At 75.8% G+C, this 55,967-nt stretch carries 56 protein-coding genes (2 of these 56 only partly in view); 27 read left to right on the top strand and 29 right to left on the bottom strand.

Going from position 1 to position 55,967, the window contains the following annotated elements; genetic code table 11:
- Positions 1-111: the start of a TetR/AcrR family transcriptional regulator gene (locus tag BUE37_RS11375; protein WP_073420253.1), read on the bottom strand. Its footprint begins 477 nt before the window's first position; 111 of the gene's 588 nt are visible here — the first part of the coding sequence; the start codon lies at positions 109-111; its stop codon lies off the left edge, out of view.
- Positions 112-208: 97 nt separating this feature from the next.
- Here BUE37_RS11375 and BUE37_RS11370 point away from each other — a divergent pair, with 97 nt between their 5' ends.
- Positions 209-1,708 carry a DHA2 family efflux MFS transporter permease subunit gene (locus BUE37_RS11370; protein WP_073420252.1) on the top strand — a complete coding sequence of 500 codons (1,500 nt, stop codon included), beginning with the start codon at positions 209-211 and terminating at the stop codon, positions 1,706-1,708.
- 59 nt (positions 1,709-1,767) lie between these two features.
- Here BUE37_RS11370 and BUE37_RS11365 read toward each other — a convergent pair whose 3' ends face one another.
- The 3 genes from BUE37_RS11365 to BUE37_RS11355 are packed head-to-tail and all read right to left on the bottom strand — an operon-like array spanning position 1,768 to position 6,102.
- Complete coding sequence (locus tag BUE37_RS11365; protein WP_073420251.1) at positions 1,768-2,484, bottom strand: sirohydrochlorin chelatase; 717 nt, start codon at positions 2,482-2,484, stop codon at positions 1,768-1,770.
- On the bottom strand, positions 2,481-3,236 hold the full coding sequence (locus BUE37_RS11360) for an SDR family oxidoreductase (RefSeq protein WP_073420250.1): 756 nt from the start codon (positions 3,234-3,236) through the stop codon (positions 2,481-2,483). The genes BUE37_RS11365 and BUE37_RS11360 overlap by 4 nt, the downstream gene beginning before the upstream one ends.
- Positions 3,237-3,243: 7 nt before the next feature.
- A complete protein-coding gene (locus BUE37_RS11355) occupies positions 3,244-6,102 on the bottom strand; it encodes an aconitate hydratase (RefSeq protein WP_217651212.1) in 2,859 nt (952 codons plus the stop codon).
- Between the two features lie 182 nt (positions 6,103-6,284).
- Between BUE37_RS11355 and BUE37_RS11350 the strand changes: the two genes are divergently transcribed.
- The 8 genes from BUE37_RS11350 to BUE37_RS11315 all read left to right on the top strand — a co-directional run bounded on the left by BUE37_RS11350 (position 6,285) and on the right by BUE37_RS11315 (position 14,701).
- Entirely contained in the window at positions 6,285-7,043 is a 759-nt protein-coding gene (locus tag BUE37_RS11350; RefSeq protein ID WP_073420249.1) for an SIR2 family NAD-dependent protein deacylase, read from the top strand.
- On the top strand, positions 7,040-7,429 hold the full coding sequence (locus BUE37_RS11345; RefSeq protein ID WP_245794533.1) for a hypothetical protein: 390 nt from the start codon (positions 7,040-7,042) through the stop codon (positions 7,427-7,429). The genes BUE37_RS11350 and BUE37_RS11345 overlap by 4 nt, the downstream gene beginning before the upstream one ends.
- The gene (locus BUE37_RS23820) at positions 7,351-7,854 is read left to right on the top strand and encodes a DUF1772 domain-containing protein (protein ID WP_245794531.1); all 504 of its coding nucleotides are present in this window, start codon (positions 7,351-7,353) and stop codon (positions 7,852-7,854) included. The genes BUE37_RS11345 and BUE37_RS23820 overlap by 79 nt, the downstream gene beginning before the upstream one ends.
- A gap of 61 nt (positions 7,855-7,915) precedes the next feature.
- The gene (locus BUE37_RS11335; RefSeq protein WP_073420768.1) at positions 7,916-9,454 is read left to right on the top strand and encodes an AMP-binding protein; all 1,539 of its coding nucleotides are present in this window, start codon (positions 7,916-7,918) and stop codon (positions 9,452-9,454) included.
- Between the two features lie 146 nt (positions 9,455-9,600).
- Positions 9,601-10,998 carry a C40 family peptidase gene (locus BUE37_RS11330; RefSeq protein ID WP_245794529.1) on the top strand — a complete coding sequence of 466 codons (1,398 nt, stop codon included), beginning with the start codon at positions 9,601-9,603 and terminating at the stop codon, positions 10,996-10,998.
- Positions 10,999-11,329: 331 nt separating this feature from the next.
- Entirely contained in the window at positions 11,330-12,625 is a 1,296-nt protein-coding gene (locus BUE37_RS11325; protein ID WP_245794527.1) for an AAA family ATPase, read from the top strand.
- Positions 12,622-13,713, top strand: coding sequence for a DUF58 domain-containing protein (locus tag BUE37_RS11320; RefSeq protein ID WP_245794525.1), 1,092 nt, complete (start codon positions 12,622-12,624; stop codon positions 13,711-13,713). The genes BUE37_RS11325 and BUE37_RS11320 overlap by 4 nt, the downstream gene beginning before the upstream one ends.
- 28 nt (positions 13,714-13,741) lie before the next feature.
- A complete protein-coding gene (locus BUE37_RS11315) occupies positions 13,742-14,701 on the top strand; it encodes a VWA domain-containing protein (RefSeq protein WP_073420247.1) in 960 nt (319 codons plus the stop codon).
- A 72-nt stretch (positions 14,702-14,773) separates the two neighbouring features.
- Here the strand turns inward: BUE37_RS11315 and BUE37_RS11310 are convergent, their stop codons facing one another.
- The 6 genes from BUE37_RS11310 to BUE37_RS11280 form a co-directional block, all read right to left on the bottom strand.
- Complete coding sequence (locus BUE37_RS11310; RefSeq protein ID WP_073420246.1) at positions 14,774-16,258, bottom strand: glycosyltransferase family 2 protein; 1,485 nt, start codon at positions 16,256-16,258, stop codon at positions 14,774-14,776.
- Entirely contained in the window at positions 16,255-16,932 is a 678-nt protein-coding gene (locus BUE37_RS11305) for a hypothetical protein (RefSeq protein WP_073420245.1), read from the bottom strand. Before BUE37_RS11305 ends, BUE37_RS11310 begins: the two co-directional genes overlap by 4 nt.
- A gap of 187 nt (positions 16,933-17,119) precedes the next feature.
- On the bottom strand, positions 17,120-18,091 hold the full coding sequence (locus tag BUE37_RS11300; protein ID WP_073420244.1) for a quinone oxidoreductase family protein: 972 nt from the start codon (positions 18,089-18,091) through the stop codon (positions 17,120-17,122).
- 84 nt (positions 18,092-18,175) lie between these two features.
- Positions 18,176-19,912, bottom strand: coding sequence for a DUF429 domain-containing protein (locus BUE37_RS11295; protein WP_073420243.1), 1,737 nt, complete (start codon positions 19,910-19,912; stop codon positions 18,176-18,178).
- 234 nt (positions 19,913-20,146) lie between these two features.
- Positions 20,147-21,553, bottom strand: a complete 1,407-nt coding sequence (locus BUE37_RS11290) for an ATP-binding protein (RefSeq protein WP_073420242.1) — start codon at positions 21,551-21,553, stop codon at positions 20,147-20,149.
- 311 nt (positions 21,554-21,864) lie between these two features.
- Positions 21,865-22,227: an SDR family NAD(P)-dependent oxidoreductase gene (locus BUE37_RS11280; protein WP_217651211.1), complete on the bottom strand. Its 363-nt coding sequence runs from the start codon at positions 22,225-22,227 to the stop codon at positions 21,865-21,867.
- Positions 22,228-22,239: 12 nt separating this feature from the next.
- On the opposite strand from BUE37_RS11280, the gene BUE37_RS11275 reads away from it, so the two are divergent.
- The gene (locus BUE37_RS11275) at positions 22,240-22,830 is read left to right on the top strand and encodes a TetR/AcrR family transcriptional regulator (RefSeq protein ID WP_073420241.1); all 591 of its coding nucleotides are present in this window, start codon (positions 22,240-22,242) and stop codon (positions 22,828-22,830) included.
- 60 nt (positions 22,831-22,890) lie between these two features.
- On the opposite strand, the gene msrA is transcribed toward BUE37_RS11275, so the two are convergent.
- The 3 genes from msrA to BUE37_RS11260 all read right to left on the bottom strand — a co-directional run bounded on the left by msrA (position 22,891) and on the right by BUE37_RS11260 (position 24,924).
- Positions 22,891-23,403: a peptide-methionine (S)-S-oxide reductase MsrA gene (msrA, locus tag BUE37_RS11270; RefSeq protein WP_245794523.1), complete on the bottom strand. Its 513-nt coding sequence runs from the start codon at positions 23,401-23,403 to the stop codon at positions 22,891-22,893.
- A 101-nt stretch (positions 23,404-23,504) separates the two neighbouring features.
- Positions 23,505-24,329 carry an alpha/beta fold hydrolase gene (locus BUE37_RS11265; protein ID WP_073420239.1) on the bottom strand — a complete coding sequence of 275 codons (825 nt, stop codon included), beginning with the start codon at positions 24,327-24,329 and terminating at the stop codon, positions 23,505-23,507.
- A gap of 139 nt (positions 24,330-24,468) precedes the next feature.
- Positions 24,469-24,924: an SRPBCC domain-containing protein gene (locus BUE37_RS11260; protein ID WP_073420238.1), complete on the bottom strand. Its 456-nt coding sequence runs from the start codon at positions 24,922-24,924 to the stop codon at positions 24,469-24,471.
- A gap of 176 nt (positions 24,925-25,100) precedes the next feature.
- Here BUE37_RS11260 and BUE37_RS11255 point away from each other — a divergent pair, with 176 nt between their 5' ends.
- Positions 25,101-25,619 (top strand): hemerythrin domain-containing protein, encoded by a 519-nt coding sequence (locus tag BUE37_RS11255; RefSeq protein ID WP_073420237.1) that lies wholly within the window; start codon positions 25,101-25,103, stop codon positions 25,617-25,619.
- Here the strand turns inward: BUE37_RS11255 and BUE37_RS11250 are convergent.
- The 3 genes from BUE37_RS11250 to BUE37_RS11240 all read right to left on the bottom strand — a co-directional run bounded on the left by BUE37_RS11250 (position 25,616) and on the right by BUE37_RS11240 (position 28,177).
- Entirely contained in the window at positions 25,616-26,110 is a 495-nt protein-coding gene (locus tag BUE37_RS11250) for a hypothetical protein (RefSeq protein WP_139252928.1), read from the bottom strand. The two genes, BUE37_RS11255 and BUE37_RS11250, sit on opposite strands and share 4 nt — an antisense overlap.
- A gap of 61 nt (positions 26,111-26,171) precedes the next feature.
- Positions 26,172-27,536 (bottom strand): CopD family protein, encoded by a 1,365-nt coding sequence (locus tag BUE37_RS11245; protein ID WP_073420235.1) that lies wholly within the window; start codon positions 27,534-27,536, stop codon positions 26,172-26,174.
- Complete coding sequence (locus tag BUE37_RS11240) at positions 27,533-28,177, bottom strand: copper resistance CopC family protein (protein WP_073420234.1); 645 nt, start codon at positions 28,175-28,177, stop codon at positions 27,533-27,535. The genes BUE37_RS11245 and BUE37_RS11240 overlap by 4 nt, the downstream gene beginning before the upstream one ends.
- A 260-nt stretch (positions 28,178-28,437) precedes the next feature.
- Here BUE37_RS11240 and BUE37_RS11235 point away from each other — a divergent pair, with 260 nt between their 5' ends.
- Both BUE37_RS11235 and BUE37_RS11230 read left to right on the top strand, forming a co-directional pair.
- The gene (locus tag BUE37_RS11235; RefSeq protein WP_073420233.1) at positions 28,438-29,205 is read left to right on the top strand and encodes a hypothetical protein; all 768 of its coding nucleotides are present in this window, start codon (positions 28,438-28,440) and stop codon (positions 29,203-29,205) included.
- Positions 29,206-29,281: 76 nt separating this feature from the next.
- Complete coding sequence (locus tag BUE37_RS11230) at positions 29,282-29,989, top strand: class F sortase (RefSeq protein WP_073420232.1); 708 nt, start codon at positions 29,282-29,284, stop codon at positions 29,987-29,989.
- A gap of 13 nt (positions 29,990-30,002) precedes the next feature.
- Here the strand turns inward: BUE37_RS11230 and BUE37_RS11225 are convergent, their stop codons facing one another.
- Together BUE37_RS11225 and BUE37_RS11220 are read right to left on the bottom strand one after the other, a co-directional pair.
- On the bottom strand, positions 30,003-30,920 hold the full coding sequence (locus BUE37_RS11225; RefSeq protein WP_073420231.1) for a nucleotide excision repair endonuclease: 918 nt from the start codon (positions 30,918-30,920) through the stop codon (positions 30,003-30,005).
- Positions 30,921-30,990: 70 nt separating this feature from the next.
- A complete protein-coding gene (locus BUE37_RS11220; RefSeq protein WP_073420230.1) occupies positions 30,991-31,722 on the bottom strand; it encodes an SDR family oxidoreductase in 732 nt (243 codons plus the stop codon).
- Between the two features lie 104 nt (positions 31,723-31,826).
- Here BUE37_RS11220 and BUE37_RS11215 point away from each other — a divergent pair, with 104 nt between their 5' ends.
- A complete protein-coding gene (locus tag BUE37_RS11215) occupies positions 31,827-32,672 on the top strand; it encodes a LysR family transcriptional regulator (protein WP_073420229.1) in 846 nt (281 codons plus the stop codon).
- 82 nt (positions 32,673-32,754) lie between these two features.
- Here the strand turns inward: BUE37_RS11215 and katG are convergent, their stop codons facing one another.
- Genes katG through BUE37_RS11200 form a run of 3 tightly spaced genes read right to left on the bottom strand, consistent with a single transcriptional unit; the run spans position 32,755 to position 36,024 of the window.
- Positions 32,755-35,031, bottom strand: coding sequence for a catalase/peroxidase HPI (katG, locus tag BUE37_RS11210; protein ID WP_083628565.1), 2,277 nt, complete (start codon positions 35,029-35,031; stop codon positions 32,755-32,757).
- Positions 35,028-35,492 (bottom strand): Fur family transcriptional regulator, encoded by a 465-nt coding sequence (locus BUE37_RS11205; protein ID WP_073420228.1) that lies wholly within the window; start codon positions 35,490-35,492, stop codon positions 35,028-35,030. The genes katG and BUE37_RS11205 overlap by 4 nt, the downstream gene beginning before the upstream one ends.
- A gap of 31 nt (positions 35,493-35,523) precedes the next feature.
- On the bottom strand, positions 35,524-36,024 hold the full coding sequence (locus BUE37_RS11200) for a VanZ family protein (protein WP_073420227.1): 501 nt from the start codon (positions 36,022-36,024) through the stop codon (positions 35,524-35,526).
- A gap of 216 nt (positions 36,025-36,240) precedes the next feature.
- Here BUE37_RS11200 and BUE37_RS11195 point away from each other — a divergent pair, with 216 nt between their 5' ends.
- Positions 36,241-37,398 carry a 3-deoxy-7-phosphoheptulonate synthase gene (locus tag BUE37_RS11195; RefSeq protein ID WP_245794521.1) on the top strand — a complete coding sequence of 386 codons (1,158 nt, stop codon included), beginning with the start codon at positions 36,241-36,243 and terminating at the stop codon, positions 37,396-37,398.
- A gap of 6 nt (positions 37,399-37,404) precedes the next feature.
- Here the strand turns inward: BUE37_RS11195 and BUE37_RS11190 are convergent, their stop codons facing one another.
- Entirely contained in the window at positions 37,405-38,280 is an 876-nt protein-coding gene (locus tag BUE37_RS11190; RefSeq protein ID WP_073420762.1) for an alpha/beta fold hydrolase, read from the bottom strand.
- Positions 38,281-38,314: 34 nt separating this feature from the next.
- Between BUE37_RS11190 and BUE37_RS11185 the strand changes: the two genes are divergently transcribed.
- On the top strand, positions 38,315-40,219 hold the full coding sequence (locus tag BUE37_RS11185; RefSeq protein ID WP_073420761.1) for an AfsR/SARP family transcriptional regulator: 1,905 nt from the start codon (positions 38,315-38,317) through the stop codon (positions 40,217-40,219).
- A gap of 16 nt (positions 40,220-40,235) precedes the next feature.
- On the opposite strand, the gene BUE37_RS11180 is transcribed toward BUE37_RS11185, so the two are convergent.
- On the bottom strand, positions 40,236-40,439 hold the full coding sequence (locus BUE37_RS11180) for a zinc-ribbon domain-containing protein (protein ID WP_073420226.1): 204 nt from the start codon (positions 40,437-40,439) through the stop codon (positions 40,236-40,238).
- Positions 40,440-40,493: 54 nt separating this feature from the next.
- Here BUE37_RS11180 and BUE37_RS11175 point away from each other — a divergent pair, with 54 nt between their 5' ends.
- From BUE37_RS11175 to BUE37_RS11155, 5 genes are all read left to right on the top strand, one after another.
- Positions 40,494-41,465, top strand: coding sequence for a patatin-like phospholipase family protein (locus tag BUE37_RS11175; RefSeq protein ID WP_073420225.1), 972 nt, complete (start codon positions 40,494-40,496; stop codon positions 41,463-41,465).
- An 85-nt stretch (positions 41,466-41,550) separates the two neighbouring features.
- Entirely contained in the window at positions 41,551-42,255 is a 705-nt protein-coding gene (gene fabG / locus BUE37_RS11170; RefSeq protein WP_073420760.1) for a 3-oxoacyl-[acyl-carrier-protein] reductase, read from the top strand.
- Positions 42,255-43,028, top strand: a complete 774-nt coding sequence (fabI, locus tag BUE37_RS11165) for an enoyl-ACP reductase FabI (protein ID WP_073420224.1) — start codon at positions 42,255-42,257, stop codon at positions 43,026-43,028. Before fabG ends, fabI begins: the two co-directional genes overlap by 1 nt.
- 55 nt (positions 43,029-43,083) lie before the next feature.
- Positions 43,084-44,205 carry a ferrochelatase gene (locus BUE37_RS11160; RefSeq protein WP_083628563.1) on the top strand — a complete coding sequence of 374 codons (1,122 nt, stop codon included), beginning with the start codon at positions 43,084-43,086 and terminating at the stop codon, positions 44,203-44,205.
- Positions 44,206-44,273: 68 nt separating this feature from the next.
- Positions 44,274-45,137, top strand: coding sequence for a class I SAM-dependent methyltransferase (locus BUE37_RS11155; RefSeq protein WP_073420223.1), 864 nt, complete (start codon positions 44,274-44,276; stop codon positions 45,135-45,137).
- Here BUE37_RS11155 and BUE37_RS11150 read toward each other — a convergent pair.
- Positions 45,118-45,771, bottom strand: coding sequence for a hemerythrin domain-containing protein (locus BUE37_RS11150; RefSeq protein ID WP_073420222.1), 654 nt, complete (start codon positions 45,769-45,771; stop codon positions 45,118-45,120). The genes BUE37_RS11155 and BUE37_RS11150 overlap by 20 nt on opposite strands.
- Positions 45,772-45,811: 40 nt before the next feature.
- Complete coding sequence (locus tag BUE37_RS11145) at positions 45,812-46,549, bottom strand: hypothetical protein (RefSeq protein ID WP_073420221.1); 738 nt, start codon at positions 46,547-46,549, stop codon at positions 45,812-45,814.
- A gap of 113 nt (positions 46,550-46,662) precedes the next feature.
- On the opposite strand from BUE37_RS11145, the gene BUE37_RS11140 reads away from it, so the two are divergent.
- Both BUE37_RS11140 and BUE37_RS24820 read left to right on the top strand, forming a co-directional pair.
- A complete protein-coding gene (locus BUE37_RS11140; RefSeq protein WP_073420758.1) occupies positions 46,663-47,094 on the top strand; it encodes an NfeD family protein in 432 nt (143 codons plus the stop codon).
- 76 nt (positions 47,095-47,170) lie between these two features.
- Entirely contained in the window at positions 47,171-48,352 is a 1,182-nt protein-coding gene (locus BUE37_RS24820) for an SPFH domain-containing protein (RefSeq protein WP_073420220.1), read from the top strand.
- A gap of 33 nt (positions 48,353-48,385) precedes the next feature.
- Here BUE37_RS24820 and BUE37_RS11130 read toward each other — a convergent pair whose 3' ends face one another.
- Positions 48,386-49,339: an RNA polymerase sigma factor SigF gene (locus tag BUE37_RS11130; protein WP_083628562.1), complete on the bottom strand. Its 954-nt coding sequence runs from the start codon at positions 49,337-49,339 to the stop codon at positions 48,386-48,388.
- Positions 49,336-49,782 (bottom strand): ATP-binding protein, encoded by a 447-nt coding sequence (locus tag BUE37_RS11125; RefSeq protein WP_245794519.1) that lies wholly within the window; start codon positions 49,780-49,782, stop codon positions 49,336-49,338. Before BUE37_RS11125 ends, BUE37_RS11130 begins: the two co-directional genes overlap by 4 nt.
- Positions 49,783-50,124: 342 nt before the next feature.
- Between BUE37_RS11125 and BUE37_RS11120 the strand changes: the two genes are divergently transcribed.
- Together BUE37_RS11120 and BUE37_RS11115 are read left to right on the top strand one after the other, a co-directional pair.
- Positions 50,125-51,936: a SpoIIE family protein phosphatase gene (locus BUE37_RS11120; RefSeq protein WP_245794517.1), complete on the top strand. Its 1,812-nt coding sequence runs from the start codon at positions 50,125-50,127 to the stop codon at positions 51,934-51,936.
- Between the two features lie 47 nt (positions 51,937-51,983).
- The gene (locus BUE37_RS11115; RefSeq protein ID WP_073420217.1) at positions 51,984-52,994 is read left to right on the top strand and encodes a DNA topoisomerase IB; all 1,011 of its coding nucleotides are present in this window, start codon (positions 51,984-51,986) and stop codon (positions 52,992-52,994) included.
- A 161-nt stretch (positions 52,995-53,155) separates the two neighbouring features.
- Here BUE37_RS11115 and BUE37_RS11110 read toward each other — a convergent pair whose 3' ends face one another.
- Together BUE37_RS11110 and BUE37_RS11105 are read right to left on the bottom strand one after the other, a co-directional pair.
- Complete coding sequence (locus tag BUE37_RS11110) at positions 53,156-53,554, bottom strand: STAS domain-containing protein (protein WP_073420756.1); 399 nt, start codon at positions 53,552-53,554, stop codon at positions 53,156-53,158.
- 319 nt (positions 53,555-53,873) lie between these two features.
- On the bottom strand, positions 53,874-54,383 hold the full coding sequence (locus BUE37_RS11105; RefSeq protein ID WP_073420216.1) for a hypothetical protein: 510 nt from the start codon (positions 54,381-54,383) through the stop codon (positions 53,874-53,876).
- Between the two features lie 143 nt (positions 54,384-54,526).
- Here BUE37_RS11105 and BUE37_RS11100 point away from each other — a divergent pair, with 143 nt between their 5' ends.
- Together BUE37_RS11100 and ku are read left to right on the top strand one after the other, a co-directional pair.
- Positions 54,527-55,150, top strand: a complete 624-nt coding sequence (locus BUE37_RS11100) for a DUF1360 domain-containing protein (RefSeq protein WP_083628560.1) — start codon at positions 54,527-54,529, stop codon at positions 55,148-55,150.
- A 139-nt stretch (positions 55,151-55,289) separates the two neighbouring features.
- A protein-coding gene (gene ku / locus BUE37_RS11095) for a non-homologous end joining protein Ku (RefSeq protein ID WP_073420754.1) crosses the window boundary here: on the top strand, positions 55,290-55,967 show its 5' portion. 351 nt of this gene lie beyond the right edge of the window; only the first 678 of its 1,029 coding nucleotides appear in the window; it begins with the start codon at positions 55,290-55,292; its stop codon lies off the right edge, out of view.

Raw genomic sequence — 55,967 nt, 5'->3', positions numbered from 1 at the left:
CCGCTCGAAGCCCTCCTCGGCGAACAGGCAGCGGGCCTGCTGGAGGATCACCGACTCCGTCCGGCGGCGGCGTTCCTCACGCGACACGGGCTCGGCACCGGCTGTGGTCACGGATTCACTCTACAGACGTTGACCATCCCCGGCAGTCGCTCTACGGTCGTTGAGTCGTCGCTCCACGAGCGTTGAGTCTTCGTCTTCAGGAGTCCTCGTGACCGCCACCGCCTCGCCTCCCGGGCCAGGTCCCCTCAGCCATCCCGACGGGCGGGAGGTCCGCAAGGGCCTCGCCCTCGCCGTCCTCGCCATCAGCCAGCTCATGGTCGTGCTCGACGTGTCGATCGTGAACGTCGCGCTCCCCGACATCGCGGTCGCCCTGGGCGTCGCGAGCCAGGCCGACCTGTCCTGGATCGTCACCGGCTACACCCTCACCTTCGGCGGCTTCCTGCTGCTCGGCGGGAAGCTGGCCGACCGGCTCGGCCGCCGCCGGGTCTTCGTCATCGGCACGGCCCTGTTCGCCGTCGCCTCCCTGCTCGGCGGTCTCGCCGGCGACCTCGGTCTGCTCGTCGGCGCGCGGCTGCTGCAGGGCCTCGCGGGCGCGCTCATGGCGCCGTCGGCCCTGTCGCTGCTCACCGTCGTCTTCGAGGAGGGCCGGGAGCGCAACCGGGCGCTCGGCATCTGGGCCGCCATCTCCGCCGGCGGGGCCGCGATCGGCCTCATCCTGGGCGGGGTCCTCACCGAGTACGCCAGCTGGCGCTGGGTGCTCTTCGTCAACGTCCCCGTCGCCGTCCTGGCCGTCGTCGGGGCGCTGCGGGTGGTCCCGGAGAGCCGTGACGCCCGCGCCCGCGGCTTCGACGTCCCCGGTGCCCTCCTGGTCACCGGCGGCCTCGTCGCCCTGGTCTACGCGCTGGTGAAGGGCAACGACTTCGGCTGGTCGTCCGGGCAGACGATCGGGATGCTCGCCCTGGCGGTCGCGCTGCTGGGTGCCTTCGTCGTCGTGCAGCGCCGGTCGACCGACCCGCTCGTCGACTTCCGGCTCTTCCGGTCGCGCTCCGTGCTGGGGGCCGACCTCGGCGCGCTGTTCGTGGGCGCCGGCATCTTCGCGGTCTTCTTCTTCCTCGTGCTGTGGATGCAGCAGGTCAACGGCTGGTCCCCGCTGCGCGCGGGGTTCGCCTTCCTCCCGATGACCGTCGCGATCGTCGTCGGCGCCGGCATCGCCTCGCAGCTGCTCGGGCGGGTCGGTCCCCGGCCGCTGCTCGTCGGCGGCCCGGCGCTGGCCGCGGCCGGCATGCTCGTCCTGGGCCTGCGGCTGGATCCCACCGCGTCCTACCTCACGATCGTGCTGCCCTCGCTGGTGACGGTCGCCCTCGGCATGGGCCTGACGTTCGTGGCGCTGACCAGCGCGGCGGTGGCCGGTGTCCCGCAGGAGGACGCGGGCGTGGCCAGCGCGCTGCTCAACGCCGGGCAGCAGGTCGGCGGGGCCCTCGGGCTGGCCATCCTGACCGCGGTGAGCGTGGCGCGCACCGAGGCCGTCGCCCCCGCGGGGCCGCCCGCGACGCCGGGGTACGTCTCCGCGGTCGTCGAGGGCTGGGGGGTCGGCTTCGTCGTCGCGGCCGGCTTCCTCGCCGCGGCCGCCGTCGTGAGCGCGACCCTCGTGCGGGTGTCGCGGCGGGAGGCCGCCGAGGCGCTCGCCGTCGCCGGGGCCGTCGGCTAGCGAGCCCCCGGTCCCCGCGTCCCGGGCCGCCTCCCACCCCGGGAGGCGGCCCGGTGGCGTCAGCCGAGGGCGGCGTCGTAGCGGTCGAGCAGGACCGCGGCGATGCGCGCGTCGGGCAGCAGGGGAGCGGTGACCAGGTCGGCACCGGCCTCGGCGAGTTTGCCGTGGAAGTGCCCGGGCGCCAGCAGGTAGGAGGCGACGACGACCCGCTCGGCGCCGGCCCGCCGCGCGGCGGCCACCGCGTCGGCGACCGGGGGCTGCGCGGCCGAGCCGTAGCCGGTGGTCACCGGGCCCGCCCAGGAGCGCTGCAGCAGGTCGGCGGTGTCCTCGACGTCGGCGACCGAGCGCGGGTCGCTCGACCCGGCCGCGGCCAGCACGACGGCGGTGAGCGGGTCGCGCGGATCGGCGCCGGCCTCGGCCAGCCGGTCGGCGAGCACCGCGGCCAGCCGCGGGTCGGGGCCCAGCGGGCGGGCGGCGACGGCGGACTCGTGCGCGGCCACCGCACCCGCGATGTCGACGTGCACGTGGTAGCCGCCGGACAGCAGCAGCGGCACGACGACGGCCGGCCGTTCCTCCGCGGCGAGCCCGGCGACCACGTCGACGACGGTCGGCGGCTGCACGTCGACGAAGGCCGCCGTCGTGACCAGGCCGGGACGCAGCCGGCGCGCGGTGAGCGCCAGCTCGGCCACCAGCCGGCGCCCCGCGGGGTTGCGGGTGCCGTGCGCGCACGCGACGAGGACGGGGCCGTCGGCCGGAGCGTCCGGGACGGCGGTCACGGGGTGCGGAGGACGCCGCCGTCGACGGCGACCATCGTGCCCGTGACGTAACTCGCGGCGGGGGAGAGCAGGAAGGCGGCCACCCGGCCGAACTCCTCGGGCTGGCCGACGCGGCGCAGCGGGATGCTCCGCTCGGTGCGGGCCCGTGCGGCGGCCGGGTCCCCGGAGGCGGCCTCGATCTCGGTGATCCGGTCGGTGGCGATGGTGCCCGGCATCAGCCCGAGCACCCGGATCCCGCGCGGGCCGAGCTCGTCGGACAGCGCCTTCGCCGTCATGGCCAGGCCGGGGCGCAGGCCGTTGGAGATCGCGAGGGACCCGATCGGCTGGCGCACCGACGTGGAGAGCACGAAGCCGATGACGGCGCCGGCGGACAGGTGCGGCACCAGCGCCCGCACCAGCCGCAGCGGGCCGAGCAGCACGCTGTCGACGGCGGCGCGCCAGGCGTCCTCCGGCGTCTCCAGCACGCTGCCCGGCGCGGGGCCTCCGACGCTGACCAGCAGGCCGTCGACCGTGCCGAGCCGCTCGCGCGCCGTCGTCACCAGGTGCTCGGCGGCACCGGGGTCGGCGAGGTCGGCCACCGCCCCGGACGCGCCGTCGCCCAACGCGGCGACGGCGGCGTCCACGGAGGAGGCGGAGCGGGAGCTGACGAGGACGCGCGCCCCGTCGGCGACGAGGGCCCGGGCGGTCGCCAGGCCCAGCCCCCGGCTCGCGCCGGTGAGCAGGTACCCGCGACCGCCCAGGCCCAGGTCCATCGGGGGATCAGCCCTGCCGCAGCGAGCGGAGGACGTACTGCATGATCCCGCCGTTGCGGTAGTAGTTCGCCTCGCCGGGGGTGTCGATCCGGACGCGGGCGTCGAACTCGACGTCCCCGGCCTTCACCTTCACGGTGCGCGGGGTCTCGCCGTCGTTCAGGGCGGTGATCCCGGTGATCGTGAACTCCTCGTCACCGGTCAGGCCGAGCGACTCCCGGTCCTGGCCCTCGGGGAACTGCAGCGGCAGCACGCCCATGCCGATGAGGTTGGAGCGGTGGATCCGCTCGTAGCTCTCGGCGATGACCGCCTTGACGCCGAGCAGCGCCGTCCCCTTCGCGGCCCAGTCGCGCGACGAGCCCGAGCCGTACTCCTTGCCGGCCAGCACGACCAGGGGGATGCCCTGCTCCTGGTAGGCCTGCGAGGCGTCGTAGATCGTCGTCGTCTCGCCGGTCAGGTGGTTCTTGGTGACGCCACCCTCGGTGCCGGGCACCAGCTGGTTGCGCAGCCGGATGTTGGCGAAGGTGCCGCGGATCATCACCTCGTGGTTCCCGCGCCGGGAGCCGTAGGAGTTGAAGTCGCGGCGCTGCACGCCGTGCTCGGACAGGTACTTGCCGGCGGGGCTGTCGGCCTTGATCGAGCCGGCGGGGGAGATGTGGTCAGTGGTCACCGAGTCGCCGAGCACCGCCAGGGTGCGGGCGCCGGTGATGTCCTGGACCGGGGCCGGCTGGTCCTGCATGCCCTCGAAGTACGGGGGCTTGCGGACGTAGGTGCTCTGCGCGTCCCACTCGAAGGTGTCGCCGGTGGGCGTGGGCAGCGCCTGCCACTGCTCGGTGCCGGCGAAGACGTCGGCGTAGTCGTTGCTGAACATCTCCGCCGAGACGGCCTCGTCGATGACCCGCTGCACCTCGTGCGGCGAGGGCCAGATGTCGTGCAGGAAGACGTCGTTGCCGTCGGCGTCCTGGCCCAGCGGGTCGTTGTTCAGGTCGACGTCCATCGAGCCGGCCAGCGCGTAGGCGATGACCAGCGGCGGGGAGGCCAGGTAGTTCATCTTGACGTCGGGGTTGATCCGGCCCTCGAAGTTGCGGTTGCCCGACAGCACCGAGACGACGGCGAGGTCGGCCTCGTTGACCGCCTTGCTGACCGGCTCCGGCAGCGGGCCGGAGTTGCCGATGCAGGTGGTGCAGCCGTAGCCGACCAGGTAGAAGCCGAGCTTCTCCAGGTACGGGGTGAGCTGCGCCTTCTCGTAGTAGTCGGTGACGACCTTCGACCCGGGGGCCAGCGTCGTCTTCACCCACGGCTTGGTGGTCAGGCCCCGCTCGACGGCGTTCTTCGCCAGCAGCGCGGCGCCGATCATCACCGAGGGGTTGGACGTGTTGGTGCACGAGGTGATCGCCGCGATCACGACGGAGCCGTGGTCGACGAACGTCTCGGTGCCGTCCTCCATGACGACGCGGGTCCGCTTCGAGGGGCGGCCGGAGACCGGGTCGTCCTCGTAGTGGTGCGGCTGGCCGGCGGTGCCGTTGCCGCCCTCGCTGCCCGGGGCAGGGGTGGCCGGGTCGGAGGCCGGGAAGGACTCCGACGACGCCTCGTCGACGCGGGACTCGACGCCGAAGGGCTGGGTGTTCTGCGGGACACCAGGCTTGCGGTCGTCGCCGCCGGTCTCGTCGGCCGAGACGTAGTCGGCGAGCGCCGCGCGGAAGGCGTGCTTGGCGTCGGTGATCGCGACCCGGTCCTGCGGGCGCTTCGGGCCGGCGATGGAGGGGACGACCGTCGACAGGTCGAGCTCGAGGTACTCGGAGAAGGCGATCTCGCGCGACGGGTCGTGCCAGAGGCCCTGCTCCTTGGCGTAGGCCTCGACGAGCGCGACCTGCTCCTCCGAACGGCCGGTGAGCCGCAGGTAGGCGGTGGTCTCCTCGTCGATGGGGAACATCGCCGCGGTGGAGCCGAACTCCGGGCTCATGTTGCCGATCGTGGCGCGGTTGGCCAGCGGCACCGCGGAGACGCCCTCGCCGTAGAACTCGACGAACTTCCCGACGACGCCGTGCTGGCGCAGCATCTCGGTGATCGTGAGGACCAGGTCGGTGGCGGTGGAGCCGTCGGGCAGCTCGCCGGTGAGCTTGAAGCCCACGACGCGCGGGATGAGCATCGAGACCGGCTGGCCGAGCATCGCGGCCTCGGCCTCGATGCCGCCGACGCCCCAGCCCAGGACGCCCAGGCCGTTGACCATCGTGGTGTGGGAGTCGGTGCCGACGCAGGTGTCGGGGTAGGCGACGACGCGGTCGCCCTCCTGGCGCGGGAAGACCACGCGGGCCAGGTGCTCGATGTTGACCTGGTGGACGATGCCGGTGCCCGGGGGGACGACCTTGAAGTCGTCGAACGCGCCCTGGCCCCAGCGCAGGAACTGGTAGCGCTCGCCGTTGCGCTCGTACTCGATCTCGACGTTGCGCTCGAAGCTCTCCGGGGTGCCGAAGACGTCGGCGATGACGGAGTGGTCGATGACCAGCTCGGCCGGGGCCAGCGGGTTGATCCGGTTCGGGTCGCCGCCGAGGTCGGCCATCGCCTCGCGCATCGTGGCGAGGTCGACGATGCAGGGGACGCCGGTGAAGTCCTGCATGACCACGCGGGCCGGCGTGAACTGGATCTCCTGGTCGGGCTCGGCCGACGGGTCCCAGTTCGCCAGCGCCCGGATGTGGTCGGCCGTGATGTCGGCGCCGTCCTCGGTGCGCAGCAGGTTCTCGAGCAGGACCTTCAGGGAGAAGGGGAGCTTGCCTGCGCCCTCGACCGCGTCGAGCCGGTAGATGTCGTAGTCGGTGCCGTCGACGCTGAGCGTCGACCGGGCCCCGAAGCTGTCCTTGCTGGCTGCCACTGCTTGCGCCTCACCCTCGAGAGTCCATCGGGCTTGAATGCCACCCTCCATCATCCCAGGTGGCGCGCGCGGGCCGCTGGGAAGGCGACCCTTCCCTCACCCGGTGACCTGTGTCGCACCGGGTGGGGCCGGTGCATCTCCGCGGAAGTGCCCGGCCCGAGGGGCGTGCCTACCGTGGGCGCGTGACCGGCGCCGTCCCCGACCCGCTGCCCGGCTGGCTCGCCGAGGCCCGGCGGGTCACCGTGCTCACCGGCGCCGGGATCTCCACCGACAGCGGCATCCCCGACTACCGCGGCCCGAACGGCGTCTGGACCCGCGACCCCGACGCCGAGAAGCTCGTGACGCTGTCCTACTACGTCGCCGACCCGGGGATCCGCCGGAAGGCGTGGCGCATGCGCGCGGAGATGCGGTCCGCCGACGTCGCCCCGAACGCCGGGCACCGGGCGCTGGCGCGGCTGGGGGAGCAGGGCCGGCTGCACGCGCTGCTCACCCAGAACGTCGACGGGCTGCACCAGGCCGCCGGCTCCCCGCCGGGCACCGTGCTCGAGCTGCACGGCACGGTGCACGCCGTCGAGTGCCTGTCCTGCGGCGACCGCACGTCGATGGACGACGCCCTGGCCCGCCTCGACGCCGGCGAGGACGACCCGGCCTGCCGCGTCTGCGGGGGCATCCTCAAGTCGGCGACCGTGAGCTTCGGGCAGGCGCTGGACGAGCGGGTGCTGGCCGCCGCGGCCGAGGCGGCCGCCGACTGCGACGTCTTCCTCGCCGTCGGCACCTCGCTCGTCGTGTACCCCGTGGCCGGGCTGGTGGAGATCGCCGCCGCGCACGGCGCCCGGGTCGTCATCGTGAACGCGGAGCCGACGCCCTACGACGACCTCGCCGACCTCGTCGTCCGCGAGCCCATCTCGACGGCGCTGCCGCGGCTGCTGGGGACGGCGTGACCCGCGCCGAGCCCGTGGGCGGGGCGCGCCGGGAGGCGCTGCTCGCCCGCTACCGCGAGCTGGTGCTGCACGAGCTGCCGCGGCGGGCGCGCGAGGGCCGCTGGGTGGTCACGAACGACCACTGCTTCGGCCGGATCGTGCTCGACCACGCGGTCGGCGGGCGCTGGTACGACGTGCTCGACCGCCGCCGGTCGCCGGCCTTCGCCCAGCTGTCCGACGACCAGCTCGCCGGGGCGGTCGCGATGGCCGAGCGGGTGCTCGCCGAGGGCGACCCGCTGCTGCGCGAGCTCGACGCGCGGAGCCTGGCGTGGCGCGGCAAGCCGCCGAAGACGCCGACAAAGACGACGCCGAGGACGACGACGCCGAGGACGACGACGCGGCGGTGACCCTCCTCGTCGTCCACCTGGCGCTGACCGCCGCCTACGCCGGGTTCCAGTGGACCGTCCGGGCGCTGGTCTACCCGCAGTTCGCGCGGGTGCCGGCCGGGGCGTTCCCCGCTTACGAGAAGGCGCACCAGCGGCGGGTCACCGCCGTCGTCGGGCCGCTGTTCGCCGGGCAGGGCGTCACGGTGCTGTGGCTGCTCGCCGCCCGCCCGGCCGGCGCGCCGGTGACCGGCGTGGTCGCGGCCGCCGTCTGCCTGGGCGTCGTCCTGGGGGTCACCGGCCTGCTCGCCGTGCCGTTGCACCGGCACCTGGCGCAGGGGTTCGACCGGGCGGTGCTCGCCCGGCTGCTGCGGGTGGACACCGTCCGGGCGCTGGCCGCGACGGCGGGCACGCTCGTGGCCGCGTGGCTGGTGCTCGCCAGCGGATAGCGTGACCCCGACCACGTCGAGCGGCCGACCGCGGTCGGCCCTGGCCACCCGGGAGCCCGGCATGCGCGTGCCCCTGACCACCCGCGACTTCCTCGACCGCGCCGAGCTCGTGTACGGCGACCGGGTCGGGATCGTCGACGAGCCGGACCAGCCGGCCCCGTCGCTGGGGGAGGTGAGCTGGCGCGACGTCGCCCGCCGCGGCCGCGCGCTGCAGGCGGGGCTCGACGCCCTGGGCGTGGGGGAGGGCGAGCGGGTGGCGGTCGTCAGCCACAACGCCGCCCGGCTGCTGGAGGTCCTGCTCGCCGTGCCGTCGTCGGGGCGGGTGGCGGTGCCGGTGAACTTCCGGCTCAACCCCGAGGAGGTCTCCTACATCGTCGGGCACTCCGGCGCGAGGGTGCTGCTGGTCGACCCTGAGCTGGAGACCTCGCTCAAGGGCGTGCAGGCCGAGCACCGCTTCGGCACCGGCGAGGAGTACGAGCAGTTGCTGGCCTTCGACGCCGAGCCGCGGCCGTGGGCCGAGCCCGACGAGGACGCCACCGCCACGATCAACTACACGAGCGGGACGACGGCGCGGCCCAAGGGCGTGCAGATGACCCACCGCAACATCTGGGTCAACGCGGTCACCTTCGGGATGCACATGCAGGTCAGCGACCGCGACGTCTACCTGCACACGCTGCCGATGTTCCACTGCAACGGCTGGGGCCTGCCGTACACGATGGCCGGCGTCGGGGCCCGCCAGGTGGTGCTGCGCAAGGTCGACGGCGCGGAGATCCTGCGCCGGGTCGAGCGCCACGGCGTGACGATGATGTCCGGGGCGCCGGCGGTGTGGAACGCCGTCCTCGACGCCGCCGCCGAGTGGGACGGCGAGGTCCCGGGCCGCGACCGGGTGCGCATCGTCGTCGCCGGGGCCCCGCCGCCGTCACGGACCATCGCCCGCGTGGAGGCCGAGCTCGGCTGGGAGTTCAACCAGATCTACGGCCTCACCGAGACCGCACCGCTGCTGACCGTCAACCGGCCCCGCGCGGAGTTCGACGACCTCGACCCCGAGGAGCGGGCCAGGCGGCTGTCGCGGGCCGGCGTCCCCGCGCTCGGCACCCGGATCGAGATCAGCGAGTCGGGAGAGGTTCTGGCCCGCGGCAACACCGTGCTCGCCGGCTACTGGGAGAACCCCGACGCCTCCGCCGAGGCGCTGGAGGGCGGCTGGTTCCACACCGGCGACGGCGGCAGCGTGGACGACGGCGGCTACCTCACGATCTCCGACCGCAAGAAGGACGTGATCATCACCGGCGGGGAGAACGTGTCCTCGATCGAGGTCGAGGACGCCGTGTTCAGCCACCCGGCGGTCGCCGAGGTCGCCGTCATCGGCATCCCCGACGAGAAGTGGGGCGAGCTGGTCACCGCCCTCGTCGTGCTCGCCGAGGGGGAGACGGCGACGGCGGAGGAGATCATCGCCCACTGCCGCACCCGGCTGGCCGGCTACAAGGCGCCCAAGCGCGTCGAGTTCCGCGACGAGCTCGCCCGCACCGCCACCGGCAAGATCCAGAAGTTCAAGCTGCGCGAGCCGTTCTGGTCCTCCACCGGCGGCCGCCAGGTGAACTGAGGCCCACCCCCATGGGGGGAGATCCCCCGCAGATCCCTCCGGAGGTCACCCGGGCCGGTCGATGACCGGCCTGGGTGGCGTCCGGTCCCGGGCGCCCGCACAGCGAGCGCCGGCCGGCGAGCCGGCGCACCGGGAGGGGTCGGCACGTGGGAACGGGTACGCGCACGCGACATCACCACTGGGCCATCCGCGCCGCCGGCACCGCGGTCGCCGGCCTGGTCGTCCTGGGGCTGACGCCGGGCACCGCCGCCGCCGCCCCGAGCGACGCCGAGATCGCCGCCGCCGAGGCCGAGCGGGTCGCCGCCGACCAGCAGGTGGGCGTGCTGAGCGCCCAGCTCGCGCAGGCCGAGGCCGCCGCCGAGACGGCGCACCAGAACGCGCAGATCGCGCTGCAGGACTACGAGGAGACGCAGGCCGCCTACGAGGCCGCCCGTGCCGCCGCCGACGCCGCGACGGCCGCCGCCGCGCAGGCCGCCGCCGACGTCGCCGTGGGCCGCGCGCAGGTCGCCGACTACGCCCGCACGACCTACATCCAGGGCACCACCGCCCCCGGCGCCGCCGCGCTCATGTCGGCCGACGGCCCCGCCCAGCTCATCGAGCGCGCCGCGCTGCTCGAGGCCGCCGGCAGCCACCGCGTCGACGTCGTCGGCGAGCTCGAGGTGCTGCAGCAGCAGGCCGTCGCCGCGCAGGAGCAGGCGCGCGTCGCCTCCGCGCAGGCCGAGACGCTGCAGGCCGAGGCCGCCGTCACGCTGTCCGGCGCGCAGGCGCAGGAGTCCGCCGCCCGCGAGCAGCGCGCCGCCGTCGCCGAGCAGCGCGACGCCGTCGCCGCCCAGGCGGAGGCCGCGGGTCTCGAGGTCGCGCAGCTGGAGGCCGAGCAGGCCGCCGCCGAGCAGGCCGCCCAGGCCGCCGCGGCCGCTGCTGCGCGGGCCGCCGCCCGCCCGGCACCGGCGCCGGCGCCCGCACCGCGGGCCGCCGCGCCCAGCACGCCGTCCCGCTCGTCCTCGTCGGGCTCGTCGGCGACCACGCCCTCGTCCGGCTCGTCGTCCGGTTCGTCGTCGTCGGGCTCGGGCTCGGCGTCCTCGGGCAACCCGACGCCGCCGCCGGCCACCACCGCCGGCGCGCCCTCGGCGTCGGCGGTGGAGACCGCGATCGACGCCGCGATGTCGCAGCAGGGCCTGCCCTACAGCTGGGGCGGCGGCGGCAGCAACGGCCCGGGCTACGGCATCCCGCCGGACACCCGCATCTGGGGCTTCGACTGCTCGGGGCTCACCGAGTACGCCTACGCCCAGGCCGGCATCCGGATCGGCGGCACCAGCCGCGACCAGTGGTGGCGCTTCCGCGGCTCCACGGTGGCCCGCGCCGACCTGCGCCCCGGCGACCTGGTCTTCTGGGGCTCCGGCAACTCGTACACGTCGATCTACCACGTCGCGCTGTACATCGGGAACGGCCGGGTGATCCACGCCCCGCAGAGCGGCGACGTCGTCCGGACCGGCTCCATGTGGTTCGGCAGCGACTACTTCGGCGCGGTCCGTCCGACCGCGTGACCGAGGAGGCTTCCCGGGCCGGGGAGGGGGACACCGGCCGGGGGAGGAGTGGGGCGTCGGGCAGCCACGGGGGGAGCTGCCCGACGCACCGCCCACGCTAGCAGCCGAGAGGCGCCCGGTGCAGGGGGACGCACCGGGCGCCTCCGCGCGTCCGGGGGCGGCGGCGTGTCCGGGCGGACGCGCCGCGCGGGGCGCCGCACGGCCGAACCGGACGGCCTGCCAGGTCGGGGTGGGACACTGGCGCCGGGACGGGCGAGCGGCCCGTCACCGGCCTCTCCGGGACCCCGACGACGGGTGCCCGGCGGCCGCGGACCGGCATCCAGGGAGCCCCGTGACCACCGCCGCCAGCACCCCTCTCGACAAGCCCGCGGGCGCGTCCGCCGCGAGCGGTGCTCCGGTGCCGCCGTCGGCCGACGCCGCGCGGCTGGAGCGGGTCCTGTTCGAGATCAAGCGGGTCATCGTCGGCCAGGACCGGCTGGTCGAGCGGATGCTGGTGGCGCTGCTGGCCCGCGGCCACGTGCTCCTCGAGGGCGTGCCGGGCGTCGCGAAGACCCTCGCCGTCGAGACGCTGGCGCGGGTCGTCGGCGGGCAGTTCGCCCGCCTGCAGTTCACCCCCGACCTGGTGCCCGCCGACATCCTCGGCACCCGCATCTACAAGGCCGGCCAGGACGCCTTCGACACCGAGCTCGGCCCGGTGTTCGCCAACTTCGTGCTCACCGACGAGATCAACCGCGCGCCGGCGAAGGTGCAGTCGGCGCTGCTCGAGGTCATGGCCGAGCGGCAGGTGTCCATCGGCGGCGTCACGCACAAGCTGCCCGACCCGTTCCTCGTGCTCGCCACGCAGAACCCGATCGAGTCCGAGGGCGTCTACCCGCTGCCCGAGGCCCAGCGCGACCGCTTCCTCATGAAGGTGCTCGTCGACTACCCGAGCCCGGAGGAGGAGCGCGAGATCATCTACCGGATGGGCTCGACGCCGCCGGTGGCCGAGACCGTCCTCGGCCCCGACGACCTGCGCCGCATGCAGCGCACCGCCTCCCAGGTGTTCGTGCACCACGCGCTGGTCGACTACGTCGTGCGGCTCGTCGTCGCCACCCGCCAGCCGCGCGACCACGGCATGGACGACGTCGCCTCCTGGGTGTCCTACGGCGCCAGCCCCCGCGCGTCCCTCGGCCTGATCGCCGCCAGCCGCGCGCTCGCCCTGGTCCGCGGCCGCGACTACGTGCTGCCGCAGGACGTCCTCGACGTCACCGCCGACGTGCTGCGCCACCGCCTCGTGCTCTCCTACGACGCGCTGGCCGACGGTGTGCCCGCCGACCACGTCGTCAAGCGGATCCTGCAGACCGTGCCGCTGCCGCAGGTCACCCCGCGCCAGCGCGCCGGCGGCTTCGGGCCGGCCGCGCCCGGCGGCCCGCAGGTGCCCCCGCCCGGGGCGGCGCAGTACGGGCCGCCGCAGGGCGCGCCGCAGTACGGCCCGCCGTTCCCGCCGCCCGCCCCGCAGAACGGCCAGCAGCCCGGCCGTGCCCTCGGTCAGGCGCCCGGTCAGGCACCCGGTCAGGCGCAGAACGGCCAGCCCGGTCCCGGCGCGCCCGCCGGCAACGGGCACGCCCCGGGCACCCCGCAGGCGTGATCCTGCGGCGCGGCCGCGCGCGGGCGGCGGAGGCCGCCGCTGCCGAGGGTGCGGCCGGGACGGCGACGGCGACGGATCCGGCACCCGCCGCGGGTGCGGCCGGCACGCCCGGCTCCGGCACCCCCGGTTCGGGCATCGACCCCCGCGACGGCGACGGCTCCCCGCCGCACTTCGGGGAGGGCCCGGCCGACGTCCTGCTGCAGCGGCTCGAGCTCACCGTCCGGCGGCGGCTCGACGGGCTGCTGCAGGGCGACCACCTGGGCCTGGTCCCCGGGTCGGGCACCGAGGCCGGCGACTCCCGCACCTACCACCCGGGCGACGACGTCCGGCGGATGGACTGGCCGGTCACCGCCCGCACCCAGGTGCCGCACGTGCGCGAGACGATCGCCGACCGCGAGCTGGAGACGTGGGCGGTGGTCGACCTGTCGGCCAGCCTCGACTTCGGCACCGGCCTGTGCGACAAGCGCGACCTGGCCATCGCCGGGCTCGCCGCCGTCAGCCACCTGACCGTGCGCGGCGGCAACCGGCTCGGCGCCGTCGTCACCACCGGCGAGCGGGTCGACCGCTACCCGGCGCAGCCCGGCCGGCTCGCCGCCGACCGGCTGCTGCGCGCCGTCGTCGCCACCCCGCGGGCGTCCACCGGCCGCCGCGGCGACCTCGCCGCGGCGCTGGAGACCCTGCGCCGCCCGCCGCGCCGTCGCGGGCTGGTCGTCGTGGTCAGCGACTTCCTCGGGTCGGACGCGGGGGAGACCGCCGACTGGGAGCGACCGCTGCGCGGCCTCGGCACCCGGCACGAGCTGCTCGCCATCGAGGTGGTCGACCCGCGCGAGCTCGAGCTGCCCGACGTCGGCCTGCTCACCGTCCGCGACCCCGAGTCCGGCCAGACGCTCGAGGTGCCCACCGGCGACCCCGAGTTCCGGGCCCGCTACGCCGCCGGCGCCGCCGAGCAACGGCGGGCCATCGCGGCCGGCCTGCGCCGCGCGGGTGCCGGGCACCTGCAGCTGCGCACCGACCGCGACTGGCTGATGGACGTCGTCCGTTTCGTCGCCGACCGCCGGCGCGCCGGAAGCGGCGGGGCCTCGCGGTGAGCGCCCCGCACCCCAGGAGGGCCCGCCCGTGAGTTTCCAGTCACCGCTGTGGCTGATCGCCCTCGTCCCCGTCGTCGCCCTGGCGACCCTGTACGTGGTCAAGCAGCTGCGCCGGCGGGTGTACGCCGCGCGGTTCTCCCAGACGGGGCTCGCCGCGAGCCTGCTGCCCAAGCGGGCCGGGTGGGTGCGCCACGTCGCGTTCGGGCTGACGCTCGCCTCGCTGCTCGGGCTGGTGCTCTCGCTCGCGCAGCCGAGCACCGAGGTGCGGGTGCCGCGGGAGACCGCCACCGTCGTCCTGGCCCTCGACGTGTCGCTGTCGATGCAGGCCGAGGACATCGAGCCCAGCCGGTTCGAGGCGATGAAGGACGCCGCCAGCGACTTCGTCGACATCCTCCCGGAGCGGATCAACCTCGGGCTGGTGTCGTTCTCGGGCACCGCGTCCACGCTGGTGACCCCGACGACCGACCGCGACCAGGTGCGCGGCGCGATCGCCAACCTGGAGCTGTCGGAGGCGACGGCGATCGGCGAGGCGATCTTCACCTCGCTGACCGCGATCAGCACCTTCCAGTCGACCCTCGACGTCGGCTCGGAGGAGGCGCTGCCCCCGGCGCGGATCCTGCTGCTGTCCGACGGCTACAACACCGTCGGCCGGGAGAACACCCAGGCGATCTCCGCGGCGCAGGAGGCCGGGGTGCCGGTGTCGACGATCGCCTTCGGCACCGACTACGGCTCCATCGACATCGGCGGCGAGCGGACGCCGGTGCCGATCGACCGCGAGGCGCTGCGGCTGATCGCCGACGAGACCGGCGGGCAGTACAACGAGGCCCGCACCCGCGCCGAGCTCGAGGCGGTCTACGACGACCTGGGCAGCCAGATCGGCTACACCACCGAGCCGCAGGACGTCTCCTACTGGTTCGTGCGGGTGGCCACCCTGCTGCTCGCCTGCGGCCTCGGCCTCGCGGCCTGGCGGCTGCAGCGCCTGTTCTGACCGCGGCCCGGCCGCGCACGCACGAGGGGCCCCGGACCAGCAGGTCCGGGGCCCCTCGCGTGCGTCAGGAGGTCAGACGCTGAAGCCGCGCTGGCGGCGCACCAGCTTCTTCAGCATGAAGACCGTCTGCAGGATGGTCAGCAGGTAGAGGACCGGCCAGCCGATCGACAGGATCGCCGACTGCACGCCGATGCTCTGCTGGCTCCAGGCGAAGATCAGCACCGCGAAGGTGACCGCCGCGCAGACCGCCGGCATGACGTAGGCCGACCCGCGGCCGCGCTCGGCCGCCGCCTGCGCCGCCCAGTTGTCCTTCTCGACGCGGGCGAAGAACTGCACCCACGCGGTGACGAAGTGGCCCATCCGCACCCACATGTAGAGCTCGGCGGGCGCCACCAGGGCGGCGTAGAGGAGGTCCGTGGCGCTCTTGTCGTGCATCGCCAGCGCGATCCGCAGGTTCAGCAGCGTCGCCACCGCCGGCGGGATCAGCCAGATCGGGTTGAACACGAACGCGTCGATCGACAGCGCCGCCGCCAGCAGCAGCAGGAAGCCCATGCGGGCGGCGATGTTGAAGACCATCGAGATGTTCTCGTACCAGCGCAGCCGCAGGTTCGGGTGCAGCGGCTGGCCCTTGCTGTCGCCGCGCTGACCGGGCCACAGCAGGTCGATGCCGCCGAAGTTCCACTTCACCTGCTGGCCGTGCAGCGCGCGCAGCGTGGTCATCGGCCCCACGAACGCGCGGGCCCGGGCGCTGATCTTCGTGCTGAAGCCGGCGTCCTTGATCTGCAGGGAGAGCTTGGAGTCCTCGACCTCCGAGTCGCGCACCCACGGGGCGGACTGGTGGTGGCGGTACATGACGGCCTCCAGCGCGCGGACGCTGAAGAGGCTGCACTGGCCGCCGAGGACGGCCATGTTCCGGCCGCGGACGAGGTTGTCCATGTTGAAGCCGGCGAACTGGGCGCGCTGGCCGGCGACGAGGAACTTCGCCATCGCGCCGTGCACCTTGGACTTGTCGAAGGTGTAGATGGCCGACAGCCCGCCGATGCGCGGGTCGGTGACCATCTCCTTCTCCAGCCACTCGACGCAGCGCCGGTCGAGGGTGGTGTCGCCGTCGACACCGAGGATGTAGTCGTAGCCGCGGCTGACGAAGTAGCCGTAGTTGAGCGCGCCGACCTTCTTGTCGGGGTTCTCGCCGATGTCGTGCACGTGCACGGTGGTCCGGTAGGTCTCGCCCTTGACCACGCGGGTGTGCTCGCCGACGAACTGGCCGGCGATCTCGGGGGTGTCGTCGTCGGTGTTGTTGATGACGACGTGGACGACGTCCGGCGGCCGGGTCTGCGACAGCAGCGAGGTGAGGACGTCGGCGATCGTCGACTCCTCGTTGTAGGCCGGGATGACGCAGCTGATGGTCGCGTGGCGCAGCGCCTCGGCGCTGTCCTGCGGGCCACCGAACTCGGCGGGCACCAGCGAGCTGATGTCGGGGATCTGCTGACCGCCGCGGGCGAGCAGCTGCACGCGGTCGGTGGACCGCCGCATGCCGTGGACGACGAGCTGGGTCACGAGGGGTCCTCCTGCAGGAGCGGCAGCTCGAGGGTGTCGAGCACGGTCTGGCGGAAGTAGCGCTGGGCGCCGGGCTCGGTCTCGACCAGCAGGTCGAACTGCACCGTGACGGTCAGCGACGTCGCTGCCGGGGTGGCCTCGGTGAGGGTGAGCGCGGTGGTGTAGCTGAACGGCGGCATGAGCGCGAACTCGCCCCGGTCCTCGGCGGCGAGGACGCGGGCGGTGCCGTCGTCGGTCGTGGCGGCGAAGCGGGTGACGAGGACCTCGGTCTCGTCGTCCCCGCCCTCGACGTGCGCGGCGATCTGGATGGTCTTGTCCTGGGCGGCGGTCCAGGTGGTGGCCTGGTCGGCGGTCCAGTAGTCGACGACGACGGTGCGGTCGCCGGCCGGGAGCGCGCGGGTGAGCGAGCCGGCGTCGAGGTCGCCGGCGGGGCGCACGGGCGTGGGGACGGTGACCTCGTCGGTCGTCGCCGTCTCCTCCGCGGCCGTCTCCTCCGCCGCGGTCTCCTCGGCGGGCTCGTCGGTGGGGTCGGCGGCCTCGGTGGTCTCGGCCGCGGCGGCGCCGAGGCCGGGGCTCATGCTGACGTCGGGCCACTCGCAGCCGGTGAGGCCGGCGAGCAGGGTCGCGCCGAGCGCGAACGCGGCCGCGCGGGCACGGGGTGTCGGTCGGGACACGGTCTCCCCTGGACGATCCGGGTGATCGCCGGGGTCCGGGCGCCGTTGCACACCCCCAGCAGTGGTCACCAGGGACGCTAGGGAGGGGATAGCGGAACGGTGTAGTGGTCGTGACCCGTCGGGGGGAGACGCGCCACCGCCCGGAGGGGCGGGCCCTCCGGGCGGTGACAGTGCGTGAGGTGCGGTGTCAGCGGGTCGGGTCGAGGACCAGCTTGCCGGTGGTGCGGCGGGACAGGATGTCCTGGTGCGCCTCGCGGACGGCGGACAGCGGGTAGCGCCCGCCGCCGACCGGCTTCAGCGCGCCGTCGGCGGTGAGCTGCAGCAGGTCGCTCATCGCGTCGTCGAGCATCGCCGGGCGGCTGAAGCAGTGCGCCAGCCAGAAGCCGATGACGCCGCGGCTGGTGCCCATGAGCGACGGCGGCTGCACGGCCTTCGGCGGGCGCCGGCCGGCCATGCCGTAGGCGACGAGCCGGCCGAAGGGCGCGAGCGCGGAGAACGAGCCGTCGAAGACGTTGCCGCCGGTCATCTCGAGGACGACGTCGACGCGCTTCCCGCCGTTGGCCTCGCGCAGCGCCGCGGTGAAGGTCTTCGGGTCGTCGTCGGCGAGCGCGGGGTCGACGGTGGCGTCGGCGCCGAGCTCCTCGGCCAGCGCCCGCTTCTCCGGGCTGGACGCGGTGGCGATGACCCGCCCGGCACCCCACCGCTTGGCCAGCTGCACGGCCAGCGACCCGACGCCGCCGGCGCCGGCGATGACGACGACCGACTCGCCCGCGGCCAGGTGCGCGCTGGTCCTGAGCAGGTGCCAGGCGGTGGTGCCCTGCAGCACGAGGGCGAGGGCCTGCTCGTCGGTGACGGCGTCGGGGACCGGCCAGGTCAGCCGCGGGCTGCCGACGACCTTCTCGGCGTACCCGCCGCCCTCGACCAGCCCGACCACGCGCTCGCCGCCGCCGGCGGGGCGGCCGACGAACTCCGCGCCCGGCACGAGCGGCAGCGTCTGCGGGGCGAGGTAGCTGTCCTCGGTCTGGTGGGTGTCGGCGTAGTTCACGCCGGCCGCGCTCACCTCGTAGAGCTGCTGGCCGTCGCCGGGGACGGGGTCGGGGAGGTCGACGACGTTCAGGACCTCGGGGCCACCGAACTCGGTGATCTGGACTGCGCGCATGCGGGTGAGGCTATGACTGCTCCCCCCCGCTCGTCGTTCCGGGCAGTCTCGTCGGGTGCCGGGTACTCGGCCGCGACGCGGTGGTCAGCTGCCGGTGAGCCGCTGCAGCCGGGTGGTCAGCGCGGTGCGGCGGTCGGCGTTGCCGTGCAGGTCCACGTACCGCTGCCCGAAGCCGGCCAGCAGCGTGTCGTCCAGCCGGCGCACGGCACCCGGGGGGTAGCGGTAGTCCATCCGGGCGGTGATGCCGCTGTCGTCGACGCCGCGCAGCACTTCACCCAGCTCCACCAGGCTGGTCACGCCCAGTTCGAGCAGGAGGCCGGAGATCCAGGTGTAGTGGTCCGGGCGCGACCAGCCGGCGTCGGCGTACTGCCCCGCCAAGAACGCAGCCAGTTCCCGAGGCGCGATCCGAGGGTCGTCGGGGTCGATGTCGTCGGCCTCGTCGGCGGGAACCGGTGCCCGGAGGCGCTCGCGGATCGCGGTGAACTGCTGGTCGGCCAGCTCCAGCAACCCGGCGGCCAGGGTGAACCGGCGGTCGAACTCGGAGGCGTGCTCGTCCGGCACCGTCCCCTTGTAGCGGATGTCGTGCTCGAACTCGGCCCACGCGTGCTGCAGCACCGTGCGCACCTGCACCTGCACCACGCGCCCGACCAGCTCCGGCAGCTCGGCCGCCCGGCCACGGTCCACGCTGATCAGCAGGTGCCGGCTGGAGTAACCGAACCGGCCCTGCTGCGCCGTCCGCCGCCCCATGTCGAGGTCGTCGATCACCCGCACCTGCGCGGCCAGCAGCTCAGCGACCGCCTCCACGTCGCTCTGCACGTAGGTGATCACCCGCACGCCGATCTGGTCGGTGATCTCCCGCATCGGGTCCGGGTACGCAGGCACGCCGTCGACCGTGCGGGCCGCCTTCTCCGCGAACGAGGCGATGGTCTTGGTCCGCCCGGTCACCGACAGGTAGTTGATCCCGGCCTCGTCGAGCACCCCGGTGACGAGCGCCAGTGCCTGCTCCCCGGCGACCAGGGTCTCGGGCCGGCCGTCGGCGTACGCCTGGATGGCCTGCTGCACGGGGTCGGGCGGAGGCGCGGCATCCCGGGGGCCGGGCTGCAGGCCCGGCGGCAGGCTCGGGGTCACGATCGCGCCGCCGGCGGCGTCGCCGTAGGTGGTCACCTCGTCCGGGCGCCGGACGGCGATCCATCCCACGTAGGCGCACACCACGGCGTCGACCTGGTCCTCCGCCACCCGCAGCTCGCTCTTGCGGGTGGCGGCCTGCACATGCCGGCGCAGCGCGGCGAACGGTTCCCCGAGGTCGAGCTCGGCCACCGCGCTCAGCAGATCGATGAGCAGCAGCAGCTCCGCGCGCATCTGTTCGAGCACCCGGCCCGGCTTGTCCTTGTACTTCAACGTGCGGCCCAGCCGGAACAACGCCACCGTCGCAGCGTGCGGGTAGACCTCGATCGCCCGGCGGTCGCGGCCCGAGCGGGGGTCCAGGTCCAGCTTCAAGCGCCGGCCGATCCGCCCGCCGCGGGTGTCACCATCGGTGAACTCGGCTCTGCCGGTGTTCGTCGGGTGCGCCCCGGCCTCGAACCTCGCGAAGTCGGCGTTGAGCGCCCGCTCGGCGGCCCGGTTCCCGGTGGCGTTGGTGACCACCAGCGGGGCGTCGATCGCCACGATGCACGGACCGGCGGTGAACGGGGCCAGCGCGGTCTCGATCTCGTCGTCGGTGCGGACCGCGCTGACGTGCACCAGTCGGCCGGCGTCGTCCAGCACGGCGAGGCCGGTGGGTTGCCTGAGCCCCCAGGCGAGGTCGATCCCGATGTGCCGCACGGGCTCAGCTTGCCTTGCCCCGCAGCTCCTCGAGGCTCGTCCCGTGGGATCCGACAGGCGTGTACGGGTGCCCCTGCCCGAGGTCGCTCGGATGGGCGCCGTTCCACCGACCGGCACTTCCCCCTGGTGGACGAACGCGAGGACATCGACGGGACGTGTCTGCCGGGCGCTGGCCGAGCAGGTGGCCCGGCGGGACCCCGGGCCGGGACCTGTCCGGCCGAGACCGCGGTACGGCTAGCCGGTCGGGGGTACTCCGGGACTCCCGGCGCCCGTGACGGGAAGGCGGACGCACAGCACCGTCTCGCCCGGCCGGCTCCGGATGCTGATCTCGCCGCGGTGCCGCTCGACGATGCGACGGGAGAAGTCCAGCCCCAAGCCCGTTCCCTCGCCCACGCCCTTGGTGGTGAAGAACGGCTCGAAGGCGCGCTGCCGGGTCTCGGGGGACATGCCCGTGCCGGTGTCGGTGATCTCCACGACCACCTCGGCCCGGTCGGCCCGCATGGCGACCCGGAGGGTCCCGCGACCGTGCATGGCGTCCAGTGCGTTGTCGATGAGATGCGTCCAGAGCTGGTTGAGCTCGGCGGGTAGCGCCGTGATGCGGGGGACCGGTGTGCCGTACTCGCGCACGACCGACACCTCCGGGGGGATGCGGTGGGCGAGCGTGGCCAGGGTGCTCTCCAACCCCTCCGCGACGTCGGTCTGCTGCACCGCGGCGCGATCGAGCTGGGCGTAGGACCTGACCGCGGAGACGAGGTCGGAGATGCGCCGCGTGGCCTCGTCGACCTCGCCCAGCAAGGTGGTTGCGGACAACGTGCTCGCGACCCACTCCAACCCAGGTTCGAGCCCCGTGGGCCCGAGCGCCTCGGTGAGGCGCTCGCACCACTCGGTGTCGGCACCGGCTTCGGCGAGCGCCGGCGCCGACTGCCACGCGTCGGCCACGCCGCGCCGGGACAACCAGTCCGCGAGCTCGTCCTCACGATCCGCGAGCGTCACGGGATCGACGGGCGGTCCGTTCCCGAGCTCCTCGCGGAGTGCGTCCAACCGGGCGAACCCGTCCGCCGTGACCGTGACCGCGGCCAGCCCGCGCAGGGCGGAGGACATCCTGACGTGCGCCTCACCGAGCGCGTCGACCGCACGGACCGCGGCAGCAGCCGGGTTGTTCAGCTCGTGCGCGAGGCCGGCGGCCAGCGTGCCCAGGGCCGCCAGGGCCTCTCTCTGCCGAGCCATCGTCTCGTAGTTCCTGGCGGACCGGGACACGCCCTCCGCGAGGGACAGCCCGGGCGGGAAGTGGGCGCTCCAGAGGCTGCGCAGGTCGTCCGCCGGTACCCGGAGGACGCGGCCGCCGGTCGCGGCCCGGCCGGTGGCGAGGTAGGCGCCGTGCTCGTCCCAAGCGCGGAACCCGCCTGCCCAGCGCCCCGGGACGTCCATGGCGCCCAGCCGTGTCTCGTCGGTGCCGAGGTGACGTACCAGCTCGACCCTGCCCTCCAGGAGGACCCACCAGTGCTCGGCCGGGTGGTTCTCCTGGAAGAGCACGTCCCCGTCCTCGAACCGGACCTCCGATCCGACGGCCAGCAGCGTGCGCAGCTGGTCGTCGTCGGTCCCCGAGAAGAGGGGCAAGCCGTGCAGGTCGTCGAGGTCCATCAGGGCGTCGCGGTCGTCGGGCGGGCGGGGTGCACGGCATGGCTCCCTCTGCGACAGGCCGGGGAGGTCCACGTGGTGGAGAACGCCGACGGCCCCGGGAGACGGTGCGGGCATCCAAGCACGGCGCGGACGTGCACACGGGGGCGTGCTGCGCGCCGATGGGGAGCCCCCCAGAGCTGCGCGCCGTCGCCGGGGAAGGGCTCGGGGAGGTCGACGACGTCCAGGACCTCGGGGCCACCGGACACCGTGGTCTGCACGGCTCGCACGCAGGGAGGCCATGACCCCGCCGTCCCGGCCCCGGTGGGTGCGGGTCAGACCGGGGAGGTCACGCCCGTCAGGTCCTCGGAGACGGCCCACAGCCGGCGCTGCACGGCGAGGTCGTAGGACTGCGGGCTCGAGGTGACCGGGCGCGGGTGTCCGCGGACCTCGCCGCGACCGCCCGGGCCGTAGTACTGCCCGCTGAGCACGGCCGGGTCGGTCGCGGCCCGCAGCGTCGGCAGCGCGCCCATGGCCGGCGGCTGGGTGAGGAGCGGGGCCAGCAGCTCCACCGGCGCCCGGAGCGCGGTGGGGGAGTTGCGCACCAGCTCGGTGTCCGCCACCCCCGGGTGGGCGGCCACCGCGACGGTGCTCGCGCCGCGGGCCGCGAGCCGGCGCTGCAGCTCGCAGGTGAACATCAGGTTGGCGAGATGCTCGACGAGATGCCCATCGCCGACGTGAGCCTCAACGAGCTGAGCCGCCGGGTCGGCCTGGCGAAGTCCAACGTGCTGCGCTACTTCGACTCCCGCGAGGGCGTGCTGCTCGAGCTGATGGACGCCGTGCTGCAGGACTGGCTCGCGCAGCTGGCCGGCGACCTCGCGGCCGGGGTCGACGCGGGCTCCCCGCTCGTGCGGCGCGCCGAGCAGTTGTCCACGGTGCTCGCCCGGTCCCTGGCGGAGCGGCCGGTGCTGTGCGACCTGGCCGGAGCGCAGGGCGGCGTCCTGGAGCGCAACGTCACCGCCGACGTCGTCCGGCGCCACAAGCGCACGGCCCTGACCCGGCTCGCCGCCGGTGCCGACCTCCTGCGCCGGTACGTGCCGGAGCTCGGCGAGGCCGCGGAGGTGTTCTGCTTCCACGCGCTGGTCCTGGCCGGTGCCCTGGCCCCCTACAGCTCGCCGCCGCCCGGCGTGCAGGCCGCCTACGAGGCCGAGCCGGAGCTCGCCGTCCTGCACGCGGACCTGCAGGAGTCGCTGCAGCGGGCGATCCGGACCCTGCTCCTGGGGGCCGTGCCGCGCGACTGACGCCTGGGCCCGGACGCAGGACGGCCGGCCCGCGCTCGGCGGGCCGGCCGTCCCCTCGCGTCAGGCGGTCTGCGCCTCGCGGCGCGGGAGCACCCAGTCGGGCCGCACCCAGTGGCAGGTGTAGCCGTAGGGGATCTTCTGCAGGTAGTCCTGGTGCTCCTCCTCGGCCTCCCAGAACGCGCCGGCCGGCTCCACCTCGGTGACGACCTTCCCGGGCCACAGGCCCGAAGCGTCGACGTCGGCGATGGTGTCGAGCGCGACCTGGCGCTGCTCCTCGCTGGTGTAGTAGATCGCCGAGCGGTAGCTGCGGCCCACGTCGTTGCCCTGCCGGTTCCTCGTCGACGGGTCGTGGATCTGGAAGAAGAACTCCAGCAGCTCGCGGTAGGAGATCACCGCCGGGTCGAAGACGATCTCGACCGCCTCGGCGTGGTCGCCGTGGTTGCGGTACGTGGCGTTCGGGGTGTCGCCGCCGGAGTACCCGACGCGGCTGGAGAGCACCCCGGGGCGCTTGCGGAGCAGCTCCTGCGCGCCCCAGAAGCAGCCGCCGGCGAGGATCGCGGTCTCGGTGGTCACGTGTTGCCTCCCTGTCTGGTCCTGCATCCCGCGCAACTCCCCGGACGGGGCCCGTGTTCCGCCCGGCTCCCGTCGGCCGGGCGCCGGGCGGGAGGCGGACGTCAGGAGCGGATGAACTCGAGCAGGTCGGCGTTGATGGTCTCGGCCTGCGTGGTCGGCATGCCGTGCGGGAAGCCGGCGTAGGTCTTGAGCGTCCCGTTCTGCAGCAGTTCGGCCGACAGCGGCGCGGAGTCCTCGTACGGCACGACCTGGTCGTCGTCGCCGTGCATCACCAGCACGGGGACGGTGATCTTCTTCAGGTCGTCGGTGAAGTCCGTCTGGGAGAAGGCGACGACGCCGTCGTAGTGGGCCTTGGCGCCGCCCATCATCCCCTGCCGCCACCAGTTGGCGATGATCGCCTCGACCGGCTCGACGCCGTCCCGGTTGAAGCCGTAGAACGGCCCCGAGGGCAGGTCGCGGTAGAACGCGGAGCGGTTCGTGGCCACCTGGGTCTGGATGTCGTCGAAGACGCTCTTGGGCAGTCCGCCGGGGTTGGCGTCGGTCCGCACCATGATCGGCGGGACGGCGCTGATCAGCGCGGCCTTCGCGACGCGGTCCTCCCCGTGCCGTGCGAGGTAGTGGGCGACCTCGCCGCCGCCGGTCGAGTGGCCCACGTGCACGGCCTCGCGCAGGTCGAGGTGGGCCGTGAGTGCGGCCAGGTCGTCGGCGTAGTGGTCCATGTCGTGCCCGTCGCTCGTCTGGGTCGAGCGGCCGTGCCCCCGGCGGTCGTGGGCGATGACCCGGTAGCCCTGCGCCAGGAAGAACATCAGCTGCGCGTCCCAGTCGTCGGCCGACAGCGGCCAGCCGTGGCTGAAGACGATCGGCTGACCGGTGCCCCAGTCCTTGTAGAAGATCTCGGTGCCGTCGTCGGTGGTGAGGGTGGGCACGGGGCGCCTCCGTCGGTCTCGGGAAGGGGGAGCGCTGCCGGACGCGGTCCGGAGCGCGCCCCATCCCAGTGGCGCCGGGTGTTCCGCGGGAGTCCGGCGCGGGTCGTCCCGGTGAACTCCGGCGTGTCCTGGCGCCGTGTCACCCGGTGGCGTCCGCCCGTCCGGCCAGGTCCTCCGCGCGGCTCCGGAGCGCCTCGTTCATCGCCCGGAAGCCGGCCTCGGTCTGCCGCAGCGTGCCCGCGACCAGCGGCACCAGGACACCGCGGAACACCTCCCGCTGCAGCAGGTCCGTGCCGCCGTCCGCCCGCGGCGTCAGCGTGAAGGAGTGGGTGCCGTCGAACAGGCCGGGCACGCCCAGCCGGCCGAGCCACGCCAGCTCCCGCTCCTCCTCGACGGCGGTGACGGTGGGGCGGAACGTCATCCCGCGGCCGCCGGGCGGGACGATGCGCACCCGCAGCCGCTGCCCCACCCGCAGTTGCCCGGTCAGCTCGGGGATGAACGGGTTCCAGGCGCCGTACGCGGACGTGTCGGTCAGGACCCGCCAGACGACGGCGGGCGGCGCGGCGACGGTCGTGGCGGCGCTGAGCTCTCGCACGGTGCACTCCAGGGGAGGAGAGGGACGGCGCCGGTCATCGTGGCCGAGACGGCCGTCCGGGTCGATGCAGTCCGGGTCGATGCCGTCCGGGTCGATGCCGTCCGGGTCGATGTCGTCCGGGTCGATGTCGTCCGGGCCCGCGGCTGGGACGGGTCCGGACCGGGTAGCCGGTCCGGGTGTCCGACTTCGAGATCACCGCCCTCGTCCTCGCCGAGCACGAGGTCTTCCGCCGCGAGTTCGCCGCCCTCGACGACCTGTCCGGCCCCGAGCTCGCCGCCGCGTGGGAGGCGCTGCACGCCCGGCTGGAGGTGCACGCCGTCGCCGAGGAGCAGCTGTTCTACCCGCTGCTCGCCCAGGAGGCCGACGGTGAGGAGGAGACGGCGGAGGGCGTGCACGACCACAACGAGATCCGCCACGCCGCGGCCGCCGTCGGGGAGCACGAGGTCGGCAGCGAGCCGTGGTGGGAGGCGGTGCACGCGGCCCGCCAGGTCAACGCCGACCACATGGCCGAGGAGGAGACGGACTTCTTCCCGCCGTTCCGGGAGGCCGTCGACGACGGGCAGCGCGAGGCCCTCGGGATGCGCTGGCTGGCCTTCCACGACGAGCACGAGCGGGCGAGGGGACTGTCCGGCGAGGACGCGGAGGTGGCCGAGGTGGTCGCCACCGACGTGCCGGCGGGCGACCCGTCCGTCTAGCTCCCGTCGCCGGCCGGCGGCTCGGGCCAGCCGGCCAGGGTGCCGATCCAGGCGAGCGCGAGCCAGGCGCCGTCGAGCGTGCCGGTCGCCGTCCCGTCGGTGACCTCGAGCCGCCACGGGGCGTCGGCGTGGCGAGGCCGGCGCGACCCGGTGGCCGGCACCGCGCCGACCACCCGCCAGGACCGGACGGGCAGCTCCCGCGGCGGCCGGCCCGGCGGCACCGCCCACACGCCCTCCCGCGAGGCCGCCACCGGCTCGGCCCGGGCGGAGGAGGGCAGGCGCAGCCGGACGGTGCCGAGGCCGAGGTACGCGGCGGGGTCCGCGGGCACGCCCCAGTCCGGGCGGCGCGCGCCCCCGGCGGCGTCGGCGCCGAGCGTCACCACGGCGGAGACGGCGTGCAGCAGGCCGCCGAGCAGCCGCCCGGCGCGGCTCTCCGGCGGGACGTCCTCGACCCGCCACCGCACCAGGCCCCGCAGCTCCGCCTCGCCCACCGGGCCAGCCTGCCGCAGGAGCGCCTCCGGCACCCGGCGGGCACGGGAGGCCGGCGGCGCGTCACCCGACGACGAGCACGCCGGTGAAGGAGGGGTCGGACCTGCTGGTGAACGGATAGGTGCCCGGCCGCTCCGGCGCGGGGAAGGACGTCAGGCTCCCGGCCGGGATCCCGGCGTCGAAGGACCCGTCGTCGGCGGTGACCGTGACCGCGGCGCCCGTCGGGTTGTGCACGGTCACCACGGAGCCCGCCCGCACGGGACCGGTGACGGTGAAGCCCGTCGGGTCGACGAGGACGGGCACCGAGAGGTCCCCGTGGTCGTGGACGGACGACGGAGCCGGACCGCCCGGCGCGGCGGCCCCGGCTCCCGCGGCGGCCGGCGCCGGGGCGGGTCCGTCGGCCGCGGCCGGTGGCGGCGAGGCCGCCAGCGCCACGGCCAGCGCGACGGTCGCGAGCATCCCGGCGACCTCCGCCGCGGCGAACCGGCGGAACGCGCCGGGCCGGCCCTCGGCCAGCCGGGGCAGCGTGCGGCGGCGGTGGTGCCGGCCGAGGGCGACCAGGACGGCCAGCGCCCCGGCCTTGCCGGCCAGGAGCAGCCCGTAGCCCGACCCCAGGCCGGCGAGCAGGCCGGTCCCGCGGTCCAGCGCCGACCAGCCCGCGAGCAGTCCGGTGGTCCCGACGGCGGCGGCGCACCCCAGGGCCAGCGCGCTGAAGCGGGGAGCGGCGCGGGTCAGGACCGCCGGGTCCCGGCCGTGCAGCAGGACGGCGAGCAGGCCGCCCACCCACACGGCGGCCGCCACCACGTGCACGGTCAGGACCGCCGTCGCCGCCAGGTGGTCCCCGGCCGCGGCGGAGTGACCGGTGAGCACGGCCGGCACGACGACGCCGACGCCCGCGACCGCGAGCAGCACGCGCGCGGCCGGGGACCCCGCGCACCGTCGGGCGCCCACCGCGACCACCAGGGCGGCGACCGCGGAGCCCAGCGCGGCGTCGCCGGCCGGCACCTGGGTCAGGAAGGCGCGCACCGACTCCGCGCCGAGCACCCACGGCGGCACGCCCACCAGCCGCGCGAGCGTCAGCGCTGCCTCGGCGACGACCGCGACGGTCCAGGCCGCGGCCCACCACGACGCCGCGCGGACGGCGCGCCGCGAGGCCCGCGGCAGCACCCGCCCGGGGACCAGCACGGCGGCGAACAGCAGCGCGCCGACGGTCCCGAGCGCGGCGACCCGGACGGCGAGCGTCGCGACAGGCAGCCCCCACTCCACGAGCGCACCGGACCCGGACGCCGTCGTGGCCGCCCCGCCCACGACGAGGGCGAGGACCAGGACGGCGCCCAGCCCGAGGACCGCGGTCGCGGTGAGGCCGGCGACCGGCCGCCGCGTCCGCTCGGCCGGGGCGGCGGCGGGGCGGGGGAGGAGCGCGGTCACCGGCGGCGGCGCAGCTGCACGGCGGCCAGCGCGGCCGCGACGAGGAGGACGGCGGCCGCGCCCCCGGCCAGCCACGGCGTCGAGGAGCCGGACCCGACCGGCCGGGCGGCGGCCGCTCCCTGGACCGGCGTGGCGCCGTCGGCCGTGGCGCCGTCGGCCGTGGCGCCGTCCCCCGTGGCGCCGTCCCCCGTGGTGCCGCCCGGCGCGGCGCCGTCCCCCGTGGTGCCGCCCGGCGCGGCGCCTCCCGTCACGGTGAAGGTGGTGGTGCCGCTGACCGGGTGCCCGTCGGCGGAGGCGATCCGCCAGGTCGCCGCGTAGGTGCCGGCGGGCAGGTCGCCCGGGAGGGGCAGGCTCACCGTCGGGCCGGAGACCGAGGGGACGCCGTCGCCGACCCGGGCGCCGTCGGGTCCGGTGACCACGAGCTCGGCGCCGAGCTCCTGCACGTCGCCGCTGAACCGCAGCTCCACGGCGGCGGGTGCGGCGCCCAGCGACGCCCCGTCGGCCGGTGTCGCCGAGACCAGCGCGTCGTGTGCGGAGGCGGCCGGCATGCCGATGCCGAGCAGGGCCGCCGTCCCGACGAGCACCGCGGCCACTCCCGCGAGCACCCGACGAGCCGGCCCGGTGCGCTCGTCGCTGTCCATGCCCGGTGTTCGCACCGCGACCCCGATCCGGCTTGCCGGAGACCGGGGTGAACCGGATCCGGGCCGGCCTGCGAACACCACCTGCGGACGGTGACCGGCTCCGAGGCGAGCGCGGTGGACCCGTCCCTGCGGAGCCCCTCCCCGGGCTCGTCCCACGGCCCCGCGCACCGCGGGAGTCGCCCCGTCCGGGAGCGCGACGACCAGCCCCGGACAGCCCTCGCCCGCCGGGCGGCGGTGCACCCCGACCGAGGAGAGAACCCATGCGCAAGGCACTCGCACTCCCCACCGTCGCCCTCGCGGCCGCGGCCTTCCCGCTGCTCACCGCGACCGGCGCCTCCGCCCACGAGGGCAGCCACAGCTACCAGGCCGACCTCGGCTCCCTCAACGACTCCGGGGCCACCGGGACCGCGATGGTCACCCTGGACGGCACCACCGCCACGGTGATGATCGAGGCCTCCGGCCTGCTCGAGGGCGCCCCGCACGCCCAGCACTTCCACTTCGGCGCGGCCGGCGCCTGCCCGACGCCGGACGACGACGAGAACGGCGACGGCTGGGTCAGCGTCACCGAGGCGACCGAGGACTACGGCGCCATCGGGACCTCGCTGACCACGACCGGTGACACGAGCCCCGACAGCGGGCTGGCCATCGATCGCTTCCCGACCGACGGCGAGCTCTCCTACGAGCGCACGCTCGAGGTCACCCCCGACGTCGCCGCCTCGTTCGAGGCCGGGACCGCGGTGCTCGTGCTGCACGGCGTCGACAAGGACGGCAGCGGCACCTACGACGGCACGGTCATGAGCGACCTCGACCCGTCGCTGCCGATGGAGGCCACCGCCCCGGCCGCCTGTGGCCCGCTCGCCGCGTCGCAGATGGGCGCCGCGCCGAGCGGTGGCGCCGAGACCGGTGGCGGCGCCACGGCCGGCACCGAGCAGCACGCCGCGCTCGCGGTGGGTGCCGTCGCCCTCGTCGGCGCGGCCGCGGCCGGCACCGTCGCCGCCCGCCGTCGCCAGGCCGCCGACCAGGCCTGACGGCCCGCCGTGCCGCGCGGGGGAGGACCCCCGCGCGGCACGGCCCCGCCCGGCGCCCCGAGACCCGGAGGACCCCGTGACGTCCCGCCGCTCCCCCCGCACCTGGCTCCTCGCCGCCCTCGCCCTGGCGGTCGTGGGCGTCGTCGCCCTCGTGGTCGCGACGACCGGGCAGCAGTCCCCACCGCAGCCCGCCGCCGGCGCCGGTGACGACGGCGCGACGTCGTCGTCGTCCTCCGGGACGGCGCAGCCCGCCCCTCCCGCACCCGCCGAGCCGTCCGCACCGGCCGGTGAGGCCGGCGGGACCGCCGGGGCCGCCCCGGTCGCCGCGCCGGTGTCGGTGTCGGTCGCGGCGATCGGCGTCACCAGCGAGCTCATGGACCTCGGGCTGAACGACGACGGCACCGTCGAGGTGCCGCCGCTCGAGCGGGACGACCGGGCCGGCTGGTACAGCCCCGGCCCGGCCCCCGGCGCCGTCGGCCCGGCCGTCCTGCTGGGCCACGTCGACTCCGCGGAGTACGGGCCGGGGGTCTTCTACGACCTCGGCGCGCTCGAGCCGGGCGACGAGGTGGAGGTCACCCGGGAGGACGGGACCGTCGCCGTGTTCGCCGTCGACCGGGTCGAGCGGCACCCGAAGGACGAGTTCCCCACCATCGAGGTCTACGGCAACACCGACGGCCCCGAGCTGCGGCTGATCACCTGCGGCGGGGCCTTCGACAGCGGCGCCGGCAGCTACGAGGACAACGTCATCGCGTTCGCCTCGCTCGTCGGGACGCGCCCCGCCTGACCGGGCGCGCCGCTCAGGTCACGGGCAGCGCGGCGAGCCGGGCGGCCAGCTCGGCGTTGCGGCGGAGGAACGGCCCCCAGCCCGCGGGCGCGCGCGTCCCCGGCGACGCGCGCGTGCAGGGCTCCTGGTCCCAGTCGCGCACCCGGCCGCCCCGGATGCGCAGCCGGACGAGCACCTCGCCGGTCCAGCCGGTGACGTCGCCGTCGGCCCGGCCCTCCGCCGCGGTGACCCGCTGCGGCGCCACCACCCACCGCAGCGCCTCGATCTCCTCCTGCAGGCGGGCGGCCGCCTCGTAGGCCTGCGCCTGCGCCGCGGCGTCGCGCCGGGCGGACAGCGCCGCCACCGCGGCGGCGACGGCGGCCGGCTCCCGGGCGAGCACCGCGGTCAGCGCGGCCGCGAGCTCGGGCACCGGGGTGTCCCGCCCGCCCCGGGCCCGCGCCAGCTCGCGCGCGGCGGCGCTGCCCGCCGCGCCCGCGTGGGCCAGCGGGTACACGCGGCCGAGCCCCGAGACGGCCGCGCGCACCCGCCGGGCGCCGAGGTAGGGGCCGAACAGGCGCACGTCCGGTCCCGGCCGGGGGTCGGAGACGACGTCGAGGCGCGGCGCGTCCGGCGAGGCGTCCAGCCGGATGCGGACGGGCACCTCCAGGCCGCCGGCGATGCGGTTCCACGGCGGCAGCGAGCGCTCCAGCAGGTTGCGCTCGGCCCACGCGGCCTCGTGCACCGAGTCGCACTCCAGCGCCTCGATCCGGGCCACCCGCCCGACCATCCGCCGCAGGTGCCGCCGGTCGCGCAGGTCGCCCCAGTAGGAGCCGACGCGCGAGCGCAGGTGGGTGGCCCGGCCGACGTAGAGCACGCGCCCGCCGCCGTCGCGGAAGCGGTAGACGCCCGGGGCGGCCGGCAGGGCCGCGACGGCGTCCGGTCGGGCGGGCACGCGCCCATGGTGCGCACGCCACCGCCCCCCGTGACGGCGCCACGCCCCACCCGTCACGGGCGCCCCACGGTCACCAGGGGACGGTGCCGGCGTCCTCGAAGAACCCGCCCGTCGGCCCGCCGTCGGGCAGCGTGGCGAGCCGGATCGGCGTCGCCGCGCCCTGCTGGGGGGTGCGCACGCCGCGGAAGCCGTTGAGGTCGGTGGCGACGTAGCCGGGGCACGCGAGGTTGACGAGGATCCCCGTGCCGGCCAGCTCGCGGACGTACTGCACCGTCACCGCGTTGAGGAACGTCTTCGACGGCGAGTAGGCCACCGCGACCGGCCCGGTGGTGAGCTCGCCGTCGGGCCCGGACTGGCGGGTCAGCGACCCCACGCCGCTGGACACGTTGACGATCCGCGGCGACGGCGAGCGGCGCAGCAGCGGCAGCATCGCGTTGGTCACCCGGATCACCCCGAGCACGTTGGTCTCCACGACGGTCCGGACGACGTCGAGGTCGACGGTGGTCGGCCGCTGGTCCATGCCCCCGGTGATGCCGGCGTTGTTCACCAGCGCGTCCAGCCGGCCGAAGCGGTCGGCGAGCAGCTCGGCCGCGGCGGCGACGCTCGCGTCGTCGGTGACGTCCAGCGGCACGCCGACCGCGTCGACGCCGGCCGCCCGCAGCCGGGCCACCGCCTCCTCCCGGCGGGCGTCGTCGCGCGCCCCCACCCCCACGCGGTGGCCGAGGGCCCCGAGCCCCGCCGCGATCTCGTACCCGATGCCCTTGTTCGCGCCCGTGACCAGCGCGGTCCTCGTCTCTGCCATGCCGTCGAGCCTCGGCGCGGGCGGCGGGGCCGTCCAACACCGTCTCGGTGCCGGCCGATACCGCGGCGGTATGGATCGGCGGGCTCCCGGCGTTGGGCCGGGTCGTGGAGACGCGGGAGCTGCGCTACTTCGTCGCCGTCGCCGAGGAACTGCACTTCGGCCGGGCGGCGCAGCGGCTGGGCATCGCCCAGCCGCCCCTGTCCCGGGCGATCGGCGCGCTCGAGCGGCGCCTGGGCGCGGCGCTCCTGCACCGCACCAGCCGCTCGGTGGCCCTGACCGACGCCGGCGCCGTGCTCCTGCGCGAGGCCCGCGCCGCCCTGGACGCGGTGGTCGCCGCCGAGCACCGCACCCGCCGCGCCGTCGCGGACGCCGGCCGGCCGCAGGTCGTGCTCGCCACCAAGGCCGCCGCCTCCGCCGAGCTGCTGGCCAAGCTGCTGTCGGCCTACGCCGCGGAGCCCGGGTCCGTGCCGGTCGACGTCGTGCTGTGCGGCCCCGGTGAGCAGGGGCGGCTGCTGCGCACCGGGCGGGCCGACGTCGCCCTGCTGCACCGCCCCTTCGACGACACCACGGGCCTCGACGTCGAGGAGCTGGCCACCGAGGGGCAGGTCGCGCTCCTGCCCGCCGGCCATCCCCTCTCCACCCGGCGCGAGCTCCGGCTCGCCGACCTCGCCGACGTCCCCGGCCTGCCGGCGCCGCGCTGGCCCGGCCCCGACGGCGGCTACGCACCGGGGCCCGGCCCGGAGGTGCACAGCCACACCCAGCTCCTGCAGCTGGTCTCGCTCGGCCGCACGCACGTCGTGCTGCCCGACTCCGTCCGCGCCCAGTTGCACGACGACGTCGTCGCCGTGCCGGTCGTGGACGCCGAGGAGGTCACCACGCTCGTCGCCTGGCCGCCGCACAGCCGGTCGCGGGCCGTCGCCGACCTGGTGCGCACCGCGCTGCGGCTCTGAGCCGGCCCCTGGACGGCCCCGGACGCACGGGTGCCCCGGCCCGCGCGCACGCGGACCGGGGCACCCGCAGGGGGAGGAGCGACTACCGCAGGTCGAAGCGGTCGAGCTCCATGACCTTCGTCCACGCGGCGACGAAGTCGCGCACGAACAGCTCCGCCGCGTCGTCGGAGGAGTAGACCTCGACGATGCCGCGCAGGATCGAGTTCGAGCCGAACACCAGGTCGGCCGCGGTGGCGGTGCGCACGACGGCACCCTCGGCGTCGAGCGCCTCGTAGACGTCCTCGGAGTCGGCCGACGTCCGCCACTGCACGCCCAGGTCGAGCAGGGTGCGGAAGAAGTCCTGCGACAGGACGCCGACCCGCTCGGTGAACACGCCGTGCCGCGTGCCGCCGCTGTTCGCGCCGAGCACGCGCAGGCCGCCGACCAGCGTCGTCATCTCCTTGGCCGACAGGTCGAGCATGAAGGCCTTGTCGACGAGCATCGTCTCCGGGGCCAGCTTGCTGCCCGGCTTGACCCAGTTGCGGAACCCGTCGGCGCGCGGCTCGAGCCACTTCATGCCGTCGGTGTCGGTGGTCTCCTGGGTCGCGTCGGTGCGGCCCGGCGAGAACGGCACGGTCACCGGCACGCCGGCGTCCGCCGCGGCCTTCTCCACGGCCGCGGACCCGCCGAGGACGACGAGGTCGGCGAAGGAGACCCGCTTGCCGGTCTCGCGCTCGAACTCCTCCTTGACCCGCTCGATCACCGGGATGACGTCGGCGACGCCGTCGTTCACGGCCCAGCCGACCTGCGGCTCCAGCCGCAGCCGGCCGCCGTTGGCGCCGCCGCGCTTGTCGGTCTTGCGGTACGACGACGCCGCCGCCCACGCGGTGTGCACGAGCTGCGGGACCGTCAGGCCCGAGGCCAGCAGGCGGGCCTTGAGGTCGGCGATCTCCGCCTCGCCGACCAGCTCGTGGTCGACGGCGGGCACCGGGTCCTGCCAGAGCAGGTCCTCGGCCGGCACGTCCGGGCCGAGGTAACGGCTCTTGGGGCCCATGTCGCGGTGCAGCAGCTTGAACCAGGCCCGCGCGTACTGGTCGGCGAAGTACTCCGGGTCGGCGTGGAAGCGCTCGGAGATCGCGCGGAACTCCGGGTCCTTGATCAGCGCCATGTCGGCCGTCGTCATCATCGGCGGGTTCTTCTTGCCCGCGATGTGCGCGTCGGGCACGAGCTCCTGCGCCTCGGGGTTGCTCGGCTGCCACTGCTTGGCGCCGGCCGGGCTGCGGGTCAGCTCCCAGTCGTAGCCGAACAGCATGTCGAAGTAGCCGTTGTCCCACTGGGTGGGGTTGGGGGTCCAGGCGCCCTCGAGACCGCTGGTGATCGTGTCGGCGCCCTTGCCGGTGCCGTTCTGGTTGATCCAGCCCAGGCCGTTGCCGTGCACCGGGCAGCCCTCGGGCTCCGGGCCGACCAGCGAGGGGTCACCGCCGCCGTGCGTCTTGCCGAAGGTGTGGCCGCCGGCGATGAGCGCGACGGTCTCCTCGCTGTTCATGCCCATCCGGCTGAAGGTGACGCGGATGTCGTGCGCCGAGGCGACCGGGTCCGCGCTGCCCTTCGGGCCCTCCGGGTTGACGTAGATCAGGCCCATGGTGACCGCGGCGAGGTTGCCCGCCTCGAGGTCGAGCGGGTCGTCACCGGCGTAGCGCTCGTCGCCGAGCCAGGTGTCCTCCGGGCCCCAGAAGACCTCGTCGGGCTGCCACTTGTCCTCGCGGCCGAAGGCGAAGCCGAAGGTGGGCAGGCCCATGTCGTCGTGGGCCACGTTGCCGGCGAGCACCAGCAGGTCGGCCCAGGACAGGCGGCGTCCGTACTTCTGCTTGACCGGCAGCAGCAGGCGGCGGGCCTTGTCGAGGTTGGCGTTGTCCGGCCAGCTGTTGAGCGGGGCGAAGCGCTGCCCGCCCTCGCCGCCGCCACCGCGGCCGTCGGCCATGCGGTACGTGCCGGCGGCGTGCCACGACATGCGGATGAACAGCGGGCCGTAGTGACCCCAGTCGGCCGGCCACCAGTCCTGCGAGGTGCGCATGACCTCGACGAGGTCGCGCTTGACCGCCTCGACGTCGAGCTTCGCGAACTCGGCCTTGTAGTCCAGGCCGGCGAGCGGGTCGGAGTCCGGCGAGGTCTTGGTCAGCACCGTGAGGTCGACCTGGTTGGGCCACCAGTCGCGGTTGCTGCGGGGGCGGTGGCCGGTCTCGTTGACCGGCGAGGGGATGACCGGGTTCTGGCTCTCGCTGGCCGGGCTCTCGGTCTCGTACGTGCCGACCGGGCTGGTCGTGGTGTCGTACGGCTTGGGCTCGTTGACGCCCGCGGTGTCCTCGGGACTGGTGCTCACGGCGTACCTCTCTGTGCTCGGGTTTCGGGCAGGTCGGCCGGGGTCGTCGCGCAGGACCGGCAGCGGCCCCAGTAGAAGACCTCGGCGGAGTCGACGAGGAAGCCCCCGCCGACCGGGGGAGTGAGGCAGAGGACGTCGCCGGTGGCGCCGTCCACGTCGGTGATGGCGCCGCAGGACCGGCAGACCAGGTGGTGGTGGTCGTCGCCCACCCGCGCCTCGTAGCGCGCGAGCGAGCCCTGCGGCTGGATGCGCCGCACGAGGCCGCGCTCGGTGAGGACGGCGAGGACGTCGTAGACCGCCTGGTGCGACACCGCGCCGAGCCGGGCGCGGGCGGCGGCGATCAGCGTCTCGGTGTCGACGTGCGGGTGCGCGTGCACGGCGTCGAGCACGGCCAGGCGGGGGCGGGTGACCCGCAGGCCCGCCGAGCGCAGCACGCGTTCGAGCTCCGCGGCGTCCGGCACGGCGCCATCCTCACGGCTTTCCTTGAACGAGTCAAGAACGCCGGTGGGACCGCCGGGCGGCCAGCGCGGTGGTGCCCGCGGCCAGGGCGGCGGCCAGCGCCGCCCCGGTGGCGTTCATCGCGAGGTCGTTCGTGTCGCACGAGCGGCCGAGCGCCGGGAGCGCGGCCTGCACCGCCTCGACGGCGGCCGACGCCCCCACCGCGGCGAGCAGCACCGCCACCGGACGCCGGGTGGCCAGCGCGGCGAAGAAGACCGCCGGGACGAACAGCGCGACGTTGGCCAGCAGCTCGACGCTGCCCGGGGACGGCAGGGAGAGCTGCACCGCGCACGTCTCGAACGCGCGCCGCGGGGTGGGCGTCAGCGTCAGCGCGACCACCGGCAGCAGGCCCAGCAGCGCCAGCGCCCCCGGCGTGCGGCGGTCGTGCGGCCGGCGGCGCAGCAGCAGCCACCCGGTGCCGGTGCAGCCGGCGAGCACCAGGAGCAGCGCCACCGGCACGAGCGCCGCGTGCTCGACCAGGGACGTCGTGACCATCGCGACCGGGGACGGTAGGGCGGCGGGCCCGCTCCGCCCGGGAGCCCGGCCGGGACGCGCCGCGCATGTGGTTGGCTCGACGGCTGCACCGACCGACCCGGCCGCGTTCCCCGCGCGGCGCAGCCGCACCGCCCGAGGAGCCCCCCGATCCCCGCTGACCAGATCCTGGCCGAGGCGACGCGGGTCGCCGACCTGCTGCTCGACGTCCAGACCCGCGTGAACGCCCAGATCGACGCCACGCTCGCCGAGCTGCTGCCCGGCGTGCAGCGGCAGGTCGGCGTCGGGCCGGAGGACGCCGCCGACGTCACCGGCCTGGTCAACGCGCGGATCACCGGCCTGAGCGTCGTCGTCACCCCGGCCGCGGTGGCCGCCGTCGTGCCGCTGACCGCGGCGTCCGCGGCGACGACGGCGGCCGGCCGGCGGGCGATGACCGACGTCGTCACCGGCGCCGACGACCGGCTCGCCGTCATCGCCGGCCCGTGCTCGATCCACGACCCCGCCGCCGCGCTGGAGTACGCCGGCTTCCTCGCCCGCATGCGCGAGCGGCACGGCGCCGACCTCGAGATCGTCATGCGCACCTACACCGAGAAGCCGCGCACCGAGGTCGACTGGAAGGGCTTCGCCTACGACCCGTTCCTCGACGGGTCGAGCCGGATCAGCGTCGGCCTGGTCGCCACCCGCATGCTCATGGGCGCGATCACCGGCCTCGGCGTCCCGGTGGCCGCCGAGCCGCTCAACGCGCTCACCCCGCAGTACGTCAACGGCCTGGTCACCTACAACGGCGTCGGGGCGCGCAACGTCACCGATCAGACCGCGCGCGAGCGGGTGTCGGGGTTCTCCTCCGTCGTCGGGTTCAAGAACTCGCCGGAGGGCAGCGTCGACTCGGCCATCTCCGCGGTGCTCACCGCCCGCGCCCCGCACGAGTTCCTCGGCGTCGACTCCCACGGGGTGTCCGCGCAGCTGTCGACGACGGGCAACGACACCGGCCACGTCATCCTGCGCGGCACCGCCGACGGCCCCAACCACTCCGCCGAGCACGTCGCCGACACCCGGCGCCGCCTGGCCGCGCGCGGGCTGCCCGAGGTGCTCGTCGTCGACGCCTCGCACGGCAACAGCCGCAAGGACCACCGCCGCCAGCCCGCCGTCGTCGCCGACCTCGCCGGCCAGGTCGCCGGCGGGGAGCGGGCGATCCGCGGCGTGATGATCGAGAGCTTCCTGGCCGAGGGCCGCCAGGACCTCGACCAGGCGCACCCCGAGCGGCTCGAGTACGGCGTGAGCGTCACCGACTCCTGCGTCGACCTGTCCACCACCGAGGCGCTGCTCGACGAGCTGGCCGCCGCCGCCCGCGCCCGGCGGGCCGCGACGGCCGGCTGAGCCGGGTCAGCGCGCGAGCAGGTCGCGCAGCGCCCCGACGACGACGTCCGGCGCCTCCTCGGCCATGAAGTGGCCGGCCGCGACGGTGCGGTGGTCGAGGTCGGGCGCCCACGCCCGCCACAGCGCCGCCGCGTCGAAGCCGAGCGCGGCGCCCCAGTCCTGCTGCAGCACGGTCACCGGCATGGTCAGCCGGCGGCCGGCCGCGCGGTCGGCGGCGTCGTGCTCGAGGTCGACGCCGGCGCTGGCCCGGTAGTCGGCCACGATCGAGGGCACCCGCTCCCGCGAGGCGCGCAGGTACTCGGCGCGCACGTCGGCGGGGAACAGGCCCTCCCGGCCCCAGCCGTCGAGGAACGAGCCGAAGAACGCGTCGGCGGTGGCGGTGATCATCGCCTCGGGCAGGCCGGGCGGCTGGGCCATCAGGTAGAGGTGCCAGGCCACCGACGCCCGCACGCCGGAGAGGATGTCCCAGGAGTCGAGGGTCGGCAGCACGTCGAGGGAGCACAGGTGGGTCACGGCGTCGGGGGAGTCCAGGCCCGCGCGCACCGCCACCAGGGCGCCGCGGTCGTGGCCGGCCAGGGCGAACCGCTCGTGGCCCAGCGCGCGGGCGGCGGCCACGACGTCGGCGGCCATCGTGCGCGCGCTGTAGGTGTCGGGGCCGGTGGCCCCGGGGGCGTCGCTGGCGCCGTAGCCGCGCAGGTCGGGGCAGAGGACGGTGTGGTCGGCGGCCAGCGCGGGCGCCACGAGCCGCCACATGAGCGAGGTCTGCGGGAAGCCGTGCAGCAGCACCAGCGCGGGGCCGCTGCCGAGCACGGCGACCGACAGCTCGACGCCGTCGGTGCCGGGGACGCGGGTGCGGGTGGAGCCGGGGATGTCGGGGGTCATGGCGGCCACCCTCGGCGCGGCCGATGAGCGATCGATGAGTGCGACGAGGATCGGCGTGCTCGGGCCCGTCGAGGCCCGGGACGCCGACGGCCGGCCGCTGCCCCTGGGCGGGCCGCGGCACCGCGAGCTGCTGGCCCGCCTGGTGGTCGCCCGCGGCCGCGTCGTCCCGGTGCCGGTGCTCGTCGACGACTTGTGGGACGTCCCGCCCGACGGCGCGGTCGCCGCCGTGCGCACCTTCGTCGCGGCGCTGCGCCGCGCCCTGGAGCCCGACCGCCCGCCGCGCACGCTGGCCCGGATCCTGGTCACCGAGGGCCCCGGCTACGCGCTGCGCGGTGTCGCCGTGGACGCCGAGGACGTCGAGCGCACGCTCGCGGGCCCCGCGGACCTGCCCGCGCTGGAGGCGGTGCTGGCCGCCTGGCGCGGCCCGGCGCTCGCCGACGTCGGCGACCGGCCGTGGGCGGCGCCCGACCGCGCCCGGTGGGCCGAGCTGCACGCCACCGCCGTCGAGCGGTCGGCCGCCGCCCTGCTCGACCTCGACCGCCCGGCCGACGCCGTCGCGCGGCTGGACGCGCACGTCGCCGGCTCGCCGTGGCGGGAGGAGGGCTGGCGGCTGCTCGCGCTGGCCCTCTACCGCGCCGGCCGGGCGCCCGACGCCCTCGCCGTGCTGCGCCGCGCCCGCGCCCGGCTGGCCGGCGAGCTCGGCCTCGACCCGGGGCGCCGGCTCGCCGACCTGGAGGCCCGGGTGCTGCGGCGCGACCCGGCGCTGGACCGGCGGGCCGAGGACACCGTGTGGGCGCGGGCCGCCCGCAGCTGGGAGGGCGCCGTCGCGCCGGGCTCCCGGGCGCGGCTGGAGACGTCGGTGACGCTGCTGCGCGCGCTCGCCGTCAGCGGCGCGGCGGGCCTCACCGCCGCCCGCGAGCAGCGCCTGGCCACGGTCGCCGCGGCCGAGGAGACCGGCGACCCGCTGCTGGTCGCCCGCGTCGTCGGGAGCTTCGACGTCCCCTCGGTGTGGCCGCGCTCCGACGACCCGGAGGGCTCGGCCCGGCTCGTGGCCGCGGCGGAGCGGGCGCTGCGCCGGCTGCCGGAGGACGCCCCCGCCCCGCTGCGCGCCCGGCTGCTCACCACGGTCGCGGTGGAGTCCCGCGGGCTGCCCGGCGACCGCGGGCCGGCCGCCGCCCGCGCCGCCGAGGCGATCGCCCGCGCGACCGGCGACCCCGCGCTGCTCGCCTCCGCGCTCGGGGCGGTCTACCTGCACACCTGCGACCGCGCGGGGCTCGCCGCCGCCCGCGACGCGACCGGCGCGGAGGTGGTGGCGCTCGCGGAGCGGGCGGGCCTCGACGACGCCCTCGTCCTCGGCCACCTCGTGCGGCTGCAGGCCCGCACCGCGCTCGGCGACCTCGACGGCGCCGCCGGGCACGCCGCGGTCCTCGACGCCCTCGCCGTCGCCGGGGAGCGGCCGCTGGCCGCGGTGTTCACCGGCGCGTGGCGGGTGCTGCGGGCCGTGGCCGGCGGCGGCCCGGAGGACGCGCTGCGCGCCGCGCTGGAGCGGGTGGCCGGCTCCGGGATGCCCGGGGTGGCCGCCGGCCTGGTGCCGCTGGCGCTGACCTGCCTGCGGGTCGCCCGCGGCGAGCCGGCGCGCGAGGAGGGCGACGCCGGCCCGTACGCGCCCTGGGTGCGGCCGCACGTGCTGCTCGCGGAGGGCCGCGACGCCGAGGCCGCCGAGGCGGTCGCGGTGCTGCGCGGGCTGCCCGGCCCGCCGCCCGGGCTGCTGCTCGAGGCGCTGTGGGTGCTCGCCGGGCGGGCCGCCGTCGCGACCGGCGACCGGGACCTGGCCGCGCGGGCGGCGGCGGCGCTGCGGCCGGCCGCGGGCGAGCTCGCCGCCGGGAGCGGCCTGCTCACCGCCGGGCCGGTCGGGGAGTCGCTGGCGCTGCTCGGCTGAGCCCGGCCCCGGCGGTTCAGACCTGCACGGCGGTGCCGCAGACCCCGCAGACCTCCAGCGTCTCCCGCCGCCACCGCGCGACCGGCACGAAGAACAGCGAGAACTGGCGGAACTGCCGGATGCGCGTCCACTGCGTCGTGTTGCCGCAGCGCGGGCAGGTGCGGACCTCGCCCGGCCCGAGGACCTTCTGCTTGGTGCCGAACCCGAAGAGGAGGAACATCCCGCCAGCCTAGGGACGGGACGGCGGGCCGGCCGTGCGTGCGACCCTGCTCCCGTGGCGCGGGTGGGACTGGTGCTGGGCGGGGGCGGCGTGGTCGGGCAGGCGTACCACGCGGGGGTGCTGGCGGTGCTGCAGCACGACGCGGGGTGGGACGCCCGCACCGCCGACGTCGTCGTGGGCACCTCCGCCGGCTCGATCACCGGCACCCTGCTGCGCGCCGGGGTCTCCCCGGAGGACCTCGCGGCCTGGACGGTGAAGGCGCCGCTGTCCGGCGAGGACGGCGTGCTGCGCACCATCGCCAGCGCCGAGGTGCCCGAGCTCGCGCCGTTCCGCCCGCTCGACGTGCTCCGCCGGCCGATGCGGCTGCCCGGGCCGCCGCTGGTCGCCCGCGCGCTGGCCCGCCCGTGGCGCTTCCGCCCGCTGGCCGCCGGCATGACCCTGCTCGCGCCCGGCCGGCACGACGTCGTGGCCCAGCTCGGCGCGCTCCGCGAGGTCGAGGGCCCGGACTGGCCCGAGTCCCTGTGGATCACCGCGGTGCGCCGCCGCGACGGCCGCCGCGTCGTCTTCGGCCGGCCCGGGTCGCCGCCCGCGCCGGTGCACCTCGCCGTCGCCGCCTCCTGCGCGGTGCCCGGCTACTTCGCCCCGGTGCAGATCGGCCGGCACGCCTACGTCGACGGCGGCGTGCACTCCGCCACCAACGCGGCGGTGCTGCGCGGCACCGGCGTCGACGTCGTCGTGGTCGTCGCGCCCATGAGCGGCTCGCCCGGGTGGCGGCAGGACCTCGCCGCCGCCATGCGCCGCTACGCCCAGCGGCAGCTCGTGCGGGAGGTGCGGGCGCTGGAGGCCGCCGGGATCCGCACGGTCGTGTTCACCCCCGGCGCGGCCGAGCAGGAGGTCATGGGCGCGGACATGATGGCGCGCGAGCGCCTCGACGAGGTGCTGCAGCAGTCGTTCCTGCGGGCCGGGGAGCACGCCGCCTCCCCGGAGGTGGCGGGGCTGCTGCGGCGGGCGGCCGGCCGGGACTGACCGGCGCTCCCCGTCCGGCCGGGTGTGACCGGCGTCCAGCGACTAGGTTCGTCCCCTGGACAGGACGTCGGCGCAGGGGGTGCACGTGGGCAGGTCGGTGCTGGTGACCGGCGGCAACCGGGGGATCGGGCTGGCCATCGCCCGCTCCTTCGCCGAGCAGGGCGACTCCGTGGCGGTCACCCACCGCGGCAGCGGCGCCCCCGACGGGCTGTTCGGCGTGCAGTGCGACGTCACCGACACCGAGGCCGTCGACCGGGCCTTCACCGAGGTCGAGGAGCACCAGGGCCCCGTCGAGGTGCTGGTGAGCAACGCCGGGATCACCCGCGACGGCCTGCTCATGCGCATGAAGGAGGACGACTTCGCCGACGTCCTCGACGCCAACCTGACCGCCGCCTACCGCGTCACGAAGCGCGCGGTGCCGAAGATGGTGCGCGCCCGGTCGGGGCGGATCGTGTTCATCAGCTCGGTGGTCGGGCTGCTCGGCTCGGCCGGCCAGACGAACTACGCGGCGAGCAAGGCCGGCCTCGTCGGCCTCGCCCGCTCGATCGCCCGCGAGCTCGGCAGCCGCAACGTCACCGCGAACGTCGTCGCGCCCGGCTTCGTGCGCACCGACATGACCGCGGAGCTGCCCGAGAAGCGGCAGCAGGAGATCCTCGGGCAGGTGCCGCTGGGCCGGTACGCCGAGGCCGACGAGATCGCCGCCGTCGTCCGCTTCCTCGCGAGCGACGCGGCCGGATACGTCACCGGGGCGGTCGTCCCGGTCGACGGCGGACTGGGGATGGGGCACTGATGAGCGGGATCCTCGAGGGCAAGCAGGTCCTCGTCACCGGCGTGCTGACCGAGGCGTCGATCGCCTTCGCCACCGCGCGGATCGCCCAGGAGCAGGGCGCCACCGTCGTGCTGTCGAACTTCGGCCGCGCGCTGTCGCTGTGCCAGCGGATCGCCAAGCGGCTGCCGCAGGAGGCGGCCGTCGTCGAGCTGGACGTGACGGACCCCGAGCACCTGGACTCCCTGGCCGGCCGGCTGCGCGAGGCCGGCCTCGACCGCCTCGACGGCGTCGTGCACTCCATCGGCTTCGCGCCGCAGGAGGCGATGGGGGAGGGCTTCCCCGAGGTCGCCTGGGAGCACGCGGCGACCGCGTTCCAGGTGTCGTCGTGGTCCTACGCCTCGCTCACCCAGGCCTGCCGGCCGCTGCTCGCGAACCCGTCCTCGGTCGTCGGGCTCACCTTCGACGCCTCGGTCGCCTGGCCGGTCTACGGCTGGATGGGCGCGGCCAAGGCGGCGCTGGAGTCGGTCAGCCGCTACGTGGCCCGCGAGCTCGGCCCCGACGGCGTGCGCTCGAACATCGTCGCCGCGGGCCCGCTGCGCAGCATGGCCATGAAGTCCATCCCGGGCAGCGCCCAGTTCGAGGAGGCGTGGGAGGGCCGCGCGCCGCTGGGCTGGTCGGTCACCGACACCGAGCCCGCCGGCAAGGCCGTCGTCGCGCTGCTCTCGGACTGGTTCCCCGCCACCACCGGAGAGATCGTGCACGTCGACGGCGGCTTCCACGCCGTGGGCGTGTGACGGGTCCCACCGTCCGTCCCGCATCCGCGCCTCCCGGCGCACAGGAAGAGAGCACGTGCCCCGCGCGACCGTCGACCTGCACCCCGGCCAGCGACCCGACGAGGACCCCTCGCTCGCCGTCCGCAACAACGGGGGCGCCCAGCCCTCCGCCACCCCCGCACCGCCCGGCCGCCGCGAGGCGCTGCTGGTCCTGTCCTTCGGCGGCCCCCGCGGCCACGACGACGTCATGCCGTTCCTGGAGAACGTCACCCGCGGCCGCGGCGTCCCGCGCGAGCGGCTGCTCGACGTCGCCGAGCACTACCACCACTTCGGCGGCGTCAGCCCGATCAACGAGCAGAACCAGGCGCTGGTCGCCGCCGTCGAGGCCGACCTCGCCGCGAACGGCGTCGACCTGCCCGTCTACTGGGGCAACCGCAACTGGGACCCCTACGTCGAGGACGTCTGGCAGCAGATGACCGACGACGGCATCGAGCACGTGTACGTGCTGGCCACGTCGGCCTACGCCTCGTACTCCGGCTGCCGGCAGTACCACGAGGACGTCGCCCGGGCCCGGATCGCCACCGGCGGGGGCCCGACGGCGGAGAAGCTGCCGCACTACTTCGACGGCGCCGGGTTCGTCCGCGCCAACGCCGACGCGCTCGCCGCCGCCCTCGCGGAGCTGCCCGAGGAGCACCGCGCCACCGCCCGGCTCGTGGCCACCGCGCACTCCATCCCCGACGCGATGGCCGCCGTCGCCGGCCCCGACGGGCACGCCTACGAGCACGAGCTCACGGCCGCCGCGCGCGCCGTCGTCGACGCCGTCGAGCCGGGGCGGGCCTTCGACCTCGTCTGGCAGTCGCGCAGCGGCCCGCCGTCGGTGCCGTGGCTGGAGCCCGACGTCAACGACCACCTGCGCGCGCTGCACGAGAACGGCGAGACGGCGGTCGTGCTGTTCCCCGTCGGCTTCGTCAGCGACCACCTCGAGGTGATCTGGGACCTCGACAACGAGGCGAAGGAGACCGCCGAGGAGCTCGGGCTGGCGTTCGTCCGAGCCGGCACGGCGGGCACCCACCCGGCGTTCGTGGCGATGGTCCGCGAGCTGCTGCAGGAGCGGCGCGCCGGCAGCGAGCCGCGGCTGGGCACCAACTGCCCGGCCTCCTGCTGCTTCGTCCAGCGCCCGGCGGCCCGCCCCGCCTGACCCGTTGACGGGGCCCGGCCCCCGGGAGGACCGTCGGTCCACCGGGGGCCGGACGAGGACGGTGGGCCATGACCCCTGACCCGGTCGGCGGGCGGACGGTCGACGTCGCTCCCGCCAACGCCGCGCAGCTGGGTGCCTGGGACGGCGCTCAGGGCGCGTTCTGGGCCGCGCAGGCCGACCGCTTCGACCGGGCGGTGGCCCGCTACGACGCCGCCTTCCTCGCCGCGGCGGAGCTCCGCCCGGGCGACCGGGTGCTCGACGTCGGCTGCGGCACCGGCGCCACCACCCGTGCGGCGGCGCGCGTCACCGGCTCCGCGCTCGGTGTGGACCTGTCCGCGGCGATGCTCGAGGTGGCCCGGCGGCGGGCGGCCGAGGAGGGCCTCGACGGCGCCCGGTTCGAGCAGGCCGACGCCCAGGTGGCGGCCTTCCCGCCGGCGTCCTTCGACGTGGCGGTCAGCCGCACCGGCGCGATGTTCTTCGCCGACCCGGTGGCCGCGCTGGCCAACGTCGGCCGCGCGCTGGTGCCCGGCGGCCGGCTGGTCCTGCTGGTGTGGCAGGCGCTGGAAGCCAACGAGTGGATGACCGAGATCCTCGGGGCGCTCGCCGCCGGGCGCCCGCTGCCCGCGCCGCCACCCGGCGCGCCGGGGCCGTTCTCCCTCGCCGACCCCGCCCGCGTCCGGCGGGTGCTGGCCGACGCGGGTCACGCTCAGGTGGAGGTCGAGGGTCTGGCCGAGCCGGAGTGGTTCGGCGCCGACGCCGACGACGCGGTCACCTTCGTCCTCGGCCTGGCCGGCTGGATGCTCGACGGCCTCGACGACGCCGCGCGCGAGGGGGCGGTCGCCGACCTGCGCCGCCGCATGGCGGCGCACGCCGGACCGGACGGCGTGGAGCTCGGCTCGGCCGCCTGGCTGGTCACCGCGCGCCGGGCGTGACCGCCTCCCGCCACACCGGCGCCACCGTGCGGGTGTAGCGGCGGCCGAACACGCGCGACAGCACGCCGGTCACCGGTGGGGGCACGGTGGCCCGCAGCGCCGCCCGGTCGCCGTCGCTGATCCCGTCGGTCAGCCAGGCGAAGAACGAGCCCGCGTCGGCGGGGGAGCGGTGCCGCAGCCGCCCGGTGACCGCCCGCCACTCGGCCGTCCCCTCGTGCCCGTGCAGCAGCGGCTCGAGCTCCTGCTCCTCGTGGTCGAGGTGGGCGCCGACCACCTCGCGGGTGCGCCCGACGCTCGCCCGGGCCGCGGCGGCGTCGGCCGCCGACCCGGTGCGGGCGAGCGCGGCCAGCGCGTCGCCGGTCTGCGCCAGGGCGGCCGACATCGCGGCGTGCTCGTCCTCCATCTCGGCGAGCAGGTCGGGGGCCACGCCGGTGCCGGCGAGGAAGGGCCAGACGTGGGCGTCCTCGCCCTCGTGGTGGTGGGTGAGCTCGCGCCGCAGGTTGGCGAAGGCCAGCCCGAGCCGGGCTGCGCGGTCCCGGTCGCCGTCGGGCCAGACCTCCAGCGCGGCGGCCAGGCGCTCGAGGTCGCGGCGGACCGCGTTGTGGATCAGGCCGTTCATCGTCGGCGCCGTCATGCCCGCGCACCGTAGCGCCGGGACGGCCGCCGGCGGGCGCTCAGGAGCGCGGGACGGCGTTGTACGCGGCGACGGTGGCCTCGCGGACCGCGTCGGCCAGCGGGCGCAGCGCGTCGTCGCGGGCGGCGGCCTGGCCGGAGGTGACCGCGCCGCCCGGGGTGTCGGCCATCGCCAGGTCCAGCACCCGCGACAGCCGCTGCGCGCGGGCCAGCACCGAGAGCGCGAGCGGGTCGGTGTCCGGCGGCAGGCCCGGCGCCCGCGCGCCGGCCAGGCCGCTCAGCAGCGCCGGCACCTCGGGGTGCCAGCGGGCGAGGTCGAGCCGGGCGAGGGTGCGGGCGGCGTCGCCGACGGCGAGGTCCAGCGCCCCGGAGACCGCGCGCAGCGACCCCTCCACCGGCGGGGGCGCCGGCGCGACGCCGGCCAGGTCGACCGCCGTCCAGGACACCACCTCCGGGCCGGCCGCCTCGGGCACCAGCGCCACCCGGTCACCCACCGCCGCCTGCCGGGCCTCCAGCGCGAGCGGCGCCAGGCCGGGCGCCGGCGGCAGCCCGCGCACGTCGCCGGGCACCGGCAGCACCAGCCGGACCCGCCGCTCGCCGAGGCCGCGCAGGGCGGTGAGCGCCCAGCCGAGCGGCACCGTGCCCTGTGACCCCGGCATCCCGGTGACCTGGTGGGCGCGGTCGTCGGCCAGCGCGTCCAGCGCTTCGTCGGTGGAGGTGCGGCCGGTCAGCCACGCGGTCGCCCAGACCGCGAACCGGCCCGCGAGGAGCTCGTGCACGCCGCGAGGCTACGTGGCGGGGACCCGTGGCGCGGCCGGGGAGCGCGGCCGGGTGGCGCGGCTCCCGCGTGCGGGCCGCCGACGGCGTCCCCGTCGTCTGGGAGACTGGGGGCATGGCTGCCTGGGTGCTCTGGCTGGTCGCGGCGGGCCTGCTGGCCGCCGGCGAGATCGCCGGCGGTGCGCTGGTCCTGCTGATGCTCGCCGGCGGTGCGCTGGGCGGTGCCGTCGCCGCGCTGGCCGGCGCGTCCGTGCCGTTCCAGCTGGTGGCGTTCCTGGGGCTGTCGGCGTTCCTGCTGGCCAGCGTCCGGCCGGTGGCGCGGGCGCACCTGGAGCGGGCGCCGGCCCACCGCGACGGCGTCCAGGCCCTGGTGGGCCGCACCGCCGTCGTCACCCGGGTGGTCGGTCGCTCCAGTGGCCGCATCCAGGTGGGCGCCGACGAGTGGACCGCCCGCAGCGAGTTCGACGACACCTACCCCGTCGGCACGACGGTGCGGATCCTGCAGGTCGAGGGCGCCACCGCGATCGTCGGCGAGGAGATCGGGTAGCGGCCGGACCGGGTGGCGCCGCCGCGCCGCTGACCAGCAGGATCGCCGTAGGGACCACCGACCCGGGAGGACGCCCGTGAGTGCCGCGCTGATCGTGCTGGTCGTCGCCGTCGTGCTGTTCGTGCTCGTCGCCGCCAAGAGCGTGACGATCGTGCCGCAGGCCCAGGCCAAGGTGGTGGAGCGCCTCGGTCGTTACAGCCGCACGCTCTCCCCGGGCCTGTCGCTGCTCGTGCCCTTCGTCGACCGGGTACGGGCCACCATCGACCTGCGCGAGCAGGTGGTGTCCTTCCCGCCGCAGCCGGTGATCACCGCCGACAACCTGCAGGTCGGCATCGACACCGTCGTCTACTTCCAGGTCACCGACCCGCGGCTGGCCGTGTACGGCATCGCGAACTACATCACCGGCATGGAGCAGCTGACCACGACGACGTTGCGCAACGTCGTCGGCGGGCTCAACCTCGAGGGCGCGCTCACCGGCCGCGACGGCATCAACAGCCAGCTGCGCGAGGTCCTCGACGGCACCACCGGCCCGTGGGGGCTGCGGGTGGCGCGGGTGGAGATCAAGGCGATCGACCCGCCGCCGTCGATCCAGGACTCCATGGAGAAGCAGATGCGCGCCGACCGCGACAAGCGGGCGATCATCCTGCAGGCCGAGGGCGCCCGGCAGTCGGCGATCACGACGGCGGAGGGGGAGAAGGCCTCGGCGATCCTGTCGGCCGAGGGCCGCAAGCAGGCGGCGATCCTCGAGGCGGAGGCCGAGCGGCAGAGCCGCATCCTGCGGGCCGAGGGCGACCGCGCCGCGCTGTACCTGCAGGCGCAGGGGCAGGCCAAGTCGATCGAGACGGTGTTCCAGGCGATCCACGACGGCAAGCCCGACCAGGGGCTGCTGGCCTACCAGTACCTGCAGACGCTGCCGCGGATCGCGCAGGGCGACGCGAACAAGATGTGGATCGTCCCGAGCGAGTTCACCAAGGCGCTCGAGGGCCTGTCCCGCCTCGGCGGCGGCGACGGCGAGAGCCGCTCGTTCCTCGACGTCCCGCCGTCGGGGGACGGGACGCCGGCCGCGCCGATGGACACCAGCGGCTGGTTCGAGTCGAGCCTGCCCCCGGCCGCGGAGCAGCCCGAGGCGCGCATCGAGATGAGCAGCATCGCCGACGCGGGGCCGGCGGTGCCCTCCCCGCAGCTGCCGCCGACGACCGACCTCGCCCGCGCCGCCGAGAACGGCATGGCCCGGCGGGACGAGGAGCCCCCGGCCTGACGGGGTCGTGCACCCCGGGGGGTGCACGCCGCCTCAGTCCTTGAGCAGGCCCTCGCGCAGCTTGGCCAGGGTCTGGCTGAGCAGCCGGGACACGTGCATCTGCGAGATGCCGATGTCGGCGGCGATCTGCGACTGGGTCATGTTGCCGAAGAACCGCAGGATGAGGATGCGCCGCTCGCGGGCCGGGATGGTGGCCAGCAGGGGCTGCAGCGACTCGCGGTACTCGACGCCCTCGAGCGCCGCGTCCTCCTCGCCGAGGGTGGCCGCCAGCGTGGGGGAGTCGTCCTCGCCGGAGAGCCGCTCGTCCAGCGAGCTGCTGCGGTAGGCGTTGGCCACCGCCAGCCCCTCGAGGACCTCCTCGCGCGGGATGCCCAGGTGCTCGGCCAGCTCCGACGGGGTGGGCGCGCGGCCGTTCTTCTGCGCGAGCTCGCCGACGGCGGAGTTCAGCGACAGGTGCAGCTCCTGCAGCCGGCGCGGTACCCGTACCGACCAGCCCTGGTCGCGGAAGTGCCGCTTGATCTCACCGGTGATCGTGGGCACGGCGAAGGAGAGGAACTCCACGCCGCGGTTCGGGTCGAACCGGTCGATCGCGGCGATGAGGCCCAGCGTGCCCACCTGCAGCAGGTCGTCGAAGGGCTCGCCGCGGTTGCTGAACCGGCGGGCGAAGTGCCGCACGAGGGGCAGGTGCTCCTCGACCAGGATCTCGCGCAGCCGCTCCCGCCGCGGGTCGTCCTTCTCCAGCGTCGCCAGCTCGGCGAACAGCGGGGCGGTGCGCTCGGCCCGGCGGCGGTTGTCCGACACCGGGGGGCTGTCGGACTCCGCGGTCAGCCGGTCGGTGGCCGGGGTGGCGCTGACCGCCTCCCCGCTGTCGGTCGTGTCCCCGGAGGAGGACGCGTCCTCGGGTGAGGTCGCGTCCTCGGCGGGGGTCGCGTCGTCGTGCAGTGGGTCCTCCTCGACGGCCCGGCTGCCTGCGGCCGCCGACGTCACGGAGCGACCGTGACGTCGCTGCTCAGGTCACGGTCGAGCCGGCCGACGGGGTCGCCCGGTCGCTGCCCGGGCAGGTACTTGTCCATGGAGATGACGGCGACGGCGGCGTCGCTGCCGTCGCCGGCCGGGACGGTCGCCTGGGTGGCGGGACGGCCCTCGACGTTGTCGGCGAGGGTCTGCAGCACCGTCCAGCCGAAGCCGTCGCGGGGCACGTCGGTGCCGTCGGCGGTGGGCACCCACGCGTCGATGTGCAGGCCGCTGCGGGTGGTCTCGAAGACCACGGTCAGGGGCGCGCCGCCGAGGGCGATCGCGGCGAGGGTCGCGCAGGCCTCGTCGACGGCCAGGCGCAGGTCCTCGACCGAGTCAAGGTCGTAGTCCATGCGGATGGCCAGGTCACCGGCCATCGCCCGCACCGCGGGGAGCTGGGTCGGCGTGCTCGGCACGCGCAGTTCCAGTCGTTCGGCGCGCCGCCCGTCCTGGGCGAGGGCACTCCTCGAGTCCGCCATCCGTCGTCTGCTCCTCATCGTCCGCCTCGGCCGCCCGCCCGCCGGAGGCGGGACGACGGCGACCGGCTCCAGTCTGCCCGCCGGGGTGCCCCCGGCGCCGGGCGGGGCGCGGGCACGGGCCCGGCTCTGCCGCCAGCAGGGTGGGTTACCCCGCGTCGCGCCCGGGCAAACGCCGCCCGGGGCGGGGGTGCGCGCGGTTGCCGGGCCCCCGCTCCTGTTGTCGACTTGTCCCGGATGAACGCCAGCCAGGGGAGCGCGCCGCCGGGGCCCCGTCCCGTCGTGGACGAGGGCCCGGCGGCATTGGTCGCGGCGCTGGAGGACGCGCCGTCGGCGCTGTGGTTCGTGACCGGACCGGAGCAGCACACGGTGTGGGCCAACGCCCGCGCCCGCGAGCTCGGCCCCGCCCCCGACGACCTGCCCGTGGTGGGCGGCCGCCCCGTCGCCGAGATCGTGGCCAGCGTCCTGCGCACCGGCCGGCCGGAGACGCTCAGCGGCTCCCTCGTGCACGGCGGCCCGCCGGTGACGGTGTCGGTGCGCCCGCTGGCGGCCGGCGGCGACCCCGGCGCGGTGCTCGTCGTCGAGGGCGGGGACGGCGCCGCGCCGCTGCCCGGCGACGGCGAGACCCCGCCCGACGTGGTCGCGGAGGCCCAGCACTCGCTGCTGCCGCCGTCGCTGCCGCTGCTGCCCGACGTCCGGCTGTCCGGCAGCTACCACCCCGCCACCTCCGAGCGGGCCGCCGGCGGCGACTGGTACGACGTCGTCCCCCTCGGCCACGGCCGGCTGGCCCTGGTCATCGGCGACGCCGTCGGCTCCGGGGTCCCGGCGGCCGCGGCGATGAGCCGGCTGCGCGGGGCCATGCGCTCCAGCGCGCTGCGCGACCCCGCCCCGGCCGCGGTGCTCGCGGCCCTCGACGACTTCGCCGCCCAGATGGACGACGTCCAGGGCGCCTCGGTCTTCTACGCCGTCCTGGACGTCGCGACCGGCGGGCTGTCGTTCGCCGCCGCCGGGCACCCCGCGCCGCTGCTGGTGCACGCCGACGGCAGCACGGGCTACCTGCCGGTCACCGCCCGCCCGCCGCTGGGCACCCTGCCGGGCGCCGCCACCCCGGTCGCCCGGGCGGAGCTCGAGCCCGGCGCCACCCTCGTCCTCTACTCCGACGGCGCCGTCGCCGCGCCCGGCCCGCCGCCCTCGGAGGGGCTCGGCCGGCTCACCGAGGTGGCCCGCGCCGCGCTCGCCGACCCCGACGCGCTCGACGCCGAGGCGGTGGCGGGGCTCGCCGCGCGCATCGCCGGCGGGCTGCTCACCGGCGACGGCCGCCCCGACGACGTCGCCGTCCTGGTGGCCCACCGCCGGGCGCGGTCGGTGGAGCCGCTGCGCCTGGACCTCACCGCCGTCCCCGCGGCGCTGCCGGCCGTCCGCCGCCGGCTGTCGGCCTGGCTCACCACCCTCGGCATGGGCGAGCAGGACCGGGTCGGGGTGATGGTGGCCGTGGGGGAGGCCTGCGCCAACGCCGCCGAGCACGCCTACCGCGGCACGGAGCCCGGGCCGATGCAGGTGACGGCGGCGGTCGACGTCGACGGCGTCCTCACCGTCACCGTCCACGACGAGGGCACCTGGCGCCCGCCGGACCGCGACCCCGGCGACCGCGGCCGCGGGCTGCTGATCATGCGCCAGCTCGTCGACGGCATGGTCGTGCGCGGCGAGCACGGCACCACCGTCACGCTGCGCACCCGGCTGCGGCAGACGCCCGACGAGGAGCCCGAGCACCCGGCGGGCGGCACCGACGCGAGCATCGTCGTCGACCGGGAGGGCGAGGGCCCGGTGGTGCGGGCGGCCGGCGACGTCGACATGGTCAGCGCCGAGCAGCTGCGCATCCGCCTGCTCGAGGCCAGCCACGGCGGCACCGTCCGGGTCGAGCTCGACCTCGGCGAGGTCACCCTCTTCAGCAGCGCCGCGGTGCGGGTGGTGCTCGCCGTGGCCGCCATCGCGGAGGCCGAGGGCTGGCGGCTGGTCGTGCACGCCCCCGCCGGCGGCGTGACCCGGCACATCCTCGAGGTCAGCGGGCTGGAGCGGCTGGTCGAGCTGCGCTGACGGGTGGCGCCCGTTTACGGGGCCGCCCCGGTGCCCATCCACGCAGGGTGAGACTCCGGCGCAGCGACGTGCACGGCCCCGGCTGGACCCGGCGGCGTGCCGGCCGCGGCTTCTCCTACCGCGACCAGACCGGCGCGCTGATCCGCGACGCCGACCGGCTCGAGCGGATCAAGGGCATCGCCATCCCGCCCGCCTGGCAGGACGTCTGGATCTGCCCGTGGCCCAACGGGCACATCCAGGCCACCGGCCTCGACGCCGCCGGGCGGCGGCAGTACCGCTACCACGACGCCTGGCGGGCCCGCCGCGACGCCGAGAAGCACGAGCGGGTGCTGGCCATCGCCTCCGAGCTGCCCGACGTCCGCGAGCGGGTGGCCGCCGCGCTGCGCACCCGCGGTCCCAACCGCGAGCGCGTCCTCGCCTGCGCGCTGCGGCTGCTCGACCTCGGCACCTTCCGCATCGGCAGCGAGGAGTACGCCGAGGAGAACGGCACCTACGGGCTGGCCACGCTGCGCCGGGAGCACGTCACGGTGCGCGGCGAGCGCACCTACTTCCGCTACACCGCCAAGGGCAGCATCGAGCGGGAGGTCGAGATCACCGACCGCCCGACGGCGACCGTCGTCCGGCAGCTGCTCGAGCGGCCCGACGACGCCGGCGACGAGCTGTTGGCCTACCAGCTCGAGGACGGCACCTGGCGCGACGTCACCAGCGACGAGATCAACGCCTACCTCAAGGAGGTCAGCGGCGCGGAGATTACCGCCAAGGACTTCCGGACGTGGAACGCCACGGTGATGATGGCCGCCGCGCTCGCCGAGCAGCCGGCGCCGAAGAACAAGACGGTGCGCAACAAGACGATCCGCGAGGCCTACGTGCGGGTGTCCGAGCACCTCGGCAACACGCCGGCGGTGTGCAAGGCCAGCTACGTGGACCCGCGGGTGGTCGACCGGTACGAGCACGGCGAGACGGTGGCCGCGGCGCTGGCCGAGCTGGCCGACTCCGAGGGCACCCGCGACACCCAGAAGGTGCTCGAGCAGGCGGTGTGTCGCCTCCTGTCCGCTTAGCCGGCCCCTGCAGGGGCCCGCCGCGAGCGTGCGAGCGGTGGGGGGCAGGGGGTCCTTCCGGCGTCTCCTGTCCGCCTGACCCGGCCGACCGGGTCCGGAACGACGCGAGGCCCCGCCGGAGCGGGGCCTCGCAGGGTGGTACGGGGTCGTGCGGAGGCAGGTCAGCGGGCGCTGCTGTCCACGATCGTGAACAGGTCGATCAGGCCGGTGACCTCCAGCGGGCGGGTGACCGCCCGGGTGGTGGCGACCAGGCGCAGCTCGACCTCGCGGGCGCGCGCCGACTTCTGCGTCTCGACGAGGACGGCCAGCCCGGCGGAGCCGAGGAACTGGACGCCGGACAGGTCGATGACCAGCTCGCGGGGCTGCTGCTCGAGCTGGGTGTCCAGCGAGGAGCGCAGCACCGGGGCGGTGAAGGTGTCGACCTCGCCGACGACCGTCACCGTGACCGCGCCGTCCTCACCGGTGGAGGTCGAGAGCGTGATCACGTCGTCGAAGGGTGCCTCCGTGCCCTCGTTCGACACGTCGTGCTGCCCCCCGGCGGGCAGGTCGGATGCGGTCACGGACACAGCTCCTCTCAGTGGCCACGCCGATCGGGGCGGCCACCGGTCAATCTACCGCCGCGCGGGCCGGGGGTGTCGTCGCCCCCGAGCTGTCGCGCGGTCCTGGGAGCACCGCCGGCGGTCGGCCGGGCGGCGCGTACGGCTGACTGCTCAACCGCACGCCCAAACGTAGACAACCGGATGGCAGACCGCCAACCAGCCCGGGCGGGTGCCCGGGCCGGTCGGCGGATCGGGTGAGGAGATGCGTCCGGCCAGGTGACCGGGGCAGCCCGTGCCGGGGGCCTCCCGGGACGGGCCCCAGGAGCCGATCAGGAGCCGATCAGGAGTCGATGACGTGGACCGCGGACTCCTCCGGGCCCTCGCCGCCGGCCCGGACGTCGGCGGTCGCCTCGACGTCGTCGGCGGTCTTGTTCGTGCCGGAGTCGCTGTCGAAGGTCGTCGAGGTGTCCTGCTCCAGCTGCATCGCGGCGGCCTGCGGGTCCTCGGCGGGGCGGACGCCGGGCTGCACGTCGGGCACCTCGCGGTCGAGCCGGCCGCTCAGCGGCTCGCCGGCGGACTGCTCGTAGGCGGTGGTGCCGGTGTCGAGGACGGCGCCGGGGTCCTCGCCGGGCATCGGCGCGAACTCCGGGTCCTCCGCGGACTGCATCGTCGGCGAGTCGTCCTGGGCGACCTCCGGGATCCCCTCGTCCTCGGGGAAGACGTCCCGGGCGGTCTGGCCCTCGGTGCGCGGGGCGCCGGCGTCGTCGTGGGTGCCGGTCAGGCCGCGCTCGTCGTCGGGGAAGTCGGCGTCGTTCTGGGCGGAGTGCAGCGCACCGCTGTTCTCGGTCACGGGGTCCCTTCCTCTCGGGCCGCCGGGACACCGGTCCCGGCGGCGGGCTGCCCTCCGCCTACCCGCCGCCCGGCGGGCCATGCGGGCAGGCGCGTTCCTCCCGTCACGGCATGAGGCGGTGCACGACCGGGTAGCGGGCGGCCATGGCGATCCCCGACGAGGTGCAGCGGACCATCGAGCCGGTCCGCCGCTGGGCGCAGGACCAGGAGCGCGGCTACAACGGCGACGAGGACCGCCCGCTCGGCGGCTTCCTCGGCGCGATGGGCGTCTACAGCGCCGCCGTCGCCGCGGGCGCCGCCGTCGTCCGCGCCTCCGGCCGCGAGCTGCCCTCCCGCATCCCCCTCGGCGACGCGCTGCTGCTGACGGTCGGCACCTTCCGGCTGGCCCGCCGCATCGCCAAGGACCCGGTCACCAGCCCGCTGCGCGCCCCGTTCGCCCGCTTCCAGGGCGCGTCGGGCGAGGCGGAGCTCGCCGAGGACCTGCGCGTGGAGCACGGCTGGAAGCACGCCGTCGGTGAGCTGGTCACCTGCCCGTTCTGCCTGGCGCAGTGGGTGGGCACCGCGTTCGTCTTCAGCTACGTGGCCGCGCCGCGCGCGACCCGGCTGGCGGCGCTGACGATGACGATGGTGGCCGGCTCCGACGTCCTGCAGTTCGCCTACGACGCGCTGCAGAGCAGCGTCACCGGCGGCGGGGACGACCAGCAGGACGACGCGCAGGACGATCCGCAGGACGACGACACGGCCGGCCGGCACGCCGAGCAGGTCTGAGGACGGAGGACGCCCGCTTCCCCCGGGCGGAGGAGATCGACGGCATCCGTGCTGCTGAGCGGCCCGGTCCGCACCTATCCTGCGGGCCGGCCGCCCTCCGGCCGGTGTGCTCGGTCCGGCCCGGGGAAGGGGAGTGGAGATGCGCTCGATCTGGCGCGGCGCGGTCTCGTTCGGCCTGGTCAGCATCGGGGTGAAGCTGTACACCGCCACCGAGGACAAGGACGTCCGCTTCCACCAGGTGCACGCCGCCGACGGCGGGCGGGTGAAGTACAAGCGGGTCTGCTCGATCGACGGCGAGGAGATCGAGTACGGGGACATCGCCAAGGGCTACGAGCTGCCCGACGGGCAGCTGGTGATCCTCACCGACGACGACCTCGCCGAGATGCCGCTGGCCACCCGCCGCGAGATCGAGGTCCTGCAGTTCGTCGACCAGGGCGACATCGACCCGGTGCAGTACGAGAAGACCTACTACCTGGAGCCCGACGGCCCGGCCACGCGCCCCTACGTGCTGCTGCGCGACGCGCTGGAGAACACCGGCCGCGTCGCCATCACCAAGATCGCGCTGCGGCAGCGGGAGTCGCTGGCCGCGCTGCGGGTCAAGGACGGCGTGCTGGTCCTGCACACGATGCGCTGGCCCGACGAGATCCGCCGTCCCGACTTCGGCTTCCTCGACGAGGACGTGTCGGTGCGCCCGCAGGAGCTGCAGATGGCCGAGGCGCTCATCGGCTCCATGACCGGCGAGTTCGACCCGACCGAATTCAGCGACGACTACCGCGAGGCCATGACCGCGCTGCTGGAGGCCAAGGCCAGCGGCGGC

This window comes from Geodermatophilus nigrescens (genome assembly GCF_900129495.1).
Taxonomy (GTDB): Bacteria; Actinomycetota; Actinomycetes; order Mycobacteriales; family Geodermatophilaceae; genus Geodermatophilus; species Geodermatophilus nigrescens.
The sequence above is the reverse complement of the archived record's forward strand: the minus strand, read 5'-3'. Positions and strand labels throughout refer to the sequence as shown.

Excerpts from the sequence above, each read along its gene's own strand:
- BUE37_RS11360 (WP_073420250.1), bottom strand. The coding sequence starts at position 3,236 with ATGGACCTGGGCCTGGGCGGTCGCGGGTACCTGCTCACCGGCGCGAGC.
- BUE37_RS11335 (WP_073420768.1), top strand. The coding sequence starts at position 7,916 with ATGCGCGTGCCCCTGACCACCCGCGACTTCCTCGACCGCGCCGAGCTC.
- BUE37_RS11300 (WP_073420244.1), bottom strand. The coding sequence starts at position 18,091 with ATGCGCGCAGTCCAGATCACCGAGTTCGGTGGCCCCGAGGTCCTGAAC.
- BUE37_RS11290 (WP_073420242.1), bottom strand. The coding sequence starts at position 21,553 with ATGGACCTCGACGACCTGCACGGCTTGCCCCTCTTCTCGGGGACCGAC.
- BUE37_RS11280 (WP_217651211.1), bottom strand. The coding sequence starts at position 22,227 with ATGTTCACCTGCGAGCTGCAGCGCCGGCTCGCGGCCCGCGGCGCGAGC.
- BUE37_RS11275 (WP_073420241.1), top strand. The coding sequence starts at position 22,240 with ATGCTCGACGAGATGCCCATCGCCGACGTGAGCCTCAACGAGCTGAGC.
- BUE37_RS11240 (WP_073420234.1), bottom strand. The coding sequence starts at position 28,177 with ATGGACAGCGACGAGCGCACCGGGCCGGCTCGTCGGGTGCTCGCGGGA.
- BUE37_RS11235 (WP_073420233.1), top strand. The coding sequence starts at position 28,438 with ATGCGCAAGGCACTCGCACTCCCCACCGTCGCCCTCGCGGCCGCGGCC.
- BUE37_RS11220 (WP_073420230.1), bottom strand. The coding sequence starts at position 31,722 with ATGGCAGAGACGAGGACCGCGCTGGTCACGGGCGCGAACAAGGGCATC.
- BUE37_RS11200 (WP_073420227.1), bottom strand. The coding sequence starts at position 36,024 with ATGGTCACGACGTCCCTGGTCGAGCACGCGGCGCTCGTGCCGGTGGCG.
- BUE37_RS11190 (WP_073420762.1), bottom strand. The coding sequence starts at position 38,280 with ATGACCCCCGACATCCCCGGCTCCACCCGCACCCGCGTCCCCGGCACC.
- BUE37_RS11185 (WP_073420761.1), top strand. The coding sequence starts at position 38,315 with ATGAGTGCGACGAGGATCGGCGTGCTCGGGCCCGTCGAGGCCCGGGAC.
- BUE37_RS11180 (WP_073420226.1), bottom strand. The coding sequence starts at position 40,439 with ATGTTCCTCCTCTTCGGGTTCGGCACCAAGCAGAAGGTCCTCGGGCCG.
- fabI (WP_073420224.1), top strand. The coding sequence starts at position 42,255 with ATGAGCGGGATCCTCGAGGGCAAGCAGGTCCTCGTCACCGGCGTGCTG.
- BUE37_RS11155 (WP_073420223.1), top strand. The coding sequence starts at position 44,274 with ATGACCCCTGACCCGGTCGGCGGGCGGACGGTCGACGTCGCTCCCGCC.
- BUE37_RS11150 (WP_073420222.1), bottom strand. The coding sequence starts at position 45,771 with ATGACGGCGCCGACGATGAACGGCCTGATCCACAACGCGGTCCGCCGC.
- BUE37_RS11140 (WP_073420758.1), top strand. The coding sequence starts at position 46,663 with ATGGCTGCCTGGGTGCTCTGGCTGGTCGCGGCGGGCCTGCTGGCCGCC.
- BUE37_RS11100 (WP_083628560.1), top strand. The coding sequence starts at position 54,527 with ATGGCGATCCCCGACGAGGTGCAGCGGACCATCGAGCCGGTCCGCCGC.